At 61.8% G+C, this 57,671-nt stretch carries 50 protein-coding genes, 1 tRNA gene and 1 pseudogene (2 of these 52 running past the window's edge); 26 read left to right on the forward strand and 26 right to left on the reverse strand.

Annotated features, from left to right (window positions below; all coding sequences use genetic code 11):
* Window positions 1-211 carry the 5' portion of a 6-carboxytetrahydropterin synthase QueD gene (queD, locus tag ACK59L_RS01225; RefSeq protein WP_196135032.1) on the reverse strand. The gene continues 146 nt to the left of window position 1, outside the view, so only the first 211 of its 357 coding nucleotides appear in the window; it begins with the start codon at window positions 209-211; its stop codon lies off the left edge, out of view.
* 52 nt (window positions 212-263) lie between these two features.
* Entirely contained in the window at window positions 264-1,343 is a 1,080-nt protein-coding gene (locus ACK59L_RS01230) for a patatin-like phospholipase family protein (protein ID WP_196134904.1), read from the reverse strand.
* Window positions 1,344-1,519: 176 nt separating this feature from the next.
* Here ACK59L_RS01230 and ACK59L_RS01235 point away from each other — a divergent pair, with 176 nt between their 5' ends.
* From ACK59L_RS01235 to ACK59L_RS01255, 5 genes are all read left to right on the forward strand, one after another.
* Window positions 1,520-1,828, forward strand: coding sequence for a PepSY domain-containing protein (locus ACK59L_RS01235; protein WP_409271360.1), 309 nt, complete (start codon window positions 1,520-1,522; stop codon window positions 1,826-1,828).
* Window positions 1,828-2,142, forward strand: a complete 315-nt coding sequence (locus ACK59L_RS01240; RefSeq protein ID WP_058603824.1) for a PepSY domain-containing protein — start codon at window positions 1,828-1,830, stop codon at window positions 2,140-2,142. The genes ACK59L_RS01235 and ACK59L_RS01240 overlap by 1 nt, the downstream gene beginning before the upstream one ends.
* A complete protein-coding gene (locus tag ACK59L_RS01245) occupies window positions 2,143-2,811 on the forward strand; it encodes a response regulator transcription factor (protein WP_197843972.1) in 669 nt (222 codons plus the stop codon).
* Window positions 2,808-4,127, forward strand: a complete 1,320-nt coding sequence (locus ACK59L_RS01250) for a sensor histidine kinase (protein ID WP_409271363.1) — start codon at window positions 2,808-2,810, stop codon at window positions 4,125-4,127. Before ACK59L_RS01245 ends, ACK59L_RS01250 begins: the two co-directional genes overlap by 4 nt.
* Window positions 4,128-4,325: 198 nt before the next feature.
* The gene (locus tag ACK59L_RS01255; protein ID WP_409271365.1) at window positions 4,326-5,480 is read left to right on the forward strand and encodes an HPP family protein; all 1,155 of its coding nucleotides are present in this window, start codon (window positions 4,326-4,328) and stop codon (window positions 5,478-5,480) included.
* Here ACK59L_RS01255 and ACK59L_RS01260 read toward each other — a convergent pair.
* Window positions 5,454-6,320 (reverse strand): LysR family transcriptional regulator, encoded by an 867-nt coding sequence (locus ACK59L_RS01260; RefSeq protein ID WP_409271367.1) that lies wholly within the window; start codon window positions 6,318-6,320, stop codon window positions 5,454-5,456. The two genes, ACK59L_RS01255 and ACK59L_RS01260, sit on opposite strands and share 27 nt — an antisense overlap.
* A 180-nt stretch (window positions 6,321-6,500) precedes the next feature.
* Here ACK59L_RS01260 and ACK59L_RS01265 point away from each other — a divergent pair, with 180 nt between their 5' ends.
* Complete coding sequence (locus tag ACK59L_RS01265) at window positions 6,501-8,390, forward strand: propionyl-CoA synthetase (RefSeq protein WP_409271369.1); 1,890 nt, start codon at window positions 6,501-6,503, stop codon at window positions 8,388-8,390.
* A gap of 20 nt (window positions 8,391-8,410) precedes the next feature.
* Here the strand turns inward: ACK59L_RS01265 and zapE are convergent, their stop codons facing one another.
* Both zapE and ACK59L_RS01275 read right to left on the reverse strand, forming a co-directional pair.
* A complete protein-coding gene (zapE, locus tag ACK59L_RS01270; protein WP_409271371.1) occupies window positions 8,411-9,499 on the reverse strand; it encodes a cell division protein ZapE in 1,089 nt (362 codons plus the stop codon).
* Between the two features lie 120 nt (window positions 9,500-9,619).
* Window positions 9,620-9,862, reverse strand: a complete 243-nt coding sequence (locus ACK59L_RS01275) for a DUF465 domain-containing protein (protein ID WP_058637376.1) — start codon at window positions 9,860-9,862, stop codon at window positions 9,620-9,622.
* 256 nt (window positions 9,863-10,118) lie between these two features.
* On the opposite strand from ACK59L_RS01275, the gene ACK59L_RS01280 reads away from it, so the two are divergent.
* Window positions 10,119-10,193: transfer RNA gene (locus ACK59L_RS01280), tRNA-Gln, on the forward strand.
* Between the two features lie 156 nt (window positions 10,194-10,349).
* Here the strand turns inward: ACK59L_RS01280 and ACK59L_RS01285 are convergent.
* From ACK59L_RS01285 to ACK59L_RS01295, 3 genes are read right to left on the reverse strand one after another with little or no spacing between them, the layout of a single operon-like run.
* A complete protein-coding gene (locus tag ACK59L_RS01285) occupies window positions 10,350-12,737 on the reverse strand; it encodes a response regulator (RefSeq protein WP_409271373.1) in 2,388 nt (795 codons plus the stop codon).
* A gap of 13 nt (window positions 12,738-12,750) precedes the next feature.
* A complete protein-coding gene (locus ACK59L_RS01290; RefSeq protein WP_027914629.1) occupies window positions 12,751-13,209 on the reverse strand; it encodes a response regulator in 459 nt (152 codons plus the stop codon).
* A 15-nt stretch (window positions 13,210-13,224) separates the two neighbouring features.
* Window positions 13,225-15,471 carry an ATP-binding protein gene (locus ACK59L_RS01295; protein WP_409271376.1) on the reverse strand — a complete coding sequence of 749 codons (2,247 nt, stop codon included), beginning with the start codon at window positions 15,469-15,471 and terminating at the stop codon, window positions 13,225-13,227.
* Between the two features lie 266 nt (window positions 15,472-15,737).
* Between ACK59L_RS01295 and ACK59L_RS01300 the strand changes: the two genes are divergently transcribed.
* The 7 genes from ACK59L_RS01300 to ACK59L_RS01330 all read left to right on the forward strand — a co-directional run bounded on the left by ACK59L_RS01300 (window position 15,738) and on the right by ACK59L_RS01330 (window position 22,066).
* A complete protein-coding gene (locus tag ACK59L_RS01300; protein WP_409271378.1) occupies window positions 15,738-16,265 on the forward strand; it encodes a spore coat U domain-containing protein in 528 nt (175 codons plus the stop codon).
* Between the two features lie 28 nt (window positions 16,266-16,293).
* The gene (locus ACK59L_RS01305) at window positions 16,294-16,830 is read left to right on the forward strand and encodes a spore coat U domain-containing protein (protein WP_167340308.1); all 537 of its coding nucleotides are present in this window, start codon (window positions 16,294-16,296) and stop codon (window positions 16,828-16,830) included.
* An 18-nt stretch (window positions 16,831-16,848) separates the two neighbouring features.
* A complete protein-coding gene (locus ACK59L_RS01310; RefSeq protein ID WP_058603835.1) occupies window positions 16,849-17,382 on the forward strand; it encodes a spore coat U domain-containing protein in 534 nt (177 codons plus the stop codon).
* Between the two features lie 3 nt (window positions 17,383-17,385).
* Entirely contained in the window at window positions 17,386-17,889 is a 504-nt protein-coding gene (locus tag ACK59L_RS01315; protein ID WP_058603836.1) for a spore coat U domain-containing protein, read from the forward strand.
* A 38-nt stretch (window positions 17,890-17,927) separates the two neighbouring features.
* The gene (locus ACK59L_RS01320) at window positions 17,928-18,704 is read left to right on the forward strand and encodes a molecular chaperone (protein WP_409271381.1); all 777 of its coding nucleotides are present in this window, start codon (window positions 17,928-17,930) and stop codon (window positions 18,702-18,704) included.
* Between the two features lie 99 nt (window positions 18,705-18,803).
* Window positions 18,804-21,101, forward strand: a complete 2,298-nt coding sequence (locus ACK59L_RS01325; RefSeq protein WP_409271536.1) for a fimbria/pilus outer membrane usher protein — start codon at window positions 18,804-18,806, stop codon at window positions 21,099-21,101.
* Complete coding sequence (locus tag ACK59L_RS01330) at window positions 21,098-22,066, forward strand: spore coat protein U domain-containing protein (protein WP_409271383.1); 969 nt, start codon at window positions 21,098-21,100, stop codon at window positions 22,064-22,066. The genes ACK59L_RS01325 and ACK59L_RS01330 overlap by 4 nt, the downstream gene beginning before the upstream one ends.
* An 8-nt stretch (window positions 22,067-22,074) precedes the next feature.
* Here the strand turns inward: ACK59L_RS01330 and ACK59L_RS01335 are convergent, their stop codons facing one another.
* The 4 genes from ACK59L_RS01335 to ACK59L_RS01350 form a co-directional block, all read right to left on the reverse strand.
* Window positions 22,075-23,223 carry a M14-type cytosolic carboxypeptidase gene (locus ACK59L_RS01335; protein WP_409271385.1) on the reverse strand — a complete coding sequence of 383 codons (1,149 nt, stop codon included), beginning with the start codon at window positions 23,221-23,223 and terminating at the stop codon, window positions 22,075-22,077.
* Window positions 23,224-23,306: 83 nt separating this feature from the next.
* Window positions 23,307-23,771, reverse strand: coding sequence for a nuclear transport factor 2 family protein (locus tag ACK59L_RS01340; protein ID WP_058603841.1), 465 nt, complete (start codon window positions 23,769-23,771; stop codon window positions 23,307-23,309).
* 191 nt (window positions 23,772-23,962) lie between these two features.
* Window positions 23,963-24,457 (reverse strand): DUF934 domain-containing protein, encoded by a 495-nt coding sequence (locus ACK59L_RS01345; RefSeq protein ID WP_027914639.1) that lies wholly within the window; start codon window positions 24,455-24,457, stop codon window positions 23,963-23,965.
* The gene (locus ACK59L_RS01350; protein WP_027914640.1) at window positions 24,441-26,093 is read right to left on the reverse strand and encodes a nitrite/sulfite reductase; all 1,653 of its coding nucleotides are present in this window, start codon (window positions 26,091-26,093) and stop codon (window positions 24,441-24,443) included. Before ACK59L_RS01350 ends, ACK59L_RS01345 begins: the two co-directional genes overlap by 17 nt.
* A 211-nt stretch (window positions 26,094-26,304) precedes the next feature.
* Here ACK59L_RS01350 and ACK59L_RS01355 point away from each other — a divergent pair, with 211 nt between their 5' ends.
* The gene (locus ACK59L_RS01355) at window positions 26,305-27,387 is read left to right on the forward strand and encodes an ABC transporter substrate-binding protein (protein WP_409271388.1); all 1,083 of its coding nucleotides are present in this window, start codon (window positions 26,305-26,307) and stop codon (window positions 27,385-27,387) included.
* Between the two features lie 286 nt (window positions 27,388-27,673).
* Here the strand turns inward: ACK59L_RS01355 and metH are convergent, their stop codons facing one another.
* Complete coding sequence (metH, locus tag ACK59L_RS01360) at window positions 27,674-31,381, reverse strand: methionine synthase (RefSeq protein WP_409271390.1); 3,708 nt, start codon at window positions 31,379-31,381, stop codon at window positions 27,674-27,676.
* 181 nt (window positions 31,382-31,562) lie between these two features.
* Between metH and ACK59L_RS01365 the strand changes: the two genes are divergently transcribed.
* The 5 genes from ACK59L_RS01365 (at window position 31,563) to ACK59L_RS01385 (ending at window position 36,994) form a co-directional block, all read left to right on the forward strand.
* Window positions 31,563-33,863, forward strand: a complete 2,301-nt coding sequence (locus ACK59L_RS01365; RefSeq protein ID WP_409271392.1) for a fatty acid cis/trans isomerase — start codon at window positions 31,563-31,565, stop codon at window positions 33,861-33,863.
* A 108-nt stretch (window positions 33,864-33,971) separates the two neighbouring features.
* Entirely contained in the window at window positions 33,972-35,006 is a 1,035-nt protein-coding gene (locus tag ACK59L_RS01370; protein WP_409271394.1) for an acyltransferase family protein, read from the forward strand.
* Window positions 35,007-35,064: 58 nt separating this feature from the next.
* Window positions 35,065-35,649 (forward strand): Fe-S biogenesis protein NfuA, encoded by a 585-nt coding sequence (nfuA, locus tag ACK59L_RS01375; RefSeq protein ID WP_023536208.1) that lies wholly within the window; start codon window positions 35,065-35,067, stop codon window positions 35,647-35,649.
* Between the two features lie 250 nt (window positions 35,650-35,899).
* Window positions 35,900-36,508: an SCO family protein gene (locus ACK59L_RS01380; RefSeq protein ID WP_182139472.1), complete on the forward strand. Its 609-nt coding sequence runs from the start codon at window positions 35,900-35,902 to the stop codon at window positions 36,506-36,508.
* Complete coding sequence (locus ACK59L_RS01385) at window positions 36,509-36,994, forward strand: copper chaperone PCu(A)C (RefSeq protein ID WP_196134921.1); 486 nt, start codon at window positions 36,509-36,511, stop codon at window positions 36,992-36,994. It abuts the gene before it with no gap.
* Window positions 36,995-37,028: 34 nt separating this feature from the next.
* On the opposite strand, the gene ACK59L_RS01390 is transcribed toward ACK59L_RS01385, so the two are convergent.
* The 8 genes from ACK59L_RS01390 to ACK59L_RS01425 form a co-directional block, all read right to left on the reverse strand.
* Window positions 37,029-37,256, reverse strand: coding sequence for a hypothetical protein (locus ACK59L_RS01390; RefSeq protein ID WP_027914647.1), 228 nt, complete (start codon window positions 37,254-37,256; stop codon window positions 37,029-37,031).
* Between the two features lie 70 nt (window positions 37,257-37,326).
* Window positions 37,327-38,160 (reverse strand): AraC family transcriptional regulator, encoded by an 834-nt coding sequence (locus ACK59L_RS01395; protein WP_196134922.1) that lies wholly within the window; start codon window positions 38,158-38,160, stop codon window positions 37,327-37,329.
* Window positions 38,157-38,471 (reverse strand): AzlD domain-containing protein, encoded by a 315-nt coding sequence (locus ACK59L_RS01400; RefSeq protein ID WP_409271398.1) that lies wholly within the window; start codon window positions 38,469-38,471, stop codon window positions 38,157-38,159. Before ACK59L_RS01400 ends, ACK59L_RS01395 begins: the two co-directional genes overlap by 4 nt.
* A complete protein-coding gene (locus ACK59L_RS01405; protein ID WP_196134924.1) occupies window positions 38,471-39,160 on the reverse strand; it encodes an AzlC family ABC transporter permease in 690 nt (229 codons plus the stop codon). Before ACK59L_RS01405 ends, ACK59L_RS01400 begins: the two co-directional genes overlap by 1 nt.
* A 121-nt stretch (window positions 39,161-39,281) precedes the next feature.
* The gene (locus ACK59L_RS01410) at window positions 39,282-39,956 is read right to left on the reverse strand and encodes a sel1 repeat family protein (RefSeq protein WP_409271538.1); all 675 of its coding nucleotides are present in this window, start codon (window positions 39,954-39,956) and stop codon (window positions 39,282-39,284) included.
* Between the two features lie 170 nt (window positions 39,957-40,126).
* Window positions 40,127-41,194 (reverse strand): hypothetical protein, encoded by a 1,068-nt coding sequence (locus ACK59L_RS01415; protein WP_409271400.1) that lies wholly within the window; start codon window positions 41,192-41,194, stop codon window positions 40,127-40,129.
* 36 nt (window positions 41,195-41,230) lie between these two features.
* On the reverse strand, window positions 41,231-41,860 hold the full coding sequence (locus ACK59L_RS01420; RefSeq protein ID WP_409271402.1) for a LysE family translocator: 630 nt from the start codon (window positions 41,858-41,860) through the stop codon (window positions 41,231-41,233).
* A gap of 1 nt (window position 41,861) precedes the next feature.
* On the reverse strand, window positions 41,862-42,650 hold the full coding sequence (locus tag ACK59L_RS01425) for a YqcI/YcgG family protein (RefSeq protein ID WP_409271404.1): 789 nt from the start codon (window positions 42,648-42,650) through the stop codon (window positions 41,862-41,864).
* Window positions 42,651-42,809: 159 nt separating this feature from the next.
* Between ACK59L_RS01425 and ACK59L_RS01430 the strand changes: the two genes are divergently transcribed.
* The 4 genes from ACK59L_RS01430 (at window position 42,810) to ACK59L_RS01445 (ending at window position 51,571) form a co-directional block, all read left to right on the forward strand.
* On the forward strand, window positions 42,810-43,730 hold the full coding sequence (locus tag ACK59L_RS01430) for a LysR substrate-binding domain-containing protein (RefSeq protein ID WP_196134929.1): 921 nt from the start codon (window positions 42,810-42,812) through the stop codon (window positions 43,728-43,730).
* Window positions 43,731-43,887: 157 nt separating this feature from the next.
* Window positions 43,888-46,248 (forward strand): DNA polymerase II, encoded by a 2,361-nt coding sequence (locus tag ACK59L_RS01435; protein ID WP_409271407.1) that lies wholly within the window; start codon window positions 43,888-43,890, stop codon window positions 46,246-46,248.
* 83 nt (window positions 46,249-46,331) lie between these two features.
* Window positions 46,332-50,810 (forward strand): NEL-type E3 ubiquitin ligase domain-containing protein, encoded by a 4,479-nt coding sequence (locus ACK59L_RS01440; RefSeq protein WP_409271409.1) that lies wholly within the window; start codon window positions 46,332-46,334, stop codon window positions 50,808-50,810.
* A 209-nt stretch (window positions 50,811-51,019) separates the two neighbouring features.
* Window positions 51,020-51,571, forward strand: coding sequence for a DUF4174 domain-containing protein (locus ACK59L_RS01445; protein WP_409271411.1), 552 nt, complete (start codon window positions 51,020-51,022; stop codon window positions 51,569-51,571).
* Window positions 51,572-51,639: 68 nt separating this feature from the next.
* On the opposite strand, the gene ACK59L_RS01450 is transcribed toward ACK59L_RS01445, so the two are convergent.
* The 3 genes from ACK59L_RS01450 to ACK59L_RS01460 form a co-directional block, all read right to left on the reverse strand.
* The gene (locus ACK59L_RS01450; RefSeq protein ID WP_409271413.1) at window positions 51,640-52,977 is read right to left on the reverse strand and encodes an MFS transporter; all 1,338 of its coding nucleotides are present in this window, start codon (window positions 52,975-52,977) and stop codon (window positions 51,640-51,642) included.
* Window positions 52,978-53,134: 157 nt separating this feature from the next.
* Window positions 53,135-54,700 (reverse strand): diguanylate cyclase, encoded by a 1,566-nt coding sequence (locus ACK59L_RS01455; protein WP_409271415.1) that lies wholly within the window; start codon window positions 54,698-54,700, stop codon window positions 53,135-53,137.
* A 74-nt stretch (window positions 54,701-54,774) separates the two neighbouring features.
* Entirely contained in the window at window positions 54,775-55,254 is a 480-nt protein-coding gene (locus ACK59L_RS01460; protein WP_409271417.1) for a hypothetical protein, read from the reverse strand.
* Window positions 55,255-55,382: 128 nt separating this feature from the next.
* Between ACK59L_RS01460 and ACK59L_RS01465 the strand changes: the two are divergent.
* A pseudogene (locus ACK59L_RS01465) lies at window positions 55,383-55,878 on the forward strand (GNAT family N-acetyltransferase).
* Between the two features lie 122 nt (window positions 55,879-56,000).
* Complete coding sequence (locus ACK59L_RS01470; RefSeq protein WP_058603864.1) at window positions 56,001-56,321, forward strand: hypothetical protein; 321 nt, start codon at window positions 56,001-56,003, stop codon at window positions 56,319-56,321.
* 105 nt (window positions 56,322-56,426) lie between these two features.
* Here the strand turns inward: ACK59L_RS01470 and ACK59L_RS01475 are convergent, their stop codons facing one another.
* Complete coding sequence (locus ACK59L_RS01475) at window positions 56,427-57,206, reverse strand: ABC transporter ATP-binding protein (protein WP_409271540.1); 780 nt, start codon at window positions 57,204-57,206, stop codon at window positions 56,427-56,429.
* Between the two features lie 5 nt (window positions 57,207-57,211).
* Window positions 57,212-57,671 carry the 3' portion of a FecCD family ABC transporter permease gene (locus ACK59L_RS01480; RefSeq protein WP_409271419.1) on the reverse strand. It continues 557 nt past the right edge of the window, so 460 of the gene's 1,017 nt are visible here — the last part of the coding sequence; its start codon lies beyond the right edge, outside the window; it ends in the stop codon at window positions 57,212-57,214.

Here is a 57,671-nt window from a genome sequence, read left to right on the forward strand (position 1 = left end):
GATAGTTATGATCGAGCTGCTCGTAAATGGGCTTGAACACGGCCTTGATCTCGGCGAAGTCGCGAATCCAGCCAGTGTGCGAGTCTAGCGGACCCTTCAAATGGAGGCCGACCTTGAACGAGTGCCCATGCAGACGCCCGCATTTATGGCCTTCGGGCACATGGGGAAGGCGGTGGGCGGATTCGAACGTAAATTCTTTAAAGATTTCCACGCAGTCAAACTCTGTCTGAATCAGTAATGCGCGCAGTTTACCAGCATGCCCCTCACAAGGCTTGCAGTCGTTCATGGAGCCGCCCGGTGGCGACCAACTCCAGAAACTCGTCGCCCAGGCGTTGGCTTTCATCGATGGCCTTGTACCAGTAGTGCTTGCGCGCCGGTGCATCGCCCATGAAGCGCTTGAAGTCGTTTCGGTCGGGCAGCTTCCCGTGGGGCAGGGTTGCCAGGTAGGCCGGCGAGGGTGCTAGCAGCAGTACGTTCTGCAGGCGCTTGGCATCGCCCTTGCGCCACGGCAGGGCCTTGTCGAACCAGCCAGGGACGACCTTGTCTGTGAAGTGCGGGTAAACCACCAGGTCATCGCCGCCGTAGGGCAGATCCAGGTGATAGTCCAGCAGCCCGCCATCGCGGTACATGCCGGTCCCGGCCCCTGGGATGTCCCGTACCCCCTCCATGACCATGGGGATCGATCCCGAGGCAAGCAGGGCATGGCGCAGGTTTGCCAGGTCCAGCGGCAGGCAGCGCGTCGGGAAATCCGTCAGGGCATCAAGCGGTGGCAGGCTGCGGCTGTCGTGCAGAATGACCCGCTCGAAATGTCGCGCCAGGCGAGATCTGCCCAACAGGTTACTGGCGATCACCGAACCAAGGCCCATACCCAGTCGGCCGCGATGATCGTGAGCGAGCTGGCCATGGCTTTTGACGACCAGGATATTCAACCGGTACGCCGGGCTCGCCAGCACCTGGCCGTCGCGACCCTGCAACAGCTCGTCGAGCATGCGCTGGCAACTGCGTGTTATCTGGGCTGAGGTAACGCCTTTTGCAAAATCCTGCTCGGTGTAGAGCACTCCCAGCCGCCGCAACCCGGCAACCGGGTCGTCAAGGCAGGCGCTTGCGAAGCGCCAGGCGCCAATCGATGCGCCAATCAGTGCGCGCTGGCGAGGGGCCGATGGCAGGAACTGACCGAACAGCGCCAGGTCCAGGCCCTGAATGCCCAGCGGCTTTGGCCCACCTGCTGCGCCCGGGAGCACGCCGACGTCGGCCGCCTGCAGCCCGCGCTCTCTAATTTGGCTCAAGGCGCGTTGGCCAGCCTTCAGGGTAAGGGCGGGGTACTTGACATGTATAGCGCTCATGGCGGACCTCTGCGGCGACGGGCTCCGCATTATAGAGTGATGCAGCCGTTCGAGACGTGCCCTGTTGACCTGCCGGCTACGCTATCATGCGGCCAGCTGTTTTCAGGTTGAGTTAAGGACTGCTGGTTAATGTTGATTGCGTAGACAACGTGTACAGCATTATGGAGAAACGAACGATGAAAACCTTGACTGCACTGTTCACCGCCGCTGCCCTGTCGCTGGGTGCCAATGCTGCATTCGCCAAGGATGTGCAGCCTGACGAAGTGGTCAAACTGGTCAACGCCAAGACCATCAAGTCCCTGGACGAACTCAAGGCGGCCGCCATTGCCAAGCACCCCGGTTCCACCGTCACGGACTCGGAACTTGAAGACGAATACGGCCGCTACGTGTACAAGGTCGAACTGCGCGATACCCAGAATGTGGAGTGGGACGTGGCTTTCGATGCCAAGACCGGTGAACTGCTGAAGGATGAGCGAGACAACTGATGAACCCACCACCACGGGCGGCGCGCTACCTGGCCCTCGCCCTGCTGGCAGCGTGCTCGCTGGCCGCTGCCCGTGACCTGGACCAGGATGAGGCACTGGCTTTGCGCCAGAAGGGCGTGATTCTACCGCTCGAACACTTGCTGGAAACGGCCATGGCTCGTCACCCAGGGGCGCGTTTGCTGGAGGCAGAGCTTGAAGAAGACGACGACCGCTATGAGTATGAGGTCGAGTTGCTGACGGTGGACGGCGTAGTACGGGAGGTCAAGCTCGATGCTGCCACCGGTGCCCTGCTCAAAGACGAGGAAGATGACTGAATGCGCCTGTTGCTTGTCGAGGATAATGTCCCGCTGGCCGACGAACTTACCACTGCGCTGCAGCGTCAGGGGTACGCCGTCGATTGGCTGGCCGATGGCCGAGATGCGGTCTACCAAGGCCAGTGCGAGCCTTATGACCTGATCATCCTGGACCTTGGTCTGCCAGGGTTGCCTGGCCTTGAAGTCCTGGCCCAGTGGCGTGCAGCCGGGCTGCTGACACCTGTGCTGGTTCTGACGGCGCGTGGCTCCTGGGCCGAGCGCATCGAAGGCCTGAAGGCCGGCGCCGACGATTACCTCAGCAAACCCTTTCACCCCGAAGAATTGCAGTTACGCATCCAGGCGCTGCTGCGCCGCGCGCGTGGCCTTGCCAACCAGCCAAAGCTCGAGGCTGCCGGCTTGCATCTGGACGAACGTCGTCAATGCGTAAGCCGCGAGGGCGTCGATATCCAGCTTACGGCCGCAGAATTTCGCCTGTTGCGCTACTTCATGCTGCACCCCCAGCAGATCCTGTCCAAAAGCCACCTGGCTGAGCACCTCTACGACGGCGAGACCGAGCGCGACTCCAACGTGCTCGAGGTTCATGTCAACCACTTGCGCCGCAAACTTGGCCGTACGGTGATCGAGACACGACGCGGCCAGGGCTACCTGTATGCCGGGAGCGCTGCGTGAAGTCGATCCAGGCGCGGCTCAGCCTGGGCCTGGTGGCCGTGCTGGTGGTAGCAGGAGTGGTACTGGCGCAACTGACACTGTGGCTGTTCGAAGCCGGGTTGCAACGTTACCTGGAAAACGGCCTGCGCAACGAAAGCGAGAACCTGTTGGTGGCGCTGGTGCGCGGGCCTGCGGGCATGCAGCTCGATGAGCAACGCATCTCGGCTGCCTATCAGCGGCCGTTTTCCGGCTATTACTTTCGCATCGACTTTGCCCAGGGCACGTGGCGTTCACGCTCCCTGTGGGACATGAATCTGCCCAAACCGTCGGCCCCTGGTCTGTCGGACCGGCACGAGCTTGGGCCAGAAGGGCAGGAGTTGCTGACGCTGCGTGCCGATTACCGGCGCCTGGGGCAGGACATATCCATCAGTGTCGCCCAAGATTACTCACCTGTGCGACAAGGCTTCCGGCGCCTTCAGCAAATTGGGCTGGGCATGGGGCTGGTCGCGCTGGCCCTGGTGCTAGTCCTTCAGCGCATGACCGTTACCCGCTCGCTGCGCCCGCTGGAGCGGGCGCGCCAGCAAATCGCCCAGTTGCAGCAGGGGCAACGCTCCCAGCTCGATGCCCAAGTGCCCAGTGAGCTGGTGCCGCTGGTTGGGCAGATCAACCATTTGCTCAGCCATACCGAAGACAGTCTGCGACGCTCGCGCAATGCACTGGGTAACCTGGGCCACGCCTTGAAAACACCCCTGGCGGTACTGCTTAGCCTGGCATCCAGCGAGCGCCTGCAGGGCTTGCCTGAGGTTCGCGCACAGATGCGTGAGCAGTTGCAGCAGATCGAGCAGCGCCTGGCCCGTGAGCTCAACCGCGCACGCCTGGCAGGCGATGCGTTGCCGGGTGCGCAATTTGCCTGTGATGACGAGTTGCCGGGGTTGCTGAGCACCTTGGGCATGATCCATGGCGAGGGCCTGCTGCTGAGCCACGCTGTGCCACCTGGCCTGCTGCTGCCCTGGGATCGCGAAGACATGCTGGAACTGCTGGGTAACCTGCTGGACAACGCCTGCAAATGGGCGGACAGCGAGGTGCACTTAGGCATCGCAGCCACCGAGGAACACTATCAGCTGTGGGTCGACGACGACGGCCCTGGTATCCCTCACCAGCAGCGTGTGCAAGTGCTTGAACGGGGTTCTCGGCTTGACGAGGAAGTCGATGGACACGGTCTGGGGTTGGGCATCGTGCGTGACATCGTCCAGGCTTGGGGCGGGAAACTGCAACTGCTTGAGAGTCCTATGGGTGGATTGCGTGTGGATATCCAGTTGCCGCGCCGGAGCCTGTGACCAGCGCGGCGTGACACAGGTCGGCCCCGTTGCCGCTGGCAAACGGCTGTACTGCAAAAAAAATGCACCACTGCCACATTTTTTTGAATTAGCCCAAATGGACGTCGCTCGGCAGAATCGCTGCATGTAGCCTTCACTGGCCGACGGGCCAAGGCCTACGTTTCCTCTTCCGTCCAGACCTACAGAACCCGAAACGACATGCCTGCCTCGCGTACCGAACGTCTTTTGCAGTGGTTATTACCGCCGTCCCTGAACATCCCCCCCACCCAATGGCTGCGTGCCGGTATCGGCGCATTGGTCGGCCTGTTTCTCGCAGGCTGGCTGACGAGCCTGGCGTATGGCCCGGATATCGCCTTGCACCTGCTCGGGCCGTTGGCGGCCTCCGCGGTGCTGGTGTTCGCCGTTCATTCAGGTCCCCTTGCACAGCCTTGGCCAGTGCTTGGCAGCTATACCCTGTCCGCGATCGTTGGCTTGGCAATGCGAGACGGTTTTGGTCCAGGGCTTTGGGTCGCCGCCGCTGCCCTGTGTCTGTCCATCCTGGTGATGTGCTTGCTGCGCTGCCTGCACCCACCCGGTGGGGGAGTGGCGGTCAGTGCGGTTCTGGCCGACCCAGGGCTGACCGCCTTGGGTGACCATCTGCTTGAGCCGGTGCTGCTCAACGCGCTGATTCTTGTTGCGGTGGCTACCCTCTATAACCGCTTGACCGGGGTGCGCTACCCGAAAGGCTCTGCACCGCGTAAGGATTTGCACCACACCCACGATCCGCTGCCCAGTGAGCGCGTCGGCATCCGCGGTGAGGACCTGGATCAGGCGCTGGAAGAGTTGGGCGAGTTCGTCGACGTTACCCGCGACGAGCTGGAGCGCATCATTCTCGCCACCGAGCAGCACGCGCTGCAGCGCAGTCTCGGTGGCATAACGGCGGCGTCGGTGATGTCCAAGGACGTGCAGTTCGTCAGCCCCGAGACCACCTTGCAGCAGGCCTGGAAGCTGCTCGACAGCCACCATGTCAAGACCCTGCCGGTGCTGCAGGACGGCGCCTTGGTGGGGATCGTCAGCCTGAGCGACCTGGTAGGCCCGGCCATGCAGCAGGCGCGTTTGAGCTGGCGGGGCCTGTTCGGGCGCAAGCCCGTGCGCATGGCGCAGGTGATGAGCCGCCGGGTCGTGAGTGTCAGCAGCCAGCACCCGCTGGAGCGCCTGTTGCCGCTGCTGTGCGAGCAGGGGCTGCACTGCCTGCCGGTGCTCGACGGTGACGTGTTGGTAGGGGTGGTCACCCAGACTGACCTGATCGCCGGGCTCAAGCGCCAGTTGCTCAGCAGCGCCAATGCCTCAGAGCGTCGGGTCCCAGCGTTGTGACCAGTCGCTGGCCTCGGCTGCGATAAGCCGGCGCAGGATGCCCAGGGCCTGTTGCAACGCTTCGCTGTCACGTTCGCGCGCGTAGACCAGAAAGGTGGGATAGGTGAATTCCGGCGCCTGTGGTACGCGCTCGAAGACGCCACTGTCCAGATAAGCCTGCACCACCCGCGTGCGAAAATAGCCGCTACCGCCCTTGTCGAGGATGAACTGCAAGGCAAGCGGCCCCAGGTTGAAACGCAGCGCCGCACGGGCGCAGTCGGGCAGGGCGGCGTCATGTTGCCGGCGGAAGGCCTCACCCCAGTCGATATAGATGTACGGCTCCGGCCGGTCGACCCGCCGGATTCGCACCAGCTTTTCTTCTATCAGCTGCTCGACCTGCAAGCCCGGCCCGTAGATCGGCTGGTACACCAGAGCGGCGTCCAGCACGCCCATCTCCACCTTGCGCAGCAATGATTCGCCGTCGCTCACTTCGCTGTGGATGCTCTGGCCAGGCAGCTCCTGATACAGCGCCGTGACCCAGTCAAGCATCATCGGGTTACCAAGGCTCACCTCGCCCCCAAGGTGCAGTACCTGCTGGTAGCCAGGCGGCAAGGGCAAGTCGCGTCGTGCCGCCTCCCAGGTCTGCACCAGTTGGTTGGCATACCCGACGAAGGCTTCACCGTGGCTGGTCAGGCGGGCGCCACTTCGGCTTCTTGTGAACAGGGTGCAGCCCAGTTGCTGCTCGAGGCGCTGCAACCTGGCGGTGACCGCTGTTTGGGATACGTACAGGCGCTCTGCAGCCGCCACTAGGCTGCCGCTGCGCACGACTTCCAGAAAAGTGCGGGCCTGATCGATGTCCATTGAGGTGCTCACCGTAAAAAACTGGTCGCTATTCTAGTGAGTTCGTCGCCGCATTGAACGACTTTTGCCTACGTTGCAAAAATGCAGGTCGGTTAGGCCATATCGCGCCTGGCGTCTGGGTGCAGGGCATCCATACTCAGCGTTCGCCCTTCAAGAACAACAACATCGGGTCAACTCACCATGAGCTATCAGCACAGTTACGCCCAATCCATTGCCGACCCCGCCGCCTTCTGGGCAGAGCAGGCGCGCTCGGTAGCTTGGTACCGCGAACCCACCATAGTCCTCGAGAACAATGCCGATGGCACTCACCAGTGGTTCCCTGGCGCAAGCTTGAACAGTTGCTACCTGGCTCTGGATCATCAGATCGAGCAGGGTCGGGGGGATCAGTTGGCGCTGATTTACGATTCCCCGGTGACCGGCACACAGCAGACATTCTCTTACCTTCAGCTTCGCGAAGAGGTCGCGCGGTTGGCCGGCTTGCTGCGCCAGCTGGGGGTGCAAAAAGGCGATGGCGTCATCATCTACATGCCGATGGTGCCCCAGGCCGCCATGGCCATGTTGGCCTGCGCGCGTATTGGTGCTGTTCACTCGGTGGTATTCGGCGGGTTTGCGGCCAATGAGCTGGCGTTGCGCATCGATGACGCGCGCCCGGTGTTGCTGCTGACCGCTTCCTGTGGGCTGGAGTTCGAGCGGGTCATCGAGTACAAGCCATTGGTTGATCGCGCCCTGGCGCTGGCCCGCCACCGCCCGCGCAACGTATTGCTCTGGCAGCGGCCCCAGGCGCAAGCGCCATTGCAGGCAGGGCGAGACCTGGATTGGGCTCAGGCTGTAGCCGATGCGCAGCCAGTGGCGCCTGTTGAACTGGATGCGGCAGACCCGCTGTACATCATGTACACCTCAGGTACCACCGGCAAACCTAAAGGCATCGTTCGCGAGAATGGCGGCAATGCCGTCGCGCTGCACTATGCCATGCGCACCGTCTACGGCATGCAGCCAGGCGATGTCTGGTGGGGCATCTCAGACGTGGGCTGGGTGGTGGGGCACTCCTTGATCGTGTACGGGCCGCTGATGTGCGGCTGCACGAGTGTATTTTACGAAGGCAAGCCCATCCGTACGCCGGATGCTTCTGCCTACTGGCGGGTGGTTGAGCAGTACAAGGTCAATGCGCTGTTCTGTGCGCCCACGGCCATGCGTGCCATCCGCAAGGAGGACCCTGACGCCGAACTGCTACGCAAGCATGACCTGAGTTCGTTGCGCCAGTTGTTCCTGGCAGGCGAAAAACTCGATTCCAGTACCCATCAATGGCTGGAGCGGGTAAGCGGCAAGCCGGTGCATGATCATTGGTGGCAGACCGAAACCGGCTGGCCGGTGACTGCGCCCTGCGTGGGGCTCGAGGGTAGCGCGGCAAGAGCAGGGTCGAGCAATCGCGCGGTGCCCGGGTACCATGTGCAGGTGCTCGATGACGACGGCCATCTGGTCGGGCCCAATCACCAAGGCGCGATCGTCATTGCACTGCCGTTGCCGCCAGGCTGCAGCCAGACGTTGTGGGGTGATCACCCGCGCTATGTCCAGGCTTACCTAAGCACATACCCCGGCCACTACCACACAGGTGACGGCGGCTATCTGGATGAGGACGGGTTCGTCTACATCATGGGTCGCACAGATGATGTGATCAATGTTTCCGGGCATCGTCTTTCCACGGGCGAGATGGAAGATCTGGTAGCGCGTCATCCTGCTGTCGCCGAGTGCGCGGTGATCGGCGTTCACGATGATATCAAAGGGCAGGTGCCACTCGCGTTGGTGGTGCTCAAGGACGGTGCTGGCATTGTGGAATCGCAGTTGCTCGTCGATCTTGTGGCCAGCGTACGGGAGGAGATTGGCGCATTGGCCTGCTTCAATCAGTTCCGGCTGGTCAAGCGTCTGCCCAAAACCCGGTCAGGAAAGATTCTGCGCGCGGTACTGCGCAAGATCGCCGATGGCCAAGCGTACACGCCTCCCTCTACAGTGGACGATCCGGCAGTCCTGCAAGAAATCGAAGCGGTGCTCTCGGGGCTTGCGAGGGCGAGCTAAGACGGCTGATCCGGCCCCGCTTAGCTTTCGGCGCCGGCGGGGCCCACTTGCTGTAGCTGGCCCAGGCGACTACGCGTGCGCATCAGGTCTGCAAGCGATCCCTCAAGGCTTTCTGCCAGCGGGCGCGAGCCAATGAGAGTCAGTTGTCGATCCTGGTCGTAGAGCACGTCGACCACGTTGACGAAACGCTGCTGGGCAGCAAGCGAGCATGTCCCCAGGTCGCCCAGCCCTTCGATGATCCAGTGCGAGTATTGCCGGGCCAGTGCCAGGTAATCGATCACGGCTGTGGGCTGCTCGCACAGGTCTTCGAAAGTGAACCTTATTTGTTCGCCCTCAGCGCCCTGTAGGCGTAGCGGACGATTATTGACCATGAGGGTATCGCCTTGGGCCGTCGGCATGTGCAGGGACTGGCGCTGCATGTCGGTACCGGGCCAGATGTAACGGCCCTGCGTGAAGCGTTGCAGCGCACGGTTGGCCGGCAGGCTGCGAAAGTCCGTTTCACCGCCGACTTCCTTGATGACCATGCAGTGGTTGATCAGGTCGATCACAGGCTGGAATCGCTGGTGGTAGAGCGGATTGGGCAACAGCCCTTCAGGTGCGTAGTTGCTGGTGAGCACCAGCAATGTGCCCCGTGCGAACAGGGCCTCGAATAACCGCGTCAACAGCATGGCATCCCCAATGTCATGCACATGAAATTCATCGAAACACAGGATGTCGTTCTGTCCGATCAATTCGTCGAGCGTGATGCCGATGGCGTCACCACTTGCCTGGTGGCGATGCACGCCCTGATGCAAGCGGGCGAAGAAATCATGGAAGTGCCAGCGCAGCTTGGCTGGGCTGGGCACCCACTGGTAGAAGCCATCGAGTAGCCAGCTTTTACCACGACCGACCGGGCCGTGCAGGTACACGCCCGTAGCGTGCCCCGCTCTGTGCTGTTCAACCTGCTGCGACATGCAGGTGATGGCCTGACGTTGACTCTCGCTGAGCGTAAAGCCGCATCGGCGGGCCTTGTCATCGAAAGCGGCAGCCAAGTCATTGCTGGGCGCTGCTGCACAGTGACTAAAGCGCTTGCCAAGGTGGCGCAGCGGGGCAGGTATCCAGGCGGGCAAAGGCTCGTTTCCTTGTAACAGACGGTAGCGAGAATCTTGCACTAGCCTTGGCTGTATGACCAATCGAGAAAGTGACCGTCAGTGATCACTTGCTGCGATAGGTCACCGCACCCGGGCACCTTATGCCTTGGGTTGCAGTTGACGCTCGATCATGTACTTCACGGTCAACCGGCGCTCCTTCAGACGACGAAGGTCTTCGTCCTCGAAATTGCCTGCCGAGATGGATTCGGCCGCCAGCACCTGGTTGTCGATGTCGACATATTCGTCGAGCAAGCGGTCCAGGGCTTTATCGGTCTGACGACGTTGTTGAACGATTTCACGAGGGTAGTGCAGGTCTTGATACAGATCGTGTGAAACAGGCATGGCATCCTCCATGGGCATGACGGTGGCGATAACCATTGGAATGAAGGTTTGCGATTGCGTTGACGAGAAGGGGCAGGAATGCGACGAACGGTAGTACCGCATTGTTGCTGACGACTAACTCGCTGTTTTTTGGTAATTTTTTTAACAGAGGGCTTCCCAAGCTCCAACATTGTTGATAAAGTGCCGCGCATTCCAAGACAACAACCCGTTGTCAGTGACTTGGAGTTGTCAGAGCAGCTTCAGCTGCATCCGATACAGGGGCGTCGCCAAGCGGTAAGGCAGCAGGTTTTGATCCTGCCATGCGTTGGTTCGAATCCAGCCGCCCCTGCCATTTTCTACATTTCTATTTTCAGTGCATGGGCTACCAGCGCTGAATTCGTCGTTTCTGAGATTCGCAATTTTCCGGCAGATTGCCTTTGATCGAGAGGCGCATCCTGCAAAGCGCCTCTTTTCAAAAGCCGTCAATGGCGGATCCTCAACCTATGCGTCAGCTCGCTGTACCCAGCATCTCGTTCAGTGCCCTGGCAAGTTCGTCAGCTTGTACCGGCTTTTGAATGACCAGGCTATCGGGCAAGTCCAGCCCTTGGAGCTCCGCATAACCCGTCAGGAACACCACGCGCAGGTTGGGGTAGCGCTCTCTCGCCGCCATGGCCAGCTGAGCACCATTGAACTCAGGCATGGCGAAGTCGGTGAGAAGCAGGTCGATATCATCGTCCAGCAGGGCCAGTGCCTGCTCCCCGCTGTGTGCCTGACGAACCTGATACCCATACTGACGCAGGACATCGCCTAGCATGTCGCGCACCAGATGGTCGTCATCCACCAGCAGCACATTACGGTTGTCGCCGCTCTCGGTGATGGTATGGGTCAAGGGCAGCGGTTCCGGTTCGCTCACGACCTGATCCTTCACCGCAGGCAAATAGACGGCCACTTCGGTGCCTCTACCCGGTGCGGTATCAATGCGCACGCCACCGCCCGACTGCTTGGCAAACCCGAAGACCTGCGCCAGGCCCAGGCCGGAGCCCTTGCCGATGTCCTTGGTGGTGAAGAACGGTTCGAAGACCTTGGCCAGTACCTCCTCGCTCATGCCGCACCCCGTGTCGCGGATGCTCATCATGACGTACTCGCCAGGGTCTGGGTCTTCCGGGCGGCGGGGCAAGTCATCGATGCGCGTGTTGCGTGTGGACAAGGTCAGCTGGCCGCCCTCGGGCATGGCGTCGCGGGCGTTGATCGCCAGGTTCAGGATGATCATCTCGGTCTGGGTCGGGTCCGTAAGCGCCTGCCAGAGTGATTTGTCCAGATCCAGGCGTACAGAGACATTACCGCCCAGGGTGCGGCGTAGCAGTTCTTCGAGTCCATCAAGCGTGCGGTTCAGGTTCAGCGGCACGGGTTCGAGCCGTTGGCGCCTGGAAAATGCCAGCAATTGCGAGGTCAGCTTGGCTCCTCGTTCACCCGCTTCCCTGATGTGAGTAAGCCTGGTTCGTGCCTTCTCGACATCGGCTTTCACCAGGTCGCGCTCCAGAAAGCTCGCCCCAGTCAGGATCACAGTCAGCAAGTTGTTGAAGTCATGGGCCACGCCCGCGGTAAGCTGGCCCACAGCCTCCAGACGCTGCATCTGTTGCAGGGCGGCCTCGATACGCTCACGCTCGCTGATCTGTTCGCGCAGGCGGGCATTGGCCTCGGCCAAACCCATTGCCGTTTCACGCTCACTGGTAATGTCCCGCGCGACCACATAGAGCAGGGTGTCTTCGGGTACCACGACCCACGACAGCCAACGCTGCTGGCCGCCTGCGTGCAGAATCCGGCCAACGAAACGCGCGCTGGTGCGCCCATGGGCCAGGGACGCCAGTTCGGTCAGCAGCAGTTCCTGATCCGCCTCTGGTAGCAGGTGCAACAGCGACGACTGGCTCAAACGTTCACGCGAAAGGCCCAGACTGGCTTCCCAGGCGGGGTTTAGCGCCACCGGCGTCAGGTCGTGGTTGAGCACGGCCAGCAGGTCCTGGGAGAGCTCCCAGGCACGGTCGCGCTCGCGGGTACGTCGCTCGACACGCTCGCCGAGCATTTCGTTGAGTTGGCGCAATGCCTGGGTGGCCACGCGCTGGGTGTGAATATCCTGAAGAACACCTGAAAAACGTACGCACTTGCCGTCGACGAACTGGCTCTGGCCACTGCTCAGCACCCACCGGGGCTCCTGGCCATCGGGCGGCACGATGCGAAACTCCGCGCGATAGTTGCCGCCACTTTCCGGGAGCATGGCCTGGTCGACAGCTTTGCGAACCATCTCTACGTCGTCTGGATAGATGCCAGCGTAGAACACCTCCAGGCTCATCTCGGTGTCCAGTGGCAGGCCGAACAATGCCTTGCAGCGTTCATCCCACGCCAGCAATCCCTCTTGGGGCCTCAAGTCCCAGGTCCCCATGCCCGCAGCGGTGATAGCAATGCGCGCGCGTGCTTCCACCTCCGCCAAGGCCTCTTCGGCGCGGCGTCTGCGCTGGCGCTCCTGCACCTCGGTGAGCGCACGGCGCACCGCTTTGGGCAACAACGGCAGGTTTTTCTTGAGCACGTAATCGGTGGCGCCCAGGCGGATCATCTCTACCGCATGCTCCTCGCCGTAGATACCAGAGAGGAAAATGAAGGGCACATCAGGGGCCAGGCGCTGGGCGATCGAGAGCACTTCGGTGCCGGATGAACCAGGCAGTACGCAATCACACAGGATCAGGTCATAGCGCCCTTCGCGAAGGGCATGCTCGACGCCGTTGTGATCGAAGACCAGGTGAGACTGGATGCGCAAACCGCTGCGCTCAAGGCGCATCAGGGTGAGCTCGGCGTCCATCGAGCTGTCTTCGACCATCAGTATATTCAGCGGGTTAGACTGCATCGTGGTGCAGGCCTCAGTTGCCGCGACGGTTCAGGCGCAACGAGCCGGGTGGAGGCTCGTTGAGTACCGCCCAGAAGATGCCCAGGTCGGAAATGGCGGCAACGAATTCCTTGAACTCGACGGGTTTGACCACATAAGCGTTGACGCCCAGTTCGTAGGCGCGCAGCAGGTCGGGTTCTTCGCGGGACGAGGTCAGCATCACGGTCGGAATACTGCGCAGCTCCGGGGACGCACGCAGCGCCTTCAGTACCTCCAGCCCATCGACTTTCGGCAGCTTGAGGTCGAGCAAAATCACGGCAGGGTTGCCGTCGTCGCGGTCGGCGTAGGCCTCGCGGCGCAACAGGTAATCCAGGGCATCTGCGCCGTCGCGCAGCACGATGACTTCGTTGGCCAACTGGCTGCGCTCCAAGGCCAGGAGCGTCAGCTCCAGGTCCCGAGGGTTATCCTCGACCAGCAAGATGGGTTTGAGCATGATAGGTGCGGTACCTCAGTGTGTCGCGGATGGGCGCGGTAAAGTGAAATGAAAACTGGCGCCTTTGTCGATCTGGCCTTCGGCCCAGACACGGCCATCGTGCCTTTCAATAATGCGGCGAACACTGGCAAGGCCAATGCCCGTGCCTTCGAAATCCTCCATGCGATGCAAGCGCTGGAAGACGCCGAACAGCTTGCTGGCATAGGCCATGTCGAAGCCCACGCCATTGTCCCGGACACAGACCTCGGTCTCGGTTGGGTGCTGCACTGCTGTGATCTCGATGCGGGCAGGTGTCCGTCCACGGGTGTATTTGATGGCATTTGCCACCAGGTTGTTCAATGCCAGGTTGATAAATGCCGGGTCGCCATAGGCCCGGGGCAGTGGCGCGATGTCCCAGATGATCTCACGCCCGGCGTAGTCGGGTGCCAGTTCAGCGCGAATGGCTTCGACCAGAGCGTTGAGGTCCACTTCCGACATGCGCAGGGCAGAGCGGCCCATGTGCGAGAAATGTAGCAAATTGTCGACCAGGTTGCCGGCAAAATGCGCCGCTTCCCCGATATGTTGCAAGAATCTTTTGCCCCGTTCACTCAAACCGGCGCCTTCCATTTCGCCGAGCAACTCCGTGTAGCCCGCAATATGGCGCAGGGGCGCACGCAGGTCGTGGGAAACACTGTACGAGAATGCCTCGAGCTCCTTGTTGGAGCGGCGCAATTCGTTGGCCATCTGCGCCAGCTCCTCGGCCTTGCGCAGCACGATACCCAAGACTGCAGTGCGCAACTCCATTACGCCCTCGATGACCAGAGGGTCCCACGGTGCACAGTAGCCATGCAGCTGCTCTTGCCAGCGTTCGAAACTATGGCGAGGCGCGAGGTTGCCCAGTGGTGCGACTTCCTTGGTAGGCTGCCCGGCCCATTGGACGCTGCGCACCTGTTCGGGGCGGAACCACAGCAGGTAGTGCGAGTGGATTTTAGAGATGGCCACTGCCAGTACGCCGCCGACATGCTCGGCCAATTCGGGCAGCTCGCTGACGTCACGGCGTACATTATCCGTCTGGAAAACATCTTCACCTTGGCGGGCCAGCCAATGGACCAGCGCATTGACCTGTGCCTCTGGCGGGGTAATTCCGACCAGCTCGCAATGCTCGGCAGAAATGATCGCAGCGCCTTGAGCACCTGCAAACGCCAGGAGCACATCGGGCAACGTACGCAGGCCTTCGCTGACACTGTCGTGGTCGGCCATGGAAGAAATCATCCGCACGATGTACCGCCGCAACTCCAGTAACTGGTGAGTGCTGGCATGGGCTTCACGGGATTCGATCTGCAGGGACAGGACGCTGGCCAGCAGTTCACAAGCGGTACGTGTGCGCAGGGCCACCGATCGCGGTTGTGCGTGATGGCACGAAATGAGTCCCCACAGTTTGCCATCCACCACGATGGACAATGACATCGATGCCAGCGTATCCATGTTGCGCATGTATTGCAGGTGCACGGGCGATACGCTACGCAAGCTCGTGAAGCTCATGTCCAGCGGTTTGCCGGTGGTTGGGTTGAGTGGCGGTATCAAGGGAGACGGCTGATAGTTGGCATCTTCGATGACGCGGATGCGGTTGACCCGATAGAGCTCACGCGCCTGGCGCGGTATGTCCGAGGCAGGGAAGCACAGGCCCAGGAAACTTGGATAACCTGCGTCGGCAACCTCGGCCAGTACCTGGCCATTGCCCTCGGCATCGAAGCGATAGGCCTTGACCCGTCCGAAGCCGGTCACGCGCTTGAGCTGAATCACGGTCTGCTGCAACAACTCTTCCAGGCTGCCCGCCAGGTGCAGGCTGCTGACGAAGCTGCGCACCAATGGGTAGTAATCACCTTGGGCCGTCAGGTCCTCGGGCACTCTGTGCGGCTCGAACTCGACGATTAGCACTTGATCGTGCCGGTGTGCCAGCAGGTGGAGCTCCTCCCGGCAAGGTGCCGTGTCGTGCAAGCGCACATCACCGATATGAAAAGGAAAGACCTCGTCCTCCGGCAGCCTCGCCAAGTGCTGGCGCAGGTCAAAGCCGGCCTGGACGATTTCGCCGAAGTTGCAACCGAGCACCGATTCGGCGGGCGTTCCCAGCCACTGCACGATGTTTTCACTCGCCTGTAGGACCTGCAGATGCTCGGGGTCGAGCACCAGAACAAAACCGTGAGGCTGAACGCTACCCGGCACTTGAATGGGCTCCTGAGCGCAGCGTTCGATCGCCTGTGCAAGTGTTCGGTCGGTGGTCATCGAAGAAAACGCTCCTGTCATTTGGGACCCTGCATGCCGCAAGAGTCTGGGGCAGGATAATGGTGATACACCCTATCAGAATATCGCCTCGCCTGCCGTGCTTTGGCCGTTTAACCCACTTTGCATGAAGGCTGCTTCGCGCTGTCCAGGTCTTGCCATGGCCGTTACTGCTTTTTTGCTAATACCAAAAAACAGGCGTGTCGGCCGGTTCGAAGGTGAGCCCGCTGCTAGGCTTGAAACGAGTGTTGAATGGCAGGGACGCTAACGTGAACAATCGCTTGTTTGCCGCGCTTGTGGGCCTGCTGCCAGTCGGCAGTGCCGTGGCGGCAGATTTTCTGGTCGAAGTGAGGGTGTTGGTGGAGCGCGGCTGTATGCTCGTCAACCCTGCCCGGGAGGCGGGAGCACAGGCACTCGGGCGCATCGACTTTGGCGCAGTGTCACGACTGGACGGCCCGCAAGCACCTCGAAGTGAAACGCTGTTGGGGCCTTCAGTGCCGCGGCTTGAGTGCAACCCGGACACGCCCTATCAGGTACGCGTGGACGCTGGCCAGCATGGAGGGAGCGGGGCGGTGCGGTTCCTGGCCATGTCAGGCTCCAGCGCCAGGCCCATTCCCTACCGGTTATTTCGTGATGCGGCCGGGCGGCAGCCGATGTTGGTCGATGAGCCGCAATCACCACGGGTGCCTGGCAGCGGCTGGGTCGACCTGCCGTTGTACGCGAGGCTGGACAAGCTGGCCTGGGCCCCTGAAGCAGGGCGGTATGCCGACATGCTCAAAGTGACGGTCACCTGGTAGGTCAACCCATGCACAAGGACGTGAGGCCATGAACCGTTCCTCGATGCTGCTGCTGACCCTTGGTCCCTTGCTCGTACCGGGCGGCGCGGCGCACGGCACCAGCACCGGTTTCATCCAGGCGCAACTGATCATCAGCGCTGCTTGCCAGATCAGCAGCGATGAAACGCAACCGGCGACACTGGCCAACCCTGGATTGATGGATTTCGGTGCCCGAGGGCCCAATTGGGACGAGCCCGTGCGCAGTCGGGTGGATGACGTCGGCACCCAGGGCAGCTTGCAGATCAGCTGCACGCCTGAAGTGCGTGCGTTCAAGGTGAGCATCAATGCGGGCATGAACGGCGACGACGGGATACGCCGCCTGAGCAATGGGCGCGAGTTGATCCCTTACCAACTGGCCGTCGATCCTGCTGGCCGCAGCCACTATCCGGTCGGCCAGGCTCGGCCCTTCGTCATCAGCAGCACCCGGCAGATGCCCATTCCCATCTATGGCGTGCTGGTCGCACAGCCTCGTGCGCTACCCGCTGGCCTGTATCGCGACACCCTCAGAGTGACCCTGGACTGGTAACCCATCAAGGAGATATCGATGCGAACCCACCTCTCACGCTGCATCCTCGCCGGGCTGGGCATGGCGCTGGCGTCCCAGGCGCCGGCAGCCACCGTCACCGGTACCATCAACTCGACACTGACCCTCATTGCGGCTTGCCAGGTCAACGGCAGCTCAGGCACCTCGGGCCTGAATTTCGGCAGCCTGAACTTCGGTACTCAGGATGCCTTGTTCGGTACGGCCAACGCGCAGGTGCTCGGCGGCAGCGGCGGGGCCCTGAGTGTGCTGTGTTCAGCGGGCACGGTGCCGGCCATTCGGGTACGCGCAGGCGCCCACGATGGTCAGTCCACCGGGGGCACCCGTGCTCTGGCAGACGGCGCCGGCAACTTCGTTCCCTATGACTTCTATACCGATGCGGGGCGCACGCAGTTGCTGGCCATCGACGGCACGATCACGTTGCCGACCAGCACCGGGGTCGCGCAAACCGTCAACCTCTATGGGCAGGCACGTGGCAAGGCAGGTCTGCCCGCGGGGGTCTATACCGACACCGTCGCCGTCGAGCTGTCGTTCTGAGGCATGCGCGTTTGGCGTGCAGGGACCGTTGCCGGGTGCATGCTGATGCTGGCTGGCCCCCTGGGTGCGGCCACCACCAGCACCTTCGCGGTAAATGCGCAAGTTGTCGCCGGTTGTCTGGTCATAGGGGGCGCCACGCAGTACGGCACCCTGAACTACGGCACGCAGTCAGCCTTGTCCACGGCGGTGTTGAGTACGGCATTGGGCGGTTCAAGCGTGACGCTGCAGTGCACGCCGGGGGTAGTGCTGAGCATGAGCCTGGATGCTGGCCAGAACGCGAACGCAGGCGTGCGCAACCTCAAGCGTACGGGAGGCACGCAGGTAGTGCCTTACCAGTTGTACCAGGATGCTGCGTTGGCGCAGGGCATCGGCATTGGGCAAAACGTGAACGTGAGTTATGCCGACCCTGCAGCGGTAAGGTTGCCTGTCTACGGAAGGCTTCAACTACCCGGAACAGTGCCTGCCGGTACTTATACCGACGTGGTCCAGGTGACATTGACCTGGTGACCGGTCGATTCGCCAACATACCGTCCAGGGAGGGCTTCATGAGAGAACGCAGCAGATGGATCCGGGCCTTGTTGTTGATGTGCAGCGTGGCTGGCCAGCCGGTGTTAGCCGCCACGTCGGTACTGATCTGGCCCATTGACCCTGTGCTGGAAGCGGGACAGAAGGCAGGGGCGCTGTGGCTGGAAAATCGCGGGACCGCGGCGGCAAGCCTTCAAGTGCGTGTATTTGCCTGGCGTCAGGGGCACTTCGAGGAGCAGTTCAGCGCACAACGTGAAATCATCGGCAGCCCGCCGGTGGCCACTATCGCACCCGGTCAGAAGCAGCTCATTCGCCTGACCCGTACAGGGGCGGCACCCGCCGGTCAGGAACAGGCCTACCGCATCATCATCGACGAAATTCCCCCCGCAGTGCCCGTGGACAAGGCCGAGGCCGGGACCACGGCCGCAATTCGCCTGCAGATGCGCTACTCGGTGCCGCTGTTCGTCTACGGGGAAGGCCTGTGGGGCCGCCCGGACCCGAACGGCGAGCGCAACGAGCAGGGTGTAGGCAAGCCCCAGCTGACCTGGCAGCCGGTGATGGTACAGGGCAAGCCGTACATCGAGTTGCGAAACACCGGCCCGGTGCATGCACGCCTGACCGATGTGGTGGTGCAGCAAGGCAACCAGGCCAAACCTGTTGCAGAAGGGCTACTGGGCTATGTACTGCCCGGGGCCAGCATGCGCTGGCCAGCGCCGCTGGCCGTGGGGGCCGGTGGAATACTCAAGGGCCGGGTCAACGGCCAGGGTGAGGCGGCCGTCATCAACCAGGGTCGATAAGTTACAGGCAAGTCACAGGGCCAGGGAGGGCCCGGCAATGGTCAGGACCGATGCGTGAAGAGGTTCGCGACGAAGCGCCTGGGGTATCTGGGGCTGGCACTGGCCGGTTCTACCCTGGTGCTGGCGGACGACCTGCCGCCGCCGCCAACGGAGCTGTCGGCGGTTGCCGATGCCACCTTGTACCTGGACCTCACGGTGAACCAGATGCCGAAGGCTGAATTGGTGCCGGTGCAGCAAAGGGCCGGGCGCCTTTACATAGGCAGTGACGTGCTGCGCGCAGCAGGCCTCGTGTTGCCCGGCGACCCCTCAGGCGACGTGGCCCTGGACGCCGTTGCTGGGATGCATGCCGAATATGACAGCCAGAACCAGCAACTGCGGCTGGATGTGCCCCCAGGCTGGTTGCCGGACCAGCAAGTCGGTGAGCGCACGCTTTACCCGCCTACCGATGCGCGCAGCAGCTTCGGTGCCTTGTTCAACTATGACCTGTACCTGAACGATACCGATGACAGCGGCACCTATCTCGCCGCCTGGAATGAACTACGCGTGTTCGACAGCTGGGGGACCGTGTCCAGCACTGGCCAATGGCGGCGCTCGTTCAACGGCGTGACGCGCAGTGGCACGGGTGATGGATTCCTGCGTTACGACACCACCTGGCGCTTCACCGACGAGCAACGGATGCTGACCTTCGAGGCGGGTGACCTGATCACCGCCGCTTTGCCCTGGAGTAGCTCAGTGCGCCTGGGCGGGCTGCAGCTATCCAGGGATTTTGCCGCCCGGCCAGACCTTGTGACCTACCCGTTGCCCGCCTTCGCAGGCGAAGCGGCCGTGCCAACGTCCCTTGAGCTTTTCATCAATGGTTACCGGGCCAGCACCACCGAGTTGCAGCCTGGCCCCTATACCCTGACCAACGTCCCTTTCATCAACGGTGCCGGCGAGGCAGTGGTGGTGACCACCGACACCCTGGGCAGGCAAGTGTCCACGACCCTGCCGTTCTATGTGACCAGCAGCCTGTTGCAAAAAGGGTTGACCGACTATGCGGTAGCAGCCGGCAGTCTCAGGCGTGACTATGGGGTGCGCGACTTCGGATACGGCCCAGGCGTGGCCTCGGCCAGCCTGCGCCACGGCCTGAGCGATACCTTCACGCTGGAGGCCCATGGGCAAACGGCCGAGTCCCTGATGCTCGGGGGCCTGGGGACGAACATGCGCCTAGGGCAGTTCGGGGTGCTCAATGCTGCCCTAGCCCAAAGCCGTTTCGAAGGCAACCAAGGTCAGCAAACCGCCCTGGGTTACCAATACAACAGTCAACGCCTGGGGTTCAGCTACCAGCGGCTGCAACGCCATGGCGATTACGCTGATCTCACGCGCATCGACCGGCGCGACATGCAGCTGAGCAGGAGCAGTGAGCAGGTGACGCTGAGTTTGAACCTCAACCAGTACGGGAACCTGGGCGCCGGTTATTTCGATGTGCGCGCCGGGGACGGCACCCGCACACGTTTGATCAACCTCAGTTACAGCAGGCCCCTGTGGGGCAACAGCAGTATTTACTTCTCTGCTAATCGAGAGGTGGGTGATCGCCAATGGGCGGCGCAGGCGCAACTGGTGATTCCGTTCGACATGACCGGCACCCTGGCCTTGGGCATCGAACGCAACAAAGACGGCCAGCACCAGCAGCGGGTCAACTACAGCCGGGCGGTTCCGGTGGGCACCGGGGTGGGCTACAACCTCGGGTATGCCACCGGTAGCGATCGCCAGGCTTACCGCCAGGCCGACGCCACCTGGCGCCTGCAGTCGGTCCAGCTGCAGGCGGGTGTCTACGGCAGCAGTGGAGAAATGACCCGGTGGGCCGATGCCAGCGGCTCGATCGTGTGGATGGACGCCGGCTTGTTCGCGGCCAACCGCATCGATGATGCGTTCGTCGTGGTCAGCACCTCTGGCTACGCCGATGTGCCCGTGCGTTACGAAAACCAGCCGGTAGGCCGCACCGATAAACGTGGTCACCTGCTTGTGCCCTATAGCAGTGCCTACTACCGAGGCAAATATGAAATAGACCCGATGGATTTGCCGCCTGACATTCTGGCACCGCAAGTCGAGCAACGCGTTGCCGTGCGCCGTGGCAGCGGTTATCTGCTGGACTTCGAACTCAAGCAGGTGCAGGCAGCCAGCCTGGAACTGGTGGATGGCAATCAGCGACCGCTGAGCCTGGGCAGCCGCGTCAGACACGTGCAAAGCGGCGCGCAGGCCGTGGTGGGGTGGGATGGGCTGGTCTACCTGGAAAATTTGCAGGCCACTAACCGCTTGCAGGTCGAACTGGCGGGGGGAGGGCAGTGCGAGGTCGACTTCACCCTGCCAGAAAGCACCGGCTCGATCCCTGTGATCGGGCCGTTGGTGTGCAAGTGAGCCGCCATCAAGCCTGGCTCTGCGCAGGGCTTCTAGCCCTCTGCGCAGAGCCTGCCCTGGCCAAGTGCGCGTCGGTGGCCACCGCTCCCGCTCTGTTCGGCGCCCTCAATTCAACGCAGGTTCGCACCGCCGTGCAGACAGCAGCCACGGCGAACGCCGGTTTACAGTGCAATGGCACGGTATTGAGCGTGCTCAGCAACGCCGACTCGTTCAAGCTGACGGTACAGCCGTCCACGGGGGGGTTGCTTGGCCCTACAGGGGATGTCATCCCGTATACGCTCTACGCCGATGCCACCACCAACTTTCCCATCAGCCGCGGTGTTGCATTCGAGTACGGACGCACGGGTATCCTCGACCTGCTGGGCTTGCTCAACGGTACGCCCAAGACTGTACCGTTGTACCTTCGCACCCAGATCGGGAGTAACGTGGCGGCAGGTCTCTATCAGGAGACCCTCAAGCTGGATTGGACCTGGAACTATTGTGAAGGGCTTTCGATAGGCGGGTTGTGCATCGGGCGGGATACCGGATCAGGCACCCAGTACCTGACCGTCAGCCTGACGGTGACCAATGATTGCCAGATCGTTACGCCGAATATCAACTTCGGTTCTGCGCCTGTGGCCAGCGCCTTCGCAACGGTCAACCAGAGCCTGAGCGTTTCCTGTACCAAAGGCAGTGCCTACAGCGTCGGGCTCAGCGATGGGCAGAACGTGCTGAGCGGGCGGCGGCGCATGAAGTCGGCTGCCAACAATTACCTGGCGTACGACATCTACAAGGGCGCAGGCACCGTTCGCTGGGGCGCGAGCGGTAGCGCCAGGCGGGCCAGTGCCGAGGCCGACGTCAACCCGGGCATAGGCACTGGCACTGGCAGTCAGGTTTTCAACTACAACGCCCGCGTCTATACCGACCAGGCTACGCCGCCGGCGGCGAGCTACTCGGACAGCGTGGTACTGGACGTCCAGTTCTGAGAGAAGGCTCAGCGCAGGTCGTCTACCATCGCGGCGAGCGTATCCAATACGGCGCTCGCCAATGCCTTGGAGCGCAGCCCTGACCAGCCCGTGCGCGGGTCGGGGGCATCGTCGTGGTCCTTGAACGGCATCTCCAGGGTCAGTGACAAGCAGTCGTGCGCCATCCCCACGGCGTTGCAGGCCAACGTCGTGTTGGCCTGGCCTGGCGCGTCACGGGTGTAGCCATGGGTGGTCTGGAAGTCTGCCGTCAGGCTCATCAGCGTGTTGCGGAAGGTTTCTTCCAGGTGGGCGAGGCGGGCTGTGTAACCAGGGTTGCCCTCGCAGGCGGCAGTGAATACATGGGGGATTTCTTCATCCCCGTGCACGTCGATGAAGGCGTCCACGCCATACTGTTTCATCTGCGCCTGGGCGAAGAACACTTCCGGAGTGAGCTCGACATTGGCGTCCTGCCAGGCGCGGTTAAGGTCCTTGCCGGCGTAATTGGTGCGCAGATGGCCCAGGAAGGCACCATCAGGGTTCATGTTGGGAATCAGGTACAGATCAGCGCGGCTCAGCAGTTGCTGGACAGTGGCGTCGCCAGCCTGCAAACGGTCGATCAGCCCCTCCATGAACCACTCGGCCATGTGCTCACCGGGATGTTGCTGGGCGATGAACCACACCTTGCGCTTGCCCGCTGCACCGTCGCCTGCGCGCAGCAGCGGGATGTCGCGACCCTGGACGCTGCGGCCGCTGGCCAGCAATGTGATGCCTGGGAGGGCGAGCGCACGTTCGATCAGTTGATTGTGGCGTGCACGGGGGTAGGGCTCGAAGTAGGCGAACCAGATCTGCGGTTGCTGCGCCGTGATCTCGAAGCCCAGGGCGGTACCATCGAATTGGCTGGGCACCCGAAACCAGGTCTGCTGGTCGTAAGAGGCCACGGCGTTGTAGCCAGTCCAGGCATTCTTGTAAGACGAGCCAGCAGCGTTGTCGAGGCTGAACCGGTGTTTCTGCCCAGGCGTCAGGCCGCTGACGCGAAAGTGAAACCACTGGTAGTGGCCACTGTGGGTGTCCGGCCGGATGGCGAGGCAGACCTGGGCAGGATTGCTGGCGTCGATGACTTCGATGTTGCCAGAATCGAAGTCGCAATCGATATGCAGCGGTGACAGCGTCACGGTCATGGGCAGGCTCCTTGGCGATGTTGTTGTGCAGCTACTGTACACCGCTTGCAGGCCTCAAAGCGCCTCTGTGCGCCTGGCCATGGTCAGAGCCCCAGCTGGCTGAGGCTAGGATGATCATCAGGACGTCGGCCGAGCGGCCAATGGAACTTGCGCTCGCTTTCTGCGATTGGGTGCTCGTTGATGCTCGCGTGCCGATAGTGCATCAGCCCGTCGGGGGCGAACTCCCAGTTCTCGTTACCATACGCCCGGTGCCATTGGCCGCTGTCATCGCGGTACTCGTAGGCATAGCGCACGGCAATACGGTTTTCGGTGAAGGCCCAAAGCTCCTTGATCAGCCGATAATCGAGCTCGCGGTTCCATTTGCGGGTCAGAAAAGCCTCAACCTCGGCTCGCCCGCGGGGAAACTCGGCGCGATTGCGCCATACGGTATCGGGGGTATAGGCCAGCGACACCTTGGCAGCATCGCGACTGTTCCAGCCGTCTTCGGCCAGACGGACTTTCTCAATGGCGCTGTCGCGGGTGAAAGGTGGCAGGGGTGGACGGGACATTGCTCGACTCCTCGGCATGAATGTGTCCGAAAAGCGTAGCGTGCCTGGGGCAAAGCGAGAATCATCACCGGGCAGACTTCACAATTGCGTCGGCGACAACAATGCCGATGTGTGCGGAGTATCGGTGTGGTCGAGTGTGGGGGCTGCCCGTCACGACCGTGGCAGGTGCACGGCCGTGACGAACAACGGGCTCAGCGCCGGCGGAACAAAGGCAGCGGCTGGTCCGTGGCACCCTGGTAGGTGACCGAGAAGTCCTTCAGGCCCTGCAGGGCGTCTTCGGGGTCCTTGTCGGCGCGGATGGCGAATGCATCGAAACCGCAACGGGCCATGAAGAACAGCTGGTCGCGCAGCACATCGCCGATGGCGCGCAACTCACCCTTGTAGCCGTAGCGGTCGCGCAGCAGGCGGGCATTGGAATAGCTGCGCCCGTCCGTGAAGGCAGGGAAATTCAGGGCGATGACCTGGAAGTGCTGGACGTCCTCGCCAATCTCCTCAGCCTCCTGATCGCTGTCCAGCCAGATGCCCAGGCCACCGTCGCGGGCTTTCAGGGCATGGGCATGGTCGCGCCACATCTGCAAGGGCACGATGTAGTCGTCGCAGTTGGTCAGTTCGTCGAACGAAGTTTCCTTAGGCAGCAGGTGCCAGGTTTCGTCGACGATCTGGTTGTGCTTAATGATTCGCTGCATACACGCGTTCCTTGAAGGGGTCGATGCCGATGCGTTGGTACGTGTCGATGAAACGCTCTTCTTCGGTGCGTTGTTCGACGTAGACGGCGATCAGCTTCTCGATCACATCGGCCATGTCGTCCTGGGCGAACGAGGGGCCCAGGATCTTGCCAAGGCTGGCGTCGCGCGCGGCGTTGCCGCCCAGCGATACCTGGTAGAACTCTTCGCCCTTCTTGTCCACGCCCAGGATGCCGATATGACCGACGTGGTGGTGCCCGCACGCGTTCATGCAACCGGAGATGTTCAAGTCGATCTCGCCAATGTCGAACAGGTAGTCCAGGTCGTCGAAACGACGCTGGATGGATTCGGCGATGGGGATCGACTTGGCGTTGGCCAGGGAGCAGTAGTCACCGCCTGGGCAGCAGATGATATCGGTCAGCAGGCCAATGTTCGGGGTGGCGAATCCGCTCTCGCGCAGCTCCAGCCACAGGGCATGCAGCTGGCGTTGCTCGACGTCGGCCAGGATGATGTTCTGCTCGTGCGAGGTGCGCAGGAAGCCGAAGCTGTAACGTTCTGCCAAGTCGGCCACGGCGTCGAGCTGCTTGTCGGTGAGGTCACCTGGGGCAACGCCGGTGGGTTTGAGCGACAGGGTCACGGCCACGTAGCCAGGGCGTTTATGGGCGCGGGTGTTGCGTGAGCGCCAGCGCGCGAACCCTGGATGTTCGCTGTCCAGGGCGCTGTAGTCGACATCGTCCAGCGCCAGGTACTGCGGGTCGACGAAGTGACGCGACACGCGCTGCACTTCCGCCTCGGTCAGTGTGCTGCTGCCGCCACGCAGGTGGACCATTTCGGCCTCGACCTTTTCGGCGAAGACTTCAGGTGTCAGGGCCTTGACCAGAATCTTGATCCGCGCCTTGTACTTGTTGTCCCGGCGGCCGTAGCGGTTGTAGACGCGCAGGATAGCGTCCAGGTAGCTGATCAGGTCCTGCCAGGGCAGGAACTCATTGATGAACGAACCGACCACCGGTGTGCGGCCCAATCCGCCCCCGACCAGGACGCGGAAACCCAGCTCGCCAGCGTCGTTGCGCACCGGCTCAAGGCCGATGTCGTGCACTTCGATGGCCGCGCGGTCCTGTTTCGAACCGTTGATGGCGATCTTGAACTTGCGCGGCAGGAAGGCGAATTCCGGGTGGAACGTGGTCCACTGACGGACGATCTCGCACCAGGGGCGCGGGTCGATGACTTCATCGGCGGCAACGCCAGCGAACTGATCGGTGGTGGTGTTGCGCAGGCAGTTGCCGCTGGTCTGGATGGCGTGCATCTGCACGGTCGCCAATTCGGCCAGGATGTCGGGGATATCTTCCAGGGCCGGCCAGTTGAACTGCACGTTCTGGCGGGTGGAAATGTGCGCGTAGCCCTTGTCGTAATCGCGGGCGATCTTGGCCAGGGTACGCACCTGCCGGGCATTGAGTTGGCCATAAGGAACGGCGACACGCAGCATCGGCGCGAATCGTTGAATGTATAGGCCGTTCTGCAGGCGCAGCGGGCGGAATTCTTCCTCGCTCAGCTCACCGGCCAGGTAGCGGCGGGTCTGATCACGGAACTGCTTGACGCGGTCCTCGATGATCCGCTGATCGTATTCGTCATATACGTACATAAAAGTCCTGTCTCAGGCATGCAGCTATTCGCGCGCACGGCCGCGCACTCCGGTTCGGAGCCGGGGCACCATAGCAGGTTGTATTTATGCGCAAAAGTGATGTTTTTGCATATGAAAAGAACCAAACGGACTATGTGAGACTGACTGCCATTTATGCGCCAGTTCTGACCCGAGGGGTATAATCCTGGGTTTGCTTCAGAGACGTCAGCCAATGCTCAAGGCCCTGTACCGCTGCCTTTGCCTGTGCCTCGCCCTGCCATTGAGCGCAGGTGCGCAGCCGGTGTCAGTGGTTTTCCTCAACCCGGGCTCGCCAGACGAGACATTCTGGACCAGCTACAGCCGGTTCATGCAGTCCGCCGCTGACGAACTGGGCATGGACTTGCGTGTGGAGTATGGCGAGCGCCGGACCGATCTTGCCTTGAGCCAGGTCCGGGCGGCCCTCGATGGGCCCAGGCGACCTGATTACCTGGTACTGGTAAACGAGCAGTACATCGCCCCCGAGATCATGCGCCTGTCGCAAGGGGCGGGGGTCAAGCTGTTGCTGGTCAACAACGGCTTGACGCCTAGCCAGGCGCGGGCTGTCAGCGCTCGGCCTGACAAATTCGCGCAGCCGTTGGGTTCTTTGACCACCAATGACGAACAAGCCGGTTTCCAGATGTTGCGTGAAATGATCGCGCAATTGCCTGCCACCAGTGGCCCAGTGGATTTGGTCGCGTTCTCAGGCGTGAAGACTACGCCTGCCTCGCAGCGCCGGGAAGAAGGCATGCGCCGCGCCTTGGCCGACTTCCCCCAGGTGCGCTTGCGGCAGGTGGTGTACGGCGGGTGGAGCCGGCAGCGCGCCTACGAGCAGGCGCGGTTTCTGCTCGAACGCTACCCACAGACACGGCTTGTATGGTCGGCCAACGACGAGATGGCCTTTGGGGCCATGCAGGCGTTCGAGGAAGCGGGGCTCAAGCCAGGCAAGGATGTGATGTTCAGTGCGGTGAATAGCTCGGGGGAGGCGTTGCGTGCGCGTCTGGATGGGCGCTTGAGTGTACTGATGGGCGGGCATTTCAGCCTTGGGGGCTGGGCCATGGTCATGCTGTATGACGATGCCCACGGCCTGCCGTTCGGGCGCGACGGCCTGCGCAATTACAGCCTGCCTGTGCTGCAGAGCATCGACCAGGCCAAGGCCGGGCAATGGCTTGAACGACTGGAGTTGGCCGACCATGGGGTGGACTTCAAGGCGTACAGCGCGATAGGGCGCACGGCTGGCTATCAGTACCCGTTCCTGACGTCACCGGTCGAATACTGAAAAGCCCTGCTTGAGCAAAGGTCTTTGCTGGTCTTAACTGCCGATTGTACGGTGCATTCCCATAATCACTACAAGAGGCAATGCCATGACCAACCCAACGAAGTTGCGCAAGTCCAGCCATGGCGTCGATACATGGGCAATCCTGTGCCTGGTCGCGCTGTTCGTCATCACGGCGGTGTATTGGGGCACTCACCCCTAATCCTGCTCACCGATCACATGGCGCATCAACACTGACGCGCCTTGTTTCCAGCTGCGCCCCACGGGAACAGCTGGATGCGGGTGTGCCTTAGCTGTCATACCCGAGGTTTGGCGCCAGCCAGCGCTCGCTGACACTCACGGGTTGACCTTTGCGGGTGCTGTAGCACTCGATCTGATCCTTGTCCACCTTGCCCACCGCAAAGTACTGCGCCTGCGGGTGGGCGAAATACCAGCCGCTGACAGCCGCGGCCGGGAACATGGCGTAATGCTCGGTCAGGAAGACGCCGCTTGGGCCGGTTTCGCCGATGGCGCTGCCGTCGAGCAGGCGGAACAGGGTTTCTTTCTCGGTGTGGTCGGGGCATGCCGGGTAGCCCGGCGCCGGACGAATGCCACGGTACTGCTCCTTGATCAGCGCTTCGTTGTCCAGCTGCTCCTCCCGGGCATACCCCCAATAATCCTTGCGCACCTGCTCATGCAACCATTCGGCGCAGGCCTCGGCCAGGCGATCGGCCAGGGCCTTGACCATGATCGAGCTGTAGTCGTCGCCTTTGTCCTGGTACGCCTTGGCGACTTCTTCGGCCCCGATACCGGCCGTGGTGATGAACCCGCCCACGTAGTCGGTCACACCGCTGGCCTTGGGGGCCACGAAGTCGGCCAGCGACCAGTTGGGCTTGCCGTCGGGCTTGATGGTCTGCTGGCGCAGGTGGTGCAAGGTCGCCAGCGCAGCGCCGTCTTCGCCGTACACCTCGATGTCGTCATCGGCCACCTGGTTGGCGGGCCAGAAGCCAAACACTGCGCGAGCACTGATGAGTTTTTCGTCGATCAGTTTGTCGAGCATCTCGCGGGCGTCCGCATACAGGGCAGTCGCCGCCTCGCCAACGACTTCGTCCGTGAGAATTCGCGGGAACTTGCCCGCCAGATCCCAGGAGATGAAGAACGGCGTCCAGTCGATGTATTGGGCCAGGGTGCGCAGGTCGATGTCATGCAGGACCTTGGTACCAGTGAAGGAGGGTACGGCTGGCTGGTAGCCGGCCCAGTCGTACTGGGGTTTGGCCGCCACTGCCTGGGCGTAGGTGAGGCGCTCGGTCCGGGCGCTGCGGTTGGCCGTGCGCGCGCGTACCTCTTCGTAGTCCTGGCGTGTGCGTTCGACGAAACCCGCCTTGAGCTCCTTGGACAGCAATTGCGTCGCCACGCCGACGGCGCGAGACGCATCGGTGACGTAGATCACGGCGTCATTGCTGTACTTGGGCTCGATCTTCACGGCCGTATGGGCCTTGGAGGTGGTGGCACCGCCGATCATCAACGGCAGCTCGAAACCCTGGCGCTGCATCTCGCGCGCCACATGCACCATCTCGTCCAGCGACGGTGTGATCAGGCCCGACAGGCCAATGATGTCGCATTTCTCGTCCCGAGCCGTCTGCAGGATCTTCTCGGCGGGCACCATCACGCCCAGGTCGACGATGTCGTAGCCGTTGCAGCCGAGCACCACGCCGACGATGTTCTTGCCGATGTCGTGCACATCGCCTTTGACCGTCGCCATCAGGATCTTGCCCTTGGCCTCGGGCTTGTCGCCTTTTTCGGCTTCGATGAACGGAATCAAGTGCGCAACGGCTTGCTTCATCACCCGGGCCGACTTGACCACTTGGGGCAGGAACATCTTGCCTGCGCCGAACAGGTCGCCGACCACGTTCATGCCGCTCATCAAGGGGCCTTCGATGACCTCGATCGGCCGCGCACATTGCTGGCGGCACGCCTCGGTGTCCTCGACGATGAACGCCGTGATGCCCTTGACCAGCGCATGCTCCAGGCGCTTTTCCACCGGCAGCGAGCGCCACTGCTCGTTCTCGACTTCCCGCGTGGCACCGCCGCCCTTGTAGTCGTCGGCAATGGCCAGCAGCGCATCGGTGCCCTGGGGCGTGCGGTTGAGCACCACATCCTCGACCTTTTCCCGCAACGGCGCTGGGATCTGGTCGTAGATTTCCAACTGCCCGGCATTAACGATGCCCATGGTCAGGCCATTGGCGATGGCGTGGTACAGGAACACCGAGTGAATCGCCTCGCGCACCGGGTTATTGCCCCGGAACGAGAACGACACGTTGGACACCCCACCCGAGGTCAAGGCGTGCGGCAGGTGGTCGCGGATATAGGCGCAGGCCTCGATGAAATCCACGGCATAGTTGTTGTGTTCCTCGATGCCGGTGGCGACAGCGAAGATGTTCGGGTCGAAGATGATGTCTTCTGCGGGGAAGCCCACCTCGTTGACCAGAATGTCGTAGCTGCGCTTGCAGATTTCCTGCTTGCGCGCGGCAGTGTCGGCCTGGCCGACCTCGTCGAAGGCCATGACCACCACGGCTGCGCCATAGCGCTTGCACAAGCGGGCATGGTGCTTGAACTGCTCAACGCCTTCTTTCATGGAAATGGAGTTGACGATGCCTTTGCCCTGGATGCACTTGAGGCCAGCCTCGATCACTTCCCACTTCGAAGAGTCGATCATGATCGGTACGCGCGAGATGTCCGGCTCGCCGGCGATCAGGTTGAGGAAACGGACCATGGCCGCCTGGGAGTCGAGCATCCCTTCGTCCATGTTGATGTCGATGACCTGGGCGCCGGCCTCTACCTGCTGCAGCGCCACTTCCAGGGCCTCGGTGTAGTTTTCCTCGCGAATCAGCCGCGCGAACCTGGCCGAGCCGGTGATGTTGGTGCGCTCACCGACGTTGACGAACAACGACTGGCGATCGATGGTGAAGGGCTCCAGGCCCGAGAGGCGGCATGCCTTGGCGATTTCCGGAATTGGCCGTGGCGGGTACTTGGCCACGGCCTCGGCGATTGCCTGGATATGCCCAGGGGTGGTGCCACAGCAACCGCCAATGATGTTCAAGAAGCCACTGGCGGCGAACTCCTCGACCACGGCCGCCATTTCCGCCGGGGTTTCGTCGTACTCACCGAAGGCATTGGGCAAGCCCGCATTGGGGTGCGCAGAAACGTGAGTGTCGGCCTTGCCCGACAACTCTTCCAGGTAAGGGCGCAAGTCCTTGGCGCCCAAAGCGCAGTTCAGGCCGACGGATATAGGCTTGGCGTGCCGGACCGAGTTCCAGAAGGCTTCGGTGGTCTGCCCGGACAATGTGCGGCCGGAGGCATCGGTGATGGTGCCGGAAATCATGATCGGCAGCTCGATGCCGTCGTCCTCGAACACCTGCTGCACGGCGAAGATCGCCGCCTTGGCATTGAGGGTGTCGAAGATGGTTTCGATCAGGATCAGGTCGGCACCGCCCTCGATCAGCCCGCGGGTGGCCTCGATGTAGTTTTCCACCAGCGCGTCGAACGTGACGTTGCGGTAGCCCGGGTCGTTCACATCGGGGGAGATCGAGCAGGTGCGGCTGGTCGGGCCGAGCACGCCCGCCACGAAGCGCGGCTTGTCGGGTGTTTCCAGCGTCTTGGCATCGGCCACTTGGCGGGCGATGCGCGCGCCTTGCACGTTCAACTCATACACCAGCGTTTCCATGCCATAGTCGGCTTGGGAGATCTGGGTGGCATTGAACGTGTTGGTCTCGAGGATATCGGCGCCCGCGTCCAGGTAGGCCATCTCGATGGCCGCGATGATATCTGGACGGCTGAGCAGCAGCAGGTCATTGTTGCCTTTGACGTCGCTTGGCCAATCGGCAAAGCGCGTGCCACGATAGTCGGCTTCCTCCAACCGGTAGCTCTGGATCATTGTGCCCATGCCGCCATCGAGAATGAGGATGCGCTCTTTAAGTGCTTGTTGAAGTGCATGAAGACGAGCGCTGCGGTCGGACATATGAACTACCTGGTCGGGCGGAAATCAGAAAGTGTTGAATCATAACAAAGCTGCACGGTTTTTAGGGGTGCGGCCTGTTTTCATGAAATATGCTCATGTTGCCTGATTCCGTACCGGCTATTAATACAAACACTGCCAATTTTTCATTGCCTTGGCTGCACTTGATCAGGACATCTCGCACATGGTGCATCGTATGCTTGCCGGCCTTGCCGCCCTTTTACTCAGTGGCGCAGTGCTTGGGCAAGGCCTCCAACCCGCTCCCGCCATTTCCTATACCCGTGATGTCCAGCCGATCTTCACCGAGAAATGCGTTGCCTGCCACGCCTGCAACGACGCCGCCTGCCAGCTCAAGCTCGAAGCAGCCGAAGGTGCCGTGCGCGGCGCCAGCAAGGTTCCCGTCTATCAGGGCGAGCGTAGCAAGGCCGTAGCGCCCACCCGGTTGTTCTACGACGCCCATAGCGAGGCCGAGTGGCGCAAGAAGGGCTTCTATTCGGTGCTCGACAACCAGGGCAGTCAAGCCGCATTGATGGCGCGCATGCTCGAGCTGGGGCACAAGACGCCGCTCACGCCAAATGCCAAGGTGCCGGATGAGATTGCACTAGGCCTGAACCGCAACAATATGTGCCCGCTGCCCCATGAGTTCGACGCCTACGCCGGTGCGCATCCCAAGGAAGGCATGCCGCTGGCCGTCACCGGCCTGACCGACCAGGAATACGCGACACTGCGTGGCTGGCTGGCGGCGGGTGCGCCAGTCGAGTACCAGGCGATCAAGCCCAGTGCCAGCGAAGCCCGTCAGATCGCCGAATGGGAAGCGCTGCTCAATCGTCCTGGGGCTTCAGAAGCCCTGGTGGGGCGTTGGCTGTACGAGCATCTGTTCCTCGCCCATATCCACTTTACCGGGGGTGAGCAGGGGCACTTTTTCCAATGGGTGCGTTCGCGCACGCCCAGCGGGCAGCCTGCCGATATCATCGCCACGCGCAGGCCCAATGATCCGCCCGGAACTGAGTTCTTCTATCGCCTGATTCCCGTCCAGGGCGTGATCGTGCACAAGACACACATCACCTACCCCCTGGGTCCGCAAAAACTCAAGCGGGTCAAGCAGCTCTTCTACGCCGGCGATTGGCAGGTGACCACGCTGCCAGGCTACGGCCCTCGTCACCGCGCCAACCCTTTCGAAACCTTCGAGGCGATCCCGGCGGTGGCTCGCTACCAGTTCATGCTCGACAACGCCGAGTACTTCGTACGCACCTTTATACGCGGGCCGGTGTGCCGTGGGCAGATTGCCACGGACGTGATCCGCGACAACTTCTGGGCGCTGTTCCAGGAGCCTGCCTTCGACCGCTACGTCACCGATGCCCGTTACCGTGGCAAGGCCACGCCCTTGCTCGCCATGCCGGGTCAGAACGACGATGTGGGCAGTGTGCTTGCGCTGTGGCGCGCCTATCGCGACAAGCGCAACGAGTACGAGAAACTGCGCCGTGAAGCCTATGCCGACATGCCAGCCCCGGGCTGGTCGACCTTGTGGACAGGCAACGACAACGCGTTGCTGAGCATCTTCCGTCACTTCGACAGCGCTACAGTGACCAAGGGCCTGGTGGGGGATGTGCCCCTGACGATGTGGTTGTTCGACTACCCCTTGCTGGAGCGCACCTACTACCAGCTGGCGGTCAACTTCGACGTCTTCGGCAACCTGTCGCACCAGCTGCAGACGCGCCTGTACTTCGACTTGATCCGCAACGGCGCCGAGGTCAACTTCCTGCGCCTGATGCCGGCCGAGTCCCGCCAGGGCATCCTGAGCGACTGGTATCAAGACAGCGGCAAGATAAAGATGTGGCTCGACTACGAAAACATCGACGCCGATACCCCGAGCGGCCTTGCCCTGAGTCCACACGATCCCAAACGCGACTTCGGGTTGCAGCTGATCGCGCGGACCGCCAGCATCAATGCTTCACCCGACCCGATCAATCGCTGCCAGGGGGCGTACTGTTCGCGGCCGCAGATGACTGAAGAGTTCCGCAATGCAGAGCAGTCCCTCAGCCGGCTGGTCTCGCGTCCCGCCGCAGGGTTGAAAGTGATCAATCAATTGCCCGAGGCGACGCTGCTGCGCATCGAAGGGCAGGGTGGGCAGCGGCAGGTCTATACCTTGATGCGCAACCGGGCGCACAGCAACGTGGCATTCCTGTTGGGCGAGGCTTATCGTTACCAGCCTGGCCTCGATACCCTGACCTTGCAGCCCGGGGTCATGACCAGCTACCCCAACTTCATGTTCAATGTGCCAGCCGCCGAAGTACCGGTTTTCGTCGACCTGATGAGTCAGGCCAAGGATGATACCGCTCGCTTCGAGCGCATCGTCGAGCGATGGGGTATACGCCGAACTCACCCGCAATTCTGGCGTTATTTCCATGACCTGAGTGCGTTCATTCTGGAAACCGACCCGGTGGAGGCCGGCGTGCTGGACATGAACCGCTACGAAAACCTCTGATCGGGGCGCGCTGACCTTTCGCGCCCTCCTGCGGTCCCAAGCCATGAGTGGCACCGGCAGCTGCGCTGCAGCCGGTGCCTGAATGCACCGGCAAACGCAGGATACTTCATGCTGTATTCGCTTCAGGCACTTCGTGCTTTCGCCGCCTGGGTGGTCGTATGCCACCACTTCATGCAGGTTTTTTTCGACTTTCACGCGTCCGGGCCTGTCGGCCAATTGTTCACTGATCGGGGTGCGGTCGGCGTGGATATCTTCTTCGTCATCAGCGGGTTGGTCATCTACCTTTCGACCTGCGACAAGCAGGTTGTCCCGCATCAGTTTCTGCTAAACCGAGTGCTGCGTATCGTGCCGGCCTACTGGTTCTACTCGGCCTTGATGGCCTTGATGCTGCTGGCCTTCAGTCAATGGATGCCGCATCAGGTGTTCACCTGGCAGCACCTATTGCGTTCACTCTTTTTCATACCAGCAGAGAACCCCGGTGGCTACGGTATGTACCCCACCCTGAACGTCGGCTGGACCCTGAACTTCGAGATGATGTTCTACCTGCTGTTCGGGATGGCGTTTCTCGTTGGCCGGCGCCTGCACTTGCTGGTGGTGGCCGGGCTGTTGGTAGTGATGAGCGAGGTCTTGGGGCGCCTGGGCGTGGTCAGTCATTTCTACAACAATGACATCGTCTATGAATTCCTGCTCGGCATCGGTATCGGTGTGCTGCATCGCCGTGGCCTGATCCGTCAGGGTGTCTGGGTCCCGCTGGGGCTTCTGGCAGTGGCTGCGCTGGCCATCTATCAGCTAGACGCCTCTCAACGGCTGCTGCATTGGGGCCTGCCCAGCGCAATGGTCGTCCTGGCCTTCATCGCTATGGAGCCGCTGTTCACTGGCAATCGCGTACTCAAGGCGCTGGGCGACTGCTCGTATTCGGTTTACCTGATCCATGTGCTGGTCCTGCACTTGGGCTGGTTTGCCAGCCAGCAACTGGGGCTGGACCCGTACCTGACATTCGCCGTCTGCGTGCCTTGCATCGCACTGCTGTCGTGGCTCAGTTACCAGTGGATCGAGCGCGGCCTGTACCGTCACATGCAGGCCTGGATGCAAGCACCAAGCGTGCAGGCGCAGCCGTATGTGCTTTCCCGAGTCAAATACTAGGACTTTGTTAGAGGGCTGCGTTGGCGTACACTGGCGCACAAGTCTGTGAGGAACCTACATGAGCGCTATAACCATTACCGACGCCGCCCATGACTACCTGGCTGATCTGCTGTCCAAGCAGAACACGCCGGGTATCGGCATTCGTATCTTCATCACCCAGCCGGGTACTCAGTACGCCGAGACGTGCATCGCCTATTGCAAGCCGGGTGAAGAGAAGCCTGATGACACTGCTGTGGGCCTCAAAAGCTTCACTGCCTACCTCGACGCTGTCAGCGTGCCGTTCCTGGAAGATGCGCTGGTGGACTATGCAACCGACCGCATGGGTGGCCAGTTGACCATCAAGGCGCCTAACGCCAAGGTGCCGATGGTCAATGAAGACAGCCCGATCAACGAACGCATCAACTACTATCTGCAGACCGAAATCAACCCCGGCCTGGCCAGCCATGGCGGTCAGGTGAGCCTGGTGGATGTCGTCGACGAGGGCATCGCTGTCCTGCAATTTGGCGGCGGCTGCCAAGGCTGCGGTCAGGCGGACGTCACCCTCAAGGAAGGCATCGAGCGGACACTCCTCGAGCGCATTCCTGAGCTCAAGGGTGTGCGTGATGTGACGGACCATAGCCAGAAAGAAAACGCCTACTACTAGGGCGTCATGGGTTGCACCGAGCTGGAATCGAGCTTGGCGCTGGCCCTGTAAGGCAACGTAACGCACTGCACTAGCAACAAACTGTTACGTTTGCAAGCCCTGCGACAATCGGCCGCTGCCCGTAATCAGCGGCCTGCAGGGGTTAATCGCCGCCAGTGGGTAGAAGGTACTTAGGGGGCATGCCAGAATGCGCCGGTTTTCTGCCCGGCCCGCCCCGAGGGTCGGCACCTTCCCTGTAAAGGATGGTTTCATGAATGATCTTCTGACCCGGCGTGCAGTCGTCGCCGGCATGGGCGTTCTTGGGCTTGGCCTGCTGGCAGGTTGCAGTCCGGCGCGCGGGCTCGAGTTCAAGTATGGCAAGAACATGAGCAACGAAATCCTTGGGCGCAAGTTCTCGCTGCGCGATCCCCAAGGTAATGTTCGTACTCTGTCAAGCTTCTACGGCAGCATGCCGATGGTCTTCTTCGGCTTCACCCAGTGCCCGGCCATCTGCCCGACCACCCTGGCACGAGCCGCCCAGATCCGCAAACTGCTGCGCGGTCGAGACCGTGATCTGTTCCAGGTGGTATTCATTACCCTCGATCCAGAACGCGACACCCCGCAGGTGCTCGATGCCTACGTCAAGGCGTTCGACCCGACCTTCGTCGCGCTCACCGGTACGCCTGAAGAAATTGACGCCGTGGCCAGGGAGTTCAAGGTGTTTTACGAAAAGGTCCCGGCCGGTGACACCTATACCATTTCACATTCGTCCACCAGCTACGTTTACGACACCCGTGGCACCCTGCGGCTGAGCCTCGGGCATTCCCTCACAGCCAAGGAATGTGCCGAAGACCTGGTTACCCTGATGGAGATCTGCTGAATGTCATTGCAATCCGTTAAGCGCGGCCTGGCTGCGTTGATCCTGCTGGGCCTCACTGGGCCGGTAATGGCCCAGACCACGGTCAGCGAGGCGTGGGTGCGCGCCAGCGTGCCTCACCAGCAGTCGACCGGTGCCTTCATGACCATTACCGCCAGTAGCGACAGCAAGCTGGTCAGTGTCGCCTCGCCTGTGGCCAAGACTGTACAAGTGCATGAAATGACCATGAACGGGGACGTCATGGGCATGCGTGAGGTCAAGGCTGTCGCGCTGCCGGCCGGTAAGCCTGTCACCCTGGACCCCAATGGCCTGCACGTGATGCTGATGGGCTTGAACGATCAGGTGAAGGAAGGCCAGCAGGTTCCGCTGACGCTGACGGTAGAAACCGCCGATGGCACCGCCGAGACTGTGGCCGTGCAAGCTCAGGTACGCGCGCTCACCGCCCAGGCGCAAGGTGAGCATGAACATATGCACATGAGCCACCCGTAACACCTGGCGGGGCTGCCTTGCGGCCCCAGCTGGTTCAACTGCGAAACTTCGGCAGTGGCCTGTCCAGCGTCAATGACGTCAGCGCACGCCGCACACGTGCTTCGTCAGCTTCCAAGGCCTTCAGGCTTGCCCGTATCTTGCCGGCCGCCGGCAGGTCGCCCTGGCGATCGATCCAGTCGGCAATCTCCTTGCAAGCAGTGCTAAGGCACGCTTGCCGCTGGTTCATCAGTGACAGAAGGGTGGTGATCTCTCGTTCGGACATGACGGCTCCTCCTTTCAGCCTTTTGAGTGTAGCAGCGCCATGGCCAAACGCCTGCGCCGCATTGACGCGCTCACGCGGCGAAGCAGGCCAGCCGGTAGGCCCCCGGGGTGATGCCATAGGCTTGCTTGAACTGTCTGTTCAGATGGCTCTGGTCGGCAAAGCCCAGGCTGAACGCCACTGTCGCAGGCGGCTGCCCCTCCTTGAGCAGCTCCCTGGCCCTTACAAGGCGTCGCTGCTTGAGCCAGGCGTGAGGGGGCATGCCTGTTGCCTGGCGAAACACCCGTGCGAAGTGAAACGGCGACAGGTTGACGGCAGCCGCCAGTAACTCCAGCGACGGCGGGTCAGCCAAGTGGGCTTCGAGCAACTCTCGTGCGCGTGCGACAGCGCGAGGCTCATGACCAGGGGCAGACAGATCGGCCAGGCGTCCGTGGCGTTGAACCAGCGCCAACACCGCCTGGCGCCATACGGTTTGCTGTTGCAGTGCGCTGGCGCTGCTTTCGGACAGCTGGTGCAGTTGGCTGAAGGCGCTGGCAAGGCCAGCATCATGGATCACGCTATCGCGAAAGCGCGGCATCCCCCCATGGCCCAGTTCCAATTCATCCAGCACACCGGTAACGCGCTCATGTTCAGGGTAGAACCCGCGATAACGCCACCCGGCCTCGTGGGCCTTGGCACCGGTATGCAGTTCGTCCGGATTGATCAGGACCATGCTGCCAACCGGTGCAAGATGCTCGCTGCCCCGGTGCCAGAAACGTTGGGCACCGGATTCGATCACGGTGAACACATAGCCTTCATGCACGTGTGGTGCAAACCGTTGTTGCACATACCGGGCGTGCAGCATTTCCACATCGCCCAGCGCCGGTGCCTGCCATAGATGCGTTTGCTCACGGGTAGTGGTGTTCATGAAAGGACGCTTCGCAGGACGAAGAAAATCAACATGCTCAACAGCATGCTCAGCATCACGCTACGGGTCAACCACACCAGTGCGGCAGCCACCACCGCCCCCAGCAGGTACGGGTTGAGCGGTTGCAGGTCAAGCGTATGCCCTGGCAAGAAGATGATAGGGCCGCAGATGGCCGTGAGCATACCTGGCACCGCAAAGCCCAGGAATTGACGCGCATGGGCGCTCAGGCGCAACGGTAGGCGCGGTTCGAGAAAAGCATAGCGATTGAGGAACACCACTATGCCCATGCCGATGATGAGCAGCCAGGTCATCAGACGGTCCTCCGAAGTTTCTGGCATGCGAAGCCGGTGCTCATCCCAAGCAGGCCGGCGCTGACCAAGGCCGTTTCCCAGTGCCAATGGCTGAACAGTACTGAAGCGGCCAGTGAAACGGCGACGCACGCGAGCGTAGGCAGATTACGTACCAGGGGCGTGATCAGGGCGACGAAAGTGGCGACGATGGAGAAGTCCAGGCCTAGCTGATCAAGGTGTGGAATGCTTTGCCCCAGCACGATTCCGACCCACGTGAACAGATTCCATGCAACGTAGAATGTGAAGCCCAGACCTAAGGCATACCAGCGATTGAAATGCTGGTGGTCGTGCCGACTGGTCAGGGCAAAGAACTCGTCGGTCAGCAGAAATCCAAGCCCCAGGCGCCAGTGCAGTGGCAAGGGGGAGAGCGCTGGGCGCATCGACAGCCCGTAAAGCAGGTGCTGTGAGGTGAGTAACAAGGTTGTCAGCAGTATGGAGGCCAGGCTGGCACCGCTTTTGAGCATGCCGATGGCCACCAGCTGCGCAGCGCCGGCAAAGACGATCGCCGAGAGCCCCTGGCTTTCCCAGGCGCTGAGGTTGGCTTCGATGGCCATGGAGCCGGCCAGCAGGCCCCAGGGCGCGACGGCAAGCGACAGCGGCATGATGGCGATGGCGCCCTGCAAAAAGGCGTGACGTGCGATGGACGGCATAGTAAATGGGCATGTGGACAAGGCAGGCCAGCATGACAAGCCACCACAGGCGATGGCTTGAACGTTCTTGCTCTGTTGTCACCCATTTGGTGCGCCGCGCTGAGCCCCCGGCGGCCTGGGGTCAAGGGCGGCTGGTCAAATGCTGCTGCGCCGTTAGACAGCCATTGGTCTCTACCGCTTTTTGCAGCAATGAGTGGCGATGTTGCGGGTCCAGATCACCCAGCAGGCGGTAGACCTCGGCCTGATAATCGCGCTGCCGCCCCCATAGCATCTCAAGGCCCTGGGGCTGGCTGCGGCTGCAGGCCATGCGGGTGGCAGGCTGGGGATAGTAGGGCGCATAGAGGGTTGCCATGCTCGGTACGGCCTCCAGTGCGGCGCGGTACTGGGCGCTGGCGTTGTAAGGTGGACACCAGGTGGCAATGGCCGGTGCCGACGGCGCAAACCCCTGGTCGAGGCTTGCCTGGAGCAGAGGGCAGGCGGCGTCGGGTATCTGCGCGGCAGGCAAGTAAGTCATGTAGTAAAGCGCCAGACGGTACTGCGCGACTGGGTGGCCGAGTGCGACCGATTTCTTGAGCAGTGCCACCGCAGTCGGCAACGTGTGGGCCATGGCCTGCCCCTGGCGCCGCAGCTCTGGGTCGCTATCCAGGGCTGTGCGCAAGACGCTTTCGTCCTCTTGAGTATCGGCCTGTTCCAGAAGGGGCAGTGCCTGGCGATAAAGCAGATCGGCATGGGGGTCGATGGACACTTCCAGTGCGTGCCCCGCCGTAGGCAGCAGGGCGGCCAGCATCAGCGCCATCTGCGGCAAGCGACTCACAGGCTCGCCTCGCCAGTTGCCAGGCAAGGATGAACGGCTTCTCTATTCATGACAGTCAAGCGTACGCCTCAGGCAATCGGAACGACGGGCTATTCTAGCCATGCAACAGGGCCGTCCGAAAGACCACCCGACGATTGTCAATCAGTAGAGCACTATAACGTGCTCGCGGGCAGTGGTTTTTCCCGGGCAAGGCCGAGCTTGGCCGTGATCACGTTGGCCAGCGCGGTCTGCCCCAGGTCGTTGAGGTGCAAGCGGTCGATGAACAGGTCCGAACCGAAGGCTGGCGAGCTGTCGAGCATGCAGTTCATGTCGAAGCAGGGCACCGGTGCGGCTTGTTCGCGAATGCGGCGAAAGAAAGCCGCATGCACCTTGCGATCGAAAACGCCTTCGAGCAAACGGTCGATGTTCCCTGGCGTTTGCTGAAGTGCGCTGAGCATGAACTGCTCACCCGCTGGCAGGGTCTCGCGACACCAGTGCACCAGGGGTTGAAGGATGAAGGTGAGGGTAGTGTGAGCGCTGCCTAGCAGTCGATCCCATTGCTGCACTGAGCGAGCAATATGGTCGGCTGCCTGGGCCGTGCGTTTTTCTGCTGGGGAAAGTGCCTCGAAGGGCCGACGAGGCCGAGGCGCGGCGGCCGGAGGCGCCAGCACCTGGCTCAGCCGCTGCCAGAGGCTCAGGCCAGGCTGTGATGCTGCCTGGGCTTGCTCTGAACCGGCCAGCGACGTTTGCCAGTCATTGATCTGCTGAGGCTCATGTGAGCAGGCGCTGATGTCCCAAAGCGCTTCGTGTGCCAGGCTGTTGAGTCCGCTGAGTATGACCACATGTCCCAGCGGTGCCAGGCGGTGCTCATGAGTGAGGAACATCAATAGTTCCTGGCTCGCATCCAGCCCGCAGCCGGCCAGGCTCAGCCAGAGTTCTCCGGTCAGCGCCGACAGCTGCGAGGCCACGGTGTATTCATCGGAACTGGCCCCAATGCCCATCGCCACCGAGCCTCCGACCAGCAGATTGATCCGCGCGGTGTCGTCGCGTTCAGCCACCGAAAACCGCCGGCCGTTGAAATGGCTGTAGCGAAGGCCCAAGGCGTCGGTATTGACGACGGCCGAGCTGAACCCGGTTTCGTGTACCCGAACGCGTTGGGTGGCGCACTGGGTGGCCTGGGCAAGCAGCTGTTGGTACTCAAGCTGCAAAGGCGCAAGCCCTTGGCGACTGGGAGTGGACATCGGGTCTCCTGGCAAGACAGCGCGTCAGGCAAGGGGCTAGGCGGTAAGCTCCTTGAGGTTGTACAAAAGCCCGCCGATGGCGATCAACAGCAATGCCACGCCAGACGCAAGGCTGATGAATCGTTGGCTGCGCGCTGACGCGATCTTGCCGATGGCAAAGATGTAAAGACTCAGCACGGCGAAGTCGATCACGATCCAGAGCAGTGAAAGCACGACCATGCTTTTGCCGAACGACTCGGTGATCTGGATGAACTGCGGGAAGAAGGCGATGAAGAAAATGATGTCCTTGGGGTTGGAGATCCCCACCATGAAGCCTTGCCACAGCCCCCCGCGGCTCGCGGGTTTGGCGCTTTCGGGCCGTTGGTCTGGCTGCGGGCTTGCGAGCGCCTCCCTGAGCGTGCCGACGGCGATATAGCCGATGAACAGGCAACCCAACAGGCTCATGGCACTAAGCCACGCCCTGTCGATGGCCGCGCTGGTGAGGATGATCCACGCCGCTGCGCCGATCAGTACCAGCGAGGCCCAGTTGGTGCCCAAGGCCGTGAAAATGGCCTTGCGTGAGCCAGAAGCGGCTGCGGTATTGACGATCAATGCCACGACCGGACCTGGAGTGGCGATCAGCAGCAGGACGGTAAGGGCGTAGGTGGCAGTCAGGGCGGTATTCACGTCAGTTCTCGATCATGTTGTCGGGGGTGGCAGGCACTGCGGTCCGGGCATGGAAAGGGCAGCGTGCCGGGTTCAACGAACCGGTTTCCTGTAATTGATATTGCGTCCACTCAAAGTTATCCGCTTCACCGAAGAAGCCGAGGCTGTCAGGTATTACCCCGTCGTTGTAGTGATCGACCCGCTGGCGAATGCGCTCGCGGATGCGCTGGCCGCTCGTGGTGGCGACATTGGCCACTTCGTCGAAGTTCTCGCGCGGGTTGATGACGAATGTGATGTGTTTGCCCAGGTTGCGGCTTTTCATCTGCTGGTGGCCCGGGAAGTTCATGTTGATGAACAGCGCCATGCCGGCAAAGCAGAACGACCAGCCGCTGTCTGCGGGGTCGGCCGGCACTGTCTGGGGCCAGGGATTCGGATCCCGTGCGTGAACGCCTTGCAGCACCTTCCAGGCAAGTGCCTGCTGTTGCGCGAGCGGCATGTCGGTCACTGTTTCTAGAAACACCACCAACGGGTGGCCGATACGAAGCTTGGGCGCAATCGGATCCATCAACCCGACATAGCTGGCCAGCCCTTGAGCGATGTCATCAGCCAGTTGTTCATCGCTGGCGAAAAGAACGTAGCAAGTTTGCGCATTGACCGCCTTGCGCCCGAACAGGCAGGGGAAATCCGGATTGGCAACGGTATGGCGAAAGTGTTGCAGTGCAGCGGTTGTCCAGTGAGGTTCGATGCACGCATGTTCGAGGGTCTGCTCAAACGCATCCAGGCGATAGCATTGTCCATATCCCGTAAACATGGTTTCCCCAAACTTTTAATTGATGAACGATCTACGCAGTTTCAGGCAGGATCTAGGTGATGCCTGTTTTTTTAATGCATTTTCTAGAACTATCAGCAGGTTGTAAAACACGTGAAACTATGACCTACTATTAGTCTTGCTAATACTCAGGAGGCGTCAATGTCGGAAAGGATTCAGGCCTTGCATGCACTGCGTGCGTTCGAGGTCGCGTCCCGCTATGGTTCGTTCACCAAGGCGGCGGAAGAGCTCGCACTGACCCAAGGCGCAGTCAGTCACCATATCAAGACGCTCGAGGGCATGTTCGGCTGCGATTTGTTCGAACGGCGAGGGCCCAAGTTGAGCCTGACCGAGCACGGACGCCTGCTCTCTCAAGAGCTCAAGGTTGGTTTCAAGATCATCGAGAACGCTTGCGCGTTGCTGCGCCAGGATCGCTACGGCCTGCGTTTGAAGGCGCCTTCGACGCTCACCGTGCGCTGGTTGCTAAGGGCACTGGACGGTTTCAAGAAACACGAAGACACCTGCACTGTGCAGCTCTCGAGCGTGTGGATGGACATCGACAGCGTCGATTTCTACTCTGAGCCCTACGATTGCGCCATCTTGCTGGCCAACGGCCGTTTCGCGGCCGATGTGGAGGGCTTCCGGCTGTTCGACGAGTGGCTCATTCCGGTCTGCCACCCCGACTACATGGGACAGGCGCAACCTGCGCTGTCGGACCTGAACCGTTGTGAATTGCTGCATCCCTCGCCTGATCGGCGCGACTGGCGGCGCTGGTTGGCGCGCATGGATGCCCTCGATGTCAGCATCGACCAGGGCCAGGTGTTCGACACGCTCGATCAAGGTATCTCTGCCGCTCAGCAGGGCCTGGGCATCTCCGTGGTCGATCTGGTGTTGGCCAGTGCCGACCTGGCAGCCGGACGCCTGGTCACGCCGTTCAAGCAGGCCGTGGCAACTGGGGATGGCTACTACATGACCTGGCTGAAAAACAGCCCCAAGGCCCGTCAGATGCAAAAATTGCGAGATTTTCTCCTCGGTCAGGTGCCTCCCTTGGTGCTCAAGGACATCAACTACCTGTACAGCTGAGCCCGCTGTACCGCACACGGCAAGCGCAGCCACGTCACCGACGGTGGGCGCTGTGGATTTGGATGCCGGAGCATCTTGTCGTCTCACAGGCCAGGCCCGGTGCGCCGGGGGCAACCCGTTACACTTGTCATTATCAACGAATGCAGAGGGCGCGGCAGTGGATTTGCAGCAGGGCTTCGTCCTGACCCGGCATTGGTACGACACGCAGGCAGGCACGTGCGTGGAGCTGTGGCTGGCCACCGATCAGGGCCCTCGACAAGTGAGACTGGCGCCCCAGATCAACGTGGCGTTCGTCCCTCAGGCGCAACAAGCGCACGCGCAGCTGCTGCTGGCCGACGAGCCGGATGCAGAGCTGCGCCCGCTTGGGTTGAAGACGTTCGATCAACGCCCAGTGGTAGGGCTGTACTGCCCGCACTACCGGCAGCTGTTGCAGCTGGAACAGCGGCTGCGTACCGCAGGTATCGACGTCTACGAGGCCGATGTCAGGCCACCGGAGCGCTACCTGATGGAGCGCTTCATTACAGCCCCTGTGCAGTTCGCTGGACGCCTGGACGAGCAGGGCGTGCTCTGCGATGCCCAGCTCAAGCCGCACGGCAGCTACCGTCCCTCGCTGCGCCTGGTGTCGCTGGACATCGAAACCACCGAGCGGGGAGAGTTGTACAGCATTGCCCTGGAAGGCTGCGGGCAGCGCCAGGTGTACATGCTTGGCCCAGCCAACGGCGACGCCCGTGAGGTTGACTTCGACCTGCACTACTGCGCCGATCGCAGTGCGTTGCTGCACTGCCTGAACCACTGGATAGCGCGCCACGACCCGGACGCGATCATCGGCTGGAACGTGGTGCAATTCGATCTGCGCCTGCTGCATGAACACGGCAAGAAGCTGCAAGTGGCCATGGACCTGGGCAGGGGCGGGGCGCCCATGACCCTGCGCGCCTCTGGTAGCGGTGGCCATGTCTTCATCGATGTGCCCGGCAGATTGGTGATCGACGGCGTAGAAGCGCTGCGCTCGGCAACGTGGAGTTTTCCATCGTTCAGCCTTGAGAATGTCGCGCAAACCCTCTTGGGTGACGGCAAGGCCATCAGCACTCCTTACCAGCGCATGGATGAAATCAATCGCATGTTCGCCGAGGACAAGCCTGCGCTGGCCCGTTACAACCTCAAAGACTGTGAACTGGTCACACGCATCTTTGCCCACACCCGGTTGCTGGAATTTCTGCTTGAGCGTGCTTCGGTCACGGGCCTGGCGGCAGACCGCAGCGGTGGATCGGTGGCCGCCTTCTGCCACTTGTACATGCCGCACATGCACCGTCAGGGCTACGTCGCGCCCAACCTGGGCAGCCGCCCCGAGGAAGCCAGCCCCGGCGGGTTCGTCATGGATTCACGACCTGGGCTATACGATTCGGTGCTGGTGCTGGACTACAAGAGCTTGTACCCCTCGATCATCCGCACATTTCTGATTGACCCTGTCGGCCTCGCCGAAGGGCTGCAACAGCCAGATGACGCGCGTTCGGTCGAGGGCTTCAGAGGGGCGCGTTTCTCCCGCACACGTCACTGTCTACCGGCGATCGTCGAACGTGTGTGGTGCGCCAGGGAACAAGCCAGGCAGGATTGCAATGCGCCATTGTCCCAGGCGCTGAAGATCATCATGAATGCCTTCTACGGTGTATTAGGCTCAAGCGGCTGCCGATTTTTCGACGCGCGTCTGGCCTCCTCGATCACGTTGCGCGGGCACCAGATCATGCGCCAGACCCGCGCGCTGGTCGAAGCCCGCGGGTATGACGTGATCTACGGCGATACGGACTCGACGTTCGTCTGGCTCAAGACCGGCCACGATGAAGCGGCGGCTGCGCAGATTGGCAATGCACTGGTGAGCGAGGTAAATCGGTGGTGGCGCGAGCACCTGCGCCAGACGCTTGGCCTGGAGAGCGCGCTTGAGCTGCAGTTCGAAACCCATTACCGACGTTTTCTCATGCCCACCATACGCGGCACCGAGGAGGGCAGCAAAAAGCGCTATGCCGGCCTCGTCCAGCGGGCCGATGGCACCGAAGACATGGTCTACAAAGGGCTGGAATCGGTACGCACCGATTGGTCGCCGCTGGCCAGAACCTTCCAGCAGCAGCTCTACCGGCGAATTTTTCGCGGTGAGCCTTATCGCGAATACGTACGCGAGTACGTCAGTCAGATGCTTGGCGGGAAGCACGACGCTTCGCTTGTGTACCGCAAACGCCTGCGCCGCCCGCTCGCTGAGTATCAGCGCAACGTGCCACCGCACGTACGGGCCGCCCGGCTTGCCGATGACTACAACCGGCAACTGGGTCGCTCACTCCAGTACCAGCGGGGGGGCTGGATCAGCTACCTCATGACCACCGCCGGGCCCCAGCCGCTGGAGAACCGTCGTGCCCCCATCGACTATGACCATTATCTGTCGCGCCAGCTGCAGCCGGTCGCCGATGCGATTCTTCCCTTTGTCGGTGACAGCTTTTCTGCGTTGATCGATGACCAGATGCTGCTGTTTTGATCCTGAGGTAGTACCCCGTCGCCACGGGTTCGTTCGTAGGTCTCGCTAACCTCCCGTGCACAATCATTTCACGGGAGTAACTGATGGATACCGCACTCACTGATCTTCAACTGGCAGAGCAGGCCGGCCAGGACGGGCTGATCGCTGCTCGCTTGCCGGGCTGGCTCAAAAAGCTCGACAAGGCATTCGTCACCCAGGCAGGCCAAGCCCTCAACAGCAGCCTGACCTGCCGGCACCGTCTGGCGGCGCGGTGGGGATCGATCAAAGGCATCGACGCATTCGCCAAGCCCCTGCTGGAGAAGGCCTTGAGCGCTCGCTTCGGTATCACCCAGGGCGTGGACCAGTTGTGGTTTCGCAATGCTTACGAGGTGCCGCTGGCCACGTACTTCCCTGTACGGGTGCCCTTGACCAAGCGCGAGTACTACCTGATACCGCTGCTCGAAGCCGTATTGCGAAATTTTACCGCTCAAGAGATGCAGCCACAGATCTTGCCGCCCATGGCCGGCGTATATGACGCGGCAGGTAACGCGGTGCCGGGACTTAGTGCCGCTCGGTTTGCCCAATTGGTCCGGGAATTGGATCTAGGGGCGCTCTATCAACAGCACTTGGCCGCCCATCTGACGTCGGCCTCCATGCAAGCGCTACTGGGCGAGCTGAACCGGCACGAAATGTTGCTTGATGCATTCAAGGCTGACGCCCAGGGTGTATTTGCCCCCGGCGAACTCAAACTGCTGGTCGACTTGTGGCAAAGCGGCAGGCTTGGACACCTGCACGGCGATCGGGTGATTCCCAAGCGTCTGCAGATCCTGGACTGTCCATTGCAGCAGATTCTGGTGCTGGATGTGCGGGACGAATCGTTGGCACCTTTCTACACCTCGAGCAAGCGCGTGCTGGTGTATGTCCCGGGTGACCCGTTTGGAGCCTGGAGCGCTGCCGATAATCTGGAGCGCTTTGAACGCACCGTGCTGAACAAACGCTTGCGCCAGCCTGCCTATCAGCAGTTTTTTGCGCGTTTCATCCGACGTCGTGATAGCCAACGCTTCTTCAGCCAGATCGCAACGGCGTTCTATGAGGACATGCCGGTCTGGGCCACGGCTGACCTGTACCCGATAGCTAGCGCCTTGTCGGAGCCTGTGTTCGAAACCCTCGCCAGCGCTCGCGTCGCACACGTAATGGACGATGCCGCGACGCTGGCGCCTCCGGTCAACGCCCTGGATCGGGCGATGGAGCAAGCGCATGAGCAACGCCTGGCAGCCGAAGGCTGGACGCTGCTGGGATTGGCCAGCTTCTGGCTACCTGGGTTGGGCTTGGTACTGCTTGCCGTGACTGCCTGGGAGTTGCTGAAGGAGGTGTTCCATGGGGTGGACGCCTGGCATGAAGGCGAGACGGAGCAGGCCATGAATCATATGACCCATGTGGCCGCTGAAGTCACGCTGATTGGCGCTACCGCAGGGGCAGGTTATGGCTTGGCCAAGGCGTGGAAACGCTCGACCTGGGTTGATGGCCTGGTCCAGTCCGATGTGCAGGATGACGGCGCGCAGCTGTGGTCTGAGGACTTGTCGCCATTTCGAAGCGCCTCTCCACCTGCTCAAGCGTTGACGGATCACGAGGGAATCAGCCGCCAAGGCACTGATGCATGGATCCGCATGGATGGCCACACTTACCCGGTGCAGCAACGCGCGACCGACGATCAGTGGCAACTGGTGCCGCGCGACGGTGTGGGTCCTCTTTTACAGCACAACGGTGCAGGTGCGTGGCGGCTGTGGAGTGAATCCCCCCTGGATTGGTCGAACAGCCATTACCTGTTCAGGCGCCTGGGCGGGCCGATGGCCGAACTCGATGACACGCGCATCGAGCAGGTCATGGCCATTCACGCGCTCGACGACGACCAGCTACGCGGTTTGCATATTCGCGGCGCCGACCCCTTGCCAGCGCTGATCGACACCAGCAGCCGTGCGCATCTTGCTCAGCGTGTCGACAACCTGCTGGTGCAGTTGCGCACTGGCGTTGTAACCGAGGATCAGAGCCTGCTGGCGCAGGTTGTCCAGCTGACCGGTGGCGAAGGGCTGTCCAATGTGGATCTAGCGGCGCAGCTCGATGGACAACGGTACGAAGTCATGCAGCACCTGTTGGATCAGCAAACGCCTCCTTCGAGCCAGGAAATTCAAGCCTTACAGTGCGTATTTCCACGCTTGTACTCCGCTGCGGCACAGACGCTGCTGGCCAATGCGAGCAGCGTCGACCTGCAACGTCTGCGTCAGACTGGCCGTGTACCCTTGCAACTGGCCGAAGCTGCCCGTGAGCGCAGCTCGTACATTCGGGTGCAACGCGCCCTCGAGAGCCTGTTTTTGCGGACGTCGCAGGATACGGATTTGGCCAAGCTGGTCCTGGGGTTGCTCGCTTATCGAGCTGGCGGCATCGGTAATGTACGTTGGCGCCTGTTAAGTGCGCAGTCCAACGGCATGCAACTGGCCAGTGTTGGAGAAGGAGATGCCGAGCTACAGCTGGTCCATGAAACCCGAGGCTTCAGCCTGCACAACGCCTTGGCGCAGGAAATCTGTCCTCCTGGCGACCTGTTCGACGCCATCGTGAGTGCCTATGATCAGGCGCAGCTGACGTCCATGGGGCTGCATGCGCCTTTCGCCCAATGCTTGCGCCAGGAGGTCGCTGCGCTTGCCCAGGTTCACCGGGCAGCGTTGCCGGATCTCTTGGGCATCACGACTCGCCGCCGCTGGCAATTGCCCACCCGCTTGGCCGACGGTCGCGTGGGGTACCTGCTCAGTGGACGTGGAGGGCGCAGGCCGAACCCCTACCTGCGAAGGCTGAGGTTTCTGTACCCCACTTATACCGATACTCAGCTTGACGCGTGGCTGGATGATGCGCGATCGGCCGCAGGGGGGATCGAAGCGCGGTTGCGACGCCTGGAGGATCAGTACCAGCTGCTCAGCGCGCAGTTGCGCACATGGGCCAGGCAAGGATCCAGCCATGCCGAACGACAACGCCGCCGATCGCTTGGACGAGCCTTGCGCAATTGCTGGCAGCACGTCCTGGATGAGGGCATGCACGGCGACAGCCTTATCCAAGCCTATCGGTGGGACATGATTGGCATTCATACCGAAAGCCTACCGGAGCTGCCGTCCCAGGTAGGGTTCGACCATGTGTATTCACTGGCACTGCGCGACGCCAGCATCCGCCATCTGCCTGAAAGCTTCCTGGGTGCATTCACCAGTGTTCGGTCGCTCGAGCTTCCCGATAACCACCTCTTGCGAATTCCTCAGGCGCTCTTGCAGCTGGAACATCTGTGGACGCTGAACATGGCGCACAACCAGATCGTGCTTGATGCGGGGCAGGCCACCATTCTGGCCAGCTGCAGCAACTTGCGTTACCTGGACCTCTCACGCAACCCGTTGGGCAGGCCGTTTTCGGTGGGCGGGCTGACACACCTGCACGAGTTGCGTATAGCGGGCGCCGGCCTGCGCAGCTTGCCTTACCAACTGCTCGAGAGTACATCCCTGCGGGTGGTCGACTTGCGCGACAATCTGCTCACGGCGTTGCCTGATGACTTCTATGAATCGCGCCTGTGGGTGGAGGGTGAAGTCCACCTGGGCGGCAATCCGCTGTCGGCTGCTGAGCGCGAACGGCTGGCGCAAGCGTTGCTCACAGCCGCTACCCGCGCACGTGACCGAGCGATGGCACTGGTGCGGTTGCGCTGGATGGATGCGATCGGCCTGGCCCAGCGCACCGAACTGGGCGACTGCTGGGAGCACCTGCAGGCCATGGACGACGCCGGCGAGTTCTTCGGTCTGCTCGAACGCCTCATGGAAACAGCCGACTTTCAACACCGCACCGGCGCGCGCTATCTCGCCGGCCGAGTACTGACCCTGTTAAGAGCCATGCGTGATTCGAGCGACCTAAGGGTGGCGATGTTCAGCGACGCCGAGCAACTGACCTGTCAGGACAGCGTGGCATTGCGTTTCAGCGATCTGGAAGTGCGTCTGCGGCTCTGGCAGGCCGAAGCCCAAGCGCAACAAGGTGAGCAAGAGCAGGCTCTGTTGCACCTGGGGCGGCAGCTATGGCGTTTGGATGAGGTCGAGCGTGTGGCCATGGATGATGTGCGCTGGCGCCAGGCCGATGGTGCCGATCCTGACGAGATCGAGGTGGTGCTGGCTTACCGCTTGGCGCTACGCCAGCGCCTTGACCTGCCCATTTTCACCAGCGGCATGTCATTCAGGGCGGTAGCCGGGGTTACCGAAGCGCATATGGAACGGGCAGCCAGGCGCGTGCTGCAGGCAGAAACCAGCGAGCAATTGGCCAACTCTCTGTTGGACCGGGAGTTCTGGTGCAGGCACGTAAGCAACGTGCATGCGCAGCGTTTTGAGGAGATGAACGCCCCTTTTCATGCACGGCTGGAGGCTGTGCAAGAGGCTACAGATCTGAGCGAACAGCAGATGTTGCAGCAGACAGAAGAAATATCACAGCAACGCCAGGCAGGCGAACGGGCTCTTCTGCTGGCCATCACGCGTCAGGCGCTGGACAGCGCGGCCGAGCCCATCTCACCCTAGATGAAGAAGGCCGTCGCACCAGCGCAGGGTAAGCGTGTTGAGCTATGCTCATAGGCATGCGCCGGCCATCCAAGGCGCCACCTGGCAGGCTGGACACCTCCAGTTACTTTTGAGTTGCGCCCTGTCAGGTGGGTTGGTTTAGGCTCCTGCGTCGGACCTTTCTCCAAGGTCTGTAGTCTTTGTTTTATCGAGAGAAAAAGGAGATGCGCATGCTCGTCCGGTCACTGACCCTCGCCGCCCTGCTCGCCGCCGTGAGCCCGACTTTTGCGGCTGACAGTAATGGGCCACTGGCCCAGGAGTTGGGCAAGGCAAGGCCATTGGTCATCATCGCACCCAGCAGTGCCGACCCCACCCTCAGGGCCGTGACCAAGGCCATGGAGGATCCGGCTACGCAGGCCGCCTTCAAGGAACGTAACGTGGTGCTGTACAGCGTCGCCCAGATGATGGGCAAACAGGGCGACAAGAACCTCGAGCAGCAGACCACCATGGCACTGATCCGCGAGCTCAAGCTCGGTGCCAGCAAAGGCACCAAGGTCATCCTCGTTGGCAAGGACGGTGAGCGGCACATGCTCAAGGACGATGACACAGGGGAGGTCCTCGACCCCCAGGCCATCATCAAAGCGGTGGACGACCTACCTGCGAGTGAAAAAGCGATCAAGGCATCCGAGCCGGTCGCGGCCGCGGCGCAGGAAAAGACCAAGGATGCAAAACCGGCCAAGCCCTCCAAGCCCAGTGCACCGCCCAAGCCCCTGGAAGATTGAGCGTTTTATCGAGCAAGCGCCTGCGAGGGTCGGGCGCCATGCAGGGCTGCCGGTGCAGCCCTCACGGGTCAGGCGGTGGGTTGACCTGCGCTCCCAGTCGCAACGAGGGTAGGGTCATCGTGCAGCGATATCCGCGAAGTTTCCGGCAATGCCAGCCCGCCCACTAACGCTATCAAGGCAATGACGACCAGGTAGAAAGCTGGCGCCAGACTGCTGCCTGTCTGCCCGATCAGCCAGGTCGCGACCAGTGGGGCGGTACCGCCGAACAGGGTGTAGGCCACGTTGTAGGTGATGGCCGATGCGGTATAGCGGGTACGTGTAGGGAAGCTTTCCGATAGCAGGGCCGCTGTTACCACGCCGCTCGACAACGCTCCCACCGCCAGCAGCACCACACCTAGCAGGGCGCCGAGCATCGACCCCGAGCTGGCCAGCCAGTAGGCCGGGAACACGCACAGCATCACCCACAAGCAGGTAAAGCCAATGGTTTTGCGCCGCCCGATGCGATCCGACACAGCGCCGGCAACCGGGCAACCAGCGGCGGCGAACAGCAGTGCAACAGTGGTCACCAGCAATGACTGGGCGCGAGTCAGGTTGCCCACCAATTGCAGGTAGGTGGCAAAGTAGGTGGTGAACATATAGAACGACAGTGCGGTGAGGGAAATGAACGCGCCCAGGTTGCGTATCGCGCGTCCATGGTGGCGCAGGGTTTGCTTGAGGGGCGAATGCTCATGTTCCTTGCCTTGCGCCAGTGCTTCACGGAAGGCTGGCGTTTCTTCCATGCGCCAGCGCAGGTACAAACCCACCAGGCCCAAGGGTGCGGCAATCAGAAACGGTACACGCCAACCCCAGGCGGCCATGGCCTCTGTGCTCAGGCTCGCTTCCAGACTGTAGGCAATCACGGCAGCGCAGGCAAAGGCCGAGAACGTCGAGACCGGCACGAAGCTGCCATAGAACGCGCGCTTGTCGTTTGGTGCATGCTCCATCAGGTAAGCACATGCCCCCGCATATTCACCTCCGGCCGAGAAACCCTGCAGGCAGCGTGCGAGCGTCAACAGCACGGGGGCTGCCAACCCGATGCTGGCATACGTTGGAAGCAGGCCGATAAGGGTGGTGGAGCCTGCCATCAGCAAGATTGTCAGCGACAGGATGCGCTTGCGTCCCAGACGGTCTCCCAGCGCGCCGAACACGATGCCACCCAGTGGGCGCAGGGCGAATGCCACGGCGAACACGGCGAAGGTCTTGAGCAAGGCGACGCTCGGGTCACCACTGGCGAAGAATTGGCTGGCGATGAGGGTTGCAAGAAAGCCGTAGACGGCGAAATCGAACCATTCGACAAAGTTGCCGATGGCCGAAGCGGCGATCACCCTGCGCAGGGTGGCAGGGGATACCTCGTGAGGTGCGGACATGCGGGTGCTCTCCGATTTTCCATTGGCAGCCATGACGAGCGTGGTGCGGTCGAGCCGCGCCATCAGTTGTTGTGGTTGTCAGTAGAGCGGCCCCGCTTATGGGTTGCTTTGTCGAGGACGACCTTCGGATGCCAGAAACGACCGCGGCGATGGGGGGCTAGGCCACGACAACGCGATTGCGCCCACCCTGCTTGGCCAGATACAGCGCTCTGTCAGCCGCGGCCAACGTGCCGGCCACCTCGTCTGTACCTTCCCACTGCGCCACCCCAAGCGATACGGTCAGGGCGCCCACCGGAGCTATCGGGGTGTCCTCGATGATCGCGCGCAGGCGCTCAGCCACACTGGTTGCCACAGCCAGGTCTGCGCCAGGCAAGAGCATCAGAAACTCCTCGCCGCCAGTACGGCAAAGCAAGTCGCCTTCCCGGCAACAGCGGCGCATCGAGTGGGCCAGTTGTCTCAGCACGGCATCGCCTGTGTCGTGCCCGTGGCTGTCGTTGATCCGTTTGAAATGATCCACGTCCATGACGATGGCTGAAAAACGCCGGCCTTCAGCCTCCAACAACGACAGGCTGAATTCCAGCCCGCGGCGATTGACCAGCCCTGTCAGGGGGTCGGTCTGGGCTTCGCGGTTCAGCCGGCCAATGCGTTCGTGTAGCAAATTCAGGCCGAACAACAACGCTCGCTTGAGCTCAGCTGCCTCGAAATACCACGCACGCACCCGGTGCAAATCTTCGGCCGTGTTGGCGCTGTCCATCCTCCTTGCACTGGCGGCGAGCTGCCAGAGCGGCCGAGCGATGACCAATGCCAGCCACCAGAGCAACAGGCTGCCGACCAGCGCCAGTGGCACCGACGTACCTATCACGTTGAGGACCAGGTTATTGAGCGGCGCTACGGTGCGTGACAGTGGCTGCTGGGCGACCACGCCCCAGCGGGCACTGGGCACGGTGGCGAAGCCTGCTAGCATCTCGACGTTCTGGCTGTTGGTGAGCGCCAGGGTGCCGCTGGGCAGCGTTGGCAACTGGTCGATCAAGGCATTGCCCTGCACGACGGTACCGACACGCTGGTTATCAGGGTGGTAGAGCAGCCGTCGTTGGTGGTCGACTACATAGAGGTATGAGCCGTCCTTGTAGAAATGCTCGCCCAGCAAACTGTTGAGGATGTTGCGTTCGCGCAGGTAGAGCGTGCCCCCTACGTAGCCCAGGTAACGGCCTTGCTCGTCGATGATCGGCTGCGAAAGGGTGACCACCAGGTTGTTGGCGGCAGAGACGTACGGGGTCGAGACCAGCGCACGCCGCAGGTGCAGCGCTTCGTCGACCCCCGGGGAGTGCATGCGCCCGCCCACCAGGTGCCGCAGCGGCGCAGGGGAGACCGACAGCAACGTGCCGTCGGCATCGATCACGAAGGTGGAATTGAACGCCATGCTCTGCGCCAGCACGCGGTCTGTTTCAGCCTGCAAGGCCACGGCGTCACTCAGTTGCCGGCCTTGCACACCTGCGCTGAACTGTAATTGCTGCAAGGCGTTCCCGATGAAGGTTTCGGTGATGCTGGCCAGCTTGGTGGCGTACACCCGGTTCGCTTCCAGCGCGTGATCGATCAGCAACTGGCGCTGGACACGGTAGCTGGCAAAATAGCTGGCGCACAGCATCACCAGCGCAGTGAGTGCACAGAGCACCAGAATGAGCCTGCGCAGGTCCAGTCGCAATCCATGCTTGGTGTTTGGCAATCCTGACCTCGAAATCATCAGATACGGAGAATGGCAAGCAATCCTCGATAGCCGTCGCATAGAGCGATTGACGCTCAGGGAGCGGGTTTTTCCAGAGCCTGGAGTTCTGCCTCCACGTCCTGCATACGCTGTTCAGCCACCGCCTGTACCTTGGCATCTGCGGCGGTTTGCTGCATCAGTGCCGTGAGTTTTTCGCTCAACCGTTTGCCTTCAGGGGTTTTTTCCAAAGCGTGGGCCTTGGCGGGGTCCTGCAAGGCGCCGACGATACTGGCGAATTCGCTATCGGTGAAGTTCTGTTCGCTGTAGAGGCGGAACAGGTCCTGGCGCTGGTCGTCAACCGTTAGGTGCCGGCGCAGCACCTGTTCGATGCTGGCTTGGCTCACGTCCGGGTGCTTGCCCGCAAGGAGCACGGCCATGCGCTGAATGTTATGGTCATAAGCCTCCTGCAAAGGCAGCTGGGCTACGATCTGTTCTTCACGCGAGGGTTTCTGGTCGCACGCCGTGACCGCGGCGATGAGCGCAAACATGAGCAGCAACTTCGAAGGGCGAGGCATGGCTTGGCCTGAATGGGCTGTGGAGTAGGGCAATTATACGGGTGCGCACGCGTCCTGGACGAGCGTTGCATTTGCCTTGCCGGGCTGGCTGCGGTAGAACCAGGCCCTTTCACTGCAACGGTTGCCCCATGCCTGAACTGATCCTGCGCCCCGTGACCCCAGAAACCCGTGAGGAGGTCGTGGCCTTTGTCGAGGCCGCGCGGCGGGACTTGTTCCCGATGCTTGCCAGCGCGCCTAAACCTGCGGACCTTGAACATTTTGATGATGTCTATCTGCAAGGCGCCGGCGCTCATCGAAGCACGGGCAGGCGCAGACCTGGTGGGCGTAATCGGCTACCTGCCCTATGACCATCGCTTTGCGCAGTTCGACTACGGTGACCAGCGTGTGGTCGAGGTCGTGCGTCTGTTCGTGTTGCCTGCCTATCGCCGGCACGGCGTTGCGGCGCGCTTGTTCGGGGCCTTGCAAGCGCAAGCGGCAAGCGAAGAAATCGACCGTTTTTACTTGCACACCCATCCGTTTCTGCCGGGGGCCGTCAGCTTCTGGGAGCGACAGGGCTTCACCCTGCTGCAGGTCGAGGACGACCCGGTCTGGCAGACAACCCACATGGACCTGCGGCTGCGTTAAGCGCTCGGACATGTCCTACATTGACGTGGGCGTGATGGACCACGCGTTCATTTTCTTACAAGGCAGGTGATGATTTGCTTCCTCGTGCACGGACTTTTCACAGCCGCAGAGGGAGAGCGACAATGCCGCACATGGCCCTGTACAAACTGAAACTGCTGGATGAATTCGAAGTTCGCACAGACGGTTGGTCGTTCGACGATTTCCAAAACCGCCTGATGGACATATGGCGTGGCGCCACCCGCCAGGATGCCGCCAGCATCATCAATGCCGCGCACCGAGAGGGCCGATGGCCCAGGACGGTCAGGCAGTACCTGCTCAGTCGCATCAAGGTGGCCGGTCACGTCGAACCGGAACTGGAAGCCACCTTCATCGAACTGTCGGGCTCACTCACCGGTCAGGAGCGGGCGCAATGGTGCCGCACGGCGACCGACACGGTTCACTGACCGCTGACATGGGCGCGCGGTGGCTTCGCTGCCGCCGCCCGTATTCAACACGCAAGGCCGTCAGCTTACCCGCCGTCCACAATGCGCCACGTGGCATGGAGGCACTCAAGCGCAGCGAAAACGCAGTACCTGAGCGCCGTCCAGCGGGTCGGTGAGCACGTGCGCGTGAACGCCGAAGGTGCTCAGCAAGCAAGCGGGCGTGAGCACATCCAGCGGTTTGCCCAGTGCGACCAGTCGCCCCTTGTTCAACACCGCCACACGGTCGCACGTCAATGCCTGATTGAGATCATGCAAGGCCACCAGCGTGGTGACCGGCAACCCCTGCACCTGCTGCAACAGGGCGAGTTGATGCTGGATGTCGAGGTGGTTGGTGGGCTCGTCCAGCAATAGCACTGCGGGGCGTTGCGCCAGCGCCCGGGCGATGTGAACGCGCTGGCGCTCGCCACCGGACAACGACCCCCACAGGCGGCTGCGCAAATGCAGTGCATCCACATCAGCCAGGGCGTGCTCGACGATGGCCTTGTCGTCGTCACCGAACGGCGCCAAGGCCGACAACCATGGGATGCGGCCCAACGCCACGGCGTCGAATACTCGAATGGCATCGAGCGTGTCAGCATGCTGCTCGACCAGTGCCAGTGCCCTTGCCACCGTTCTGCGAGGCAGGCGCGAGAGCGACTTGCCCAGAAGTTGCACGGTCCCCGTGGCGGGCTTGCGCAGGCCTGCCAGCACCTTGAGCAGCGACGACTTTCCCGAGCCGTTTGGCCCGACGATGGCCAGGGTCTCACCGGCTTGCACCGTCAGGTCGATCCCGTCGAGCACCGGGCGGCCACCCAGGTGCAGGCTGATGCCCTGGCAATCCAGTGGGCCGAGCTGGATGGGCGCCATGGCGGTCACGCGCGCCCCCTTCGGGCTACCAGGATAACGGCGAACACCGGTGCGCCGATCAGGGCCGTGACCACCCCTACGGGGATGACCTGTCCGGCGATCAACGTCCGTGACAGGATGTCCGCGGTGATCAGGAACAGTGCCCCGCCCAGGGCGCTGGCCGGTAGGAGCCGGTCATGACCGGGCCCGAGCAGCAGGCGCAGCGCATGGGGAATGACCAGGCCCACGAAACCGATCGCGCCTACGATGGAGACCATGACGGCGGTGACCAGGGCTGCACAGCTGATCAGTAACAGTTGAGTGCGCCGTACCGGCACGCCCAGGGATGCTGCCGAATCGGCGCCAAAGGTGAACGCATCCAGCGCACGCCGTTGCCACAGGCAAATCAGAAGGCCCAATAGGGCAACCGGCACGGTCAGCCAGACCGAAGGCCAGCGCACGCCACTGAGATTGCCCAGCAGCCAG

This window comes from Pseudomonas sp. KCJK9111, assembly GCF_046231935.1.
GTDB lineage: Bacteria > Pseudomonadota > Gammaproteobacteria > Pseudomonadales > Pseudomonadaceae > Aquipseudomonas > Aquipseudomonas parafulva_B.

Bases quoted from the DNA above. Each gene is read 5' to 3' on its own strand.
- ACK59L_RS01230 (WP_196134904.1), bottom strand. From the start codon at position 1,343: ATGAGCGCTATACATGTCAAGTACCCCGCCCTTACCCTGAAGGCTGGC.
- ACK59L_RS01235 (WP_409271360.1), top strand. From the start codon at position 1,520: ATGAAAACCTTGACTGCACTGTTCACCGCCGCTGCCCTGTCGCTGGGT.
- ACK59L_RS01240 (WP_058603824.1), top strand. From the start codon at position 1,828: ATGAACCCACCACCACGGGCGGCGCGCTACCTGGCCCTCGCCCTGCTG.
- ACK59L_RS01245 (WP_197843972.1), top strand. From the start codon at position 2,143: ATGCGCCTGTTGCTTGTCGAGGATAATGTCCCGCTGGCCGACGAACTT.
- ACK59L_RS01255 (WP_409271365.1), top strand. From the start codon at position 4,326: ATGCCTGCCTCGCGTACCGAACGTCTTTTGCAGTGGTTATTACCGCCG.
- ACK59L_RS01260 (WP_409271367.1), bottom strand. From the start codon at position 6,320: ATGGACATCGATCAGGCCCGCACTTTTCTGGAAGTCGTGCGCAGCGGC.
- ACK59L_RS01265 (WP_409271369.1), top strand. From the start codon at position 6,501: ATGAGCTATCAGCACAGTTACGCCCAATCCATTGCCGACCCCGCCGCC.
- ACK59L_RS01275 (WP_058637376.1), bottom strand. From the start codon at position 9,862: ATGCCTGTTTCACACGATCTGTATCAAGACCTGCACTACCCTCGTGAA.
- ACK59L_RS01285 (WP_409271373.1), bottom strand. From the start codon at position 12,737: ATGCAGTCTAACCCGCTGAATATACTGATGGTCGAAGACAGCTCGATG.
- ACK59L_RS01290 (WP_027914629.1), bottom strand. From the start codon at position 13,209: ATGCTCAAACCCATCTTGCTGGTCGAGGATAACCCTCGGGACCTGGAG.
- ACK59L_RS01295 (WP_409271376.1), bottom strand. From the start codon at position 15,471: ATGACCACCGACCGAACACTTGCACAGGCGATCGAACGCTGCGCTCAG.
- ACK59L_RS01305 (WP_167340308.1), top strand. From the start codon at position 16,294: ATGAACCGTTCCTCGATGCTGCTGCTGACCCTTGGTCCCTTGCTCGTA.
- ACK59L_RS01310 (WP_058603835.1), top strand. From the start codon at position 16,849: ATGCGAACCCACCTCTCACGCTGCATCCTCGCCGGGCTGGGCATGGCG.
- ACK59L_RS01315 (WP_058603836.1), top strand. From the start codon at position 17,386: ATGCGCGTTTGGCGTGCAGGGACCGTTGCCGGGTGCATGCTGATGCTG.
- ACK59L_RS01320 (WP_409271381.1), top strand. From the start codon at position 17,928: ATGAGAGAACGCAGCAGATGGATCCGGGCCTTGTTGTTGATGTGCAGC.
- ACK59L_RS01335 (WP_409271385.1), bottom strand. From the start codon at position 23,223: ATGACCGTGACGCTGTCACCGCTGCATATCGATTGCGACTTCGATTCT.
- ACK59L_RS01340 (WP_058603841.1), bottom strand. From the start codon at position 23,771: ATGTCCCGTCCACCCCTGCCACCTTTCACCCGCGACAGCGCCATTGAG.
- ACK59L_RS01345 (WP_027914639.1), bottom strand. From the start codon at position 24,457: ATGCAGCGAATCATTAAGCACAACCAGATCGTCGACGAAACCTGGCAC.
- ACK59L_RS01350 (WP_027914640.1), bottom strand. From the start codon at position 26,093: ATGTACGTATATGACGAATACGATCAGCGGATCATCGAGGACCGCGTC.
- ACK59L_RS01355 (WP_409271388.1), top strand. From the start codon at position 26,305: ATGCTCAAGGCCCTGTACCGCTGCCTTTGCCTGTGCCTCGCCCTGCCA.
- metH (WP_409271390.1), bottom strand. From the start codon at position 31,381: ATGTCCGACCGCAGCGCTCGTCTTCATGCACTTCAACAAGCACTTAAA.
- ACK59L_RS01365 (WP_409271392.1), top strand. From the start codon at position 31,563: ATGGTGCATCGTATGCTTGCCGGCCTTGCCGCCCTTTTACTCAGTGGC.
- ACK59L_RS01370 (WP_409271394.1), top strand. From the start codon at position 33,972: ATGCTGTATTCGCTTCAGGCACTTCGTGCTTTCGCCGCCTGGGTGGTC.
- nfuA (WP_023536208.1), top strand. From the start codon at position 35,065: ATGAGCGCTATAACCATTACCGACGCCGCCCATGACTACCTGGCTGAT.
- ACK59L_RS01380 (WP_182139472.1), top strand. From the start codon at position 35,900: ATGAATGATCTTCTGACCCGGCGTGCAGTCGTCGCCGGCATGGGCGTT.
- ACK59L_RS01385 (WP_196134921.1), top strand. From the start codon at position 36,509: ATGTCATTGCAATCCGTTAAGCGCGGCCTGGCTGCGTTGATCCTGCTG.
- ACK59L_RS01390 (WP_027914647.1), bottom strand. From the start codon at position 37,256: ATGTCCGAACGAGAGATCACCACCCTTCTGTCACTGATGAACCAGCGG.
- ACK59L_RS01395 (WP_196134922.1), bottom strand. From the start codon at position 38,160: ATGAACACCACTACCCGTGAGCAAACGCATCTATGGCAGGCACCGGCG.
- ACK59L_RS01400 (WP_409271398.1), bottom strand. From the start codon at position 38,471: ATGACCTGGCTGCTCATCATCGGCATGGGCATAGTGGTGTTCCTCAAT.
- ACK59L_RS01405 (WP_196134924.1), bottom strand. From the start codon at position 39,160: ATGCCGTCCATCGCACGTCACGCCTTTTTGCAGGGCGCCATCGCCATC.
- ACK59L_RS01410 (WP_409271538.1), bottom strand. From the start codon at position 39,956: ATGGCGCTGATGCTGGCCGCCCTGCTGCCTACGGCGGGGCACGCACTG.
- ACK59L_RS01415 (WP_409271400.1), bottom strand. From the start codon at position 41,194: ATGTCCACTCCCAGTCGCCAAGGGCTTGCGCCTTTGCAGCTTGAGTAC.
- ACK59L_RS01425 (WP_409271404.1), bottom strand. From the start codon at position 42,650: ATGTTTACGGGATATGGACAATGCTATCGCCTGGATGCGTTTGAGCAG.
- ACK59L_RS01430 (WP_196134929.1), top strand. From the start codon at position 42,810: ATGTCGGAAAGGATTCAGGCCTTGCATGCACTGCGTGCGTTCGAGGTC.
- ACK59L_RS01440 (WP_409271409.1), top strand. From the start codon at position 46,332: ATGGATACCGCACTCACTGATCTTCAACTGGCAGAGCAGGCCGGCCAG.
- ACK59L_RS01445 (WP_409271411.1), top strand. From the start codon at position 51,020: ATGCTCGTCCGGTCACTGACCCTCGCCGCCCTGCTCGCCGCCGTGAGC.
- ACK59L_RS01450 (WP_409271413.1), bottom strand. From the start codon at position 52,977: ATGTCCGCACCTCACGAGGTATCCCCTGCCACCCTGCGCAGGGTGATC.
- ACK59L_RS01460 (WP_409271417.1), bottom strand. From the start codon at position 55,254: ATGCCTCGCCCTTCGAAGTTGCTGCTCATGTTTGCGCTCATCGCCGCG.
- ACK59L_RS01470 (WP_058603864.1), top strand. From the start codon at position 56,001: ATGCCGCACATGGCCCTGTACAAACTGAAACTGCTGGATGAATTCGAA.
- ACK59L_RS01475 (WP_409271540.1), bottom strand. From the start codon at position 57,206: ATGGCGCCCATCCAGCTCGGCCCACTGGATTGCCAGGGCATCAGCCTG.